Source organism: Allosalinactinospora lopnorensis, assembly GCF_000981225.1.
GTDB classification, from domain to species: Bacteria; Actinomycetota; Actinomycetes; order Streptosporangiales; family Streptosporangiaceae; genus Allosalinactinospora; species Allosalinactinospora lopnorensis.
Genome location: NZ_LAJC01000048.1, coordinates 1 through 44785 on the forward strand (window position 1 = coordinate 1; position 44785 = coordinate 44785).

Consider the following 44785-nt stretch of genomic DNA (forward strand, 5'->3'; position numbering starts at 1 on the left):
CGGGCATCGCGCTGCCCGGCGAGCCCGGCGAGCAGCCCGGCCTTGCCACCGGGCCCCGCGCACGCGTCCAGCCAGCGGGCGTCGGCTCCGTCGAGGACGACACGGCTCAGTGCCAGGGTGACCAGCTGGCTGGCTTCGTCCTGCACAGCGGCGCGGCGCTGCTTCACCTCGCGCAGAGACGCGGGATCCCCCTCGGGAAGGTAGGCGGCATAAGGCGAGTAACGGGCCGCTGTGGCGCCGCCGTTGATCAGGTCGGCGAGGCTGGCCCGCCCGGGCTTGGCCACGAGGGTCACCCGCGGCCGCTCGTTGTGCGCCGCGAGCAGCCGTTCGGTCTCGGCCAGACCGCCGCCCGGCTCTTCGCCGAGGGCGTCCGCCAGCGCCTCGACGATCCAGCGCGGGTGGCTGTGCACCACAGCGAGGTGGCCCACAACATCGTCCTCCCGCGCCGGAGCGACGATGGCCAGCCACTCCTCCAGGCCGCGGGCGCTGACCCTGCGCAGGACGGCGTTGGCGAACCGGGAGCGGTGCTGGCCGATGGTCCGGCGCGCGATGTCGATCGTGGCACTCACCGCCGCGTGCGGCGGGACCTTCGTGTTCAGCAGCTGGTGCGCCCCGAGGCGCAGGATCGGCAGCACCTCGGCGTCGACCGACCTCAGAGACCGGTCGACGCACGCGTCCAGGATCGCGTCGTAGCTGCCTGGTGGCGCAGTGTCCCGTAGGTGAGTTCGGTGGCCAGGGCGGCGTCGCGGCCGGTGACGTGGCGCTCCCGCAGCATCGACGGGAGCAGCAGGTTGGCGTAGGCGTCCCGCTCCTGCACCGCCTTCAGCACGTCGTAGGCCACGCGGCGCGCGGTACCGGACGCGCCTCCGCGGCGCCGCTTGCCGTCGTCGCCGTTCTCTGCGCGGCGCGCCGGACGATACCCGGAGCGGGAATGGTCTGTCACTTCTGGATCCGCCTCACACCTGGGAGAGCGCCGGGAGGAACTGCGCGGGCCCGCCCCGCTCTCATACGCGCCGGGGTTCGTCGGGGCCGCTCCCATCGAGGGTACGGCAGCCTCCGAGGTCGCTGGGTCCTGTGGCGGCTCAGCCGCCGAGACGTTCGTCATCGCCGGGCCGCACCCCGCGCGCCCACTCCACCGCGTCCATTCGGCGCTTGCCCTGGGCCTGCACCTCCCCGAGCTCGACCGGACGGGTGGCGGTTCCCACGAGAACCCGCTGCTTGTCGGCCGCGATCCGCCCCGGGGCCAGCCGCGGGCCGTCCGGCACCACAACAACGGGCCCCAGCTTGATCCGGGCGCCCCGGAAGGTCGACCACGCGCCCGGGACGGGGGTGCAGGCCCGGATGAGGCGGTCCACGCGCATCGCCGGCGACCCGAAATCGATCTCGGCGTCGGCCGGAGTCAGCTTCGAGGCGTAGGAGGTTCCGTCGCCCTGCTGCGGGCGCGCCACCAGCTCACCGGACTCGATACCGTCCATTGTCCTGACCAGCAGGTCCGCACCGGCATGGGACAGCCGGGTGAGCAGCTCCCCACTGGTGTCGCGTTCCCCGATCGGCTCGGTGACCGTGCCGTAGACCGGGCCGGAGTCCAGGTCCTCCTCGATCTCGAAGGTGGTCGCTCCGGTGACGTCGTCGCCGTGCAGCACCGCGTGCTGCACGGGCGCCGCGCCCCGCCAGGCCGGCAGCAGCGAGAAATGCAGGTTGACCCAGCCGTGCGCCGGGATGTCCAGAGCCTCGCGCCGCAGCAGCGCACCGTAGGCGACGACCGGGCAGCAGTCCGGCCCGATCGCGCGCAGCCGGCGCAGGAAGTCCGGGTCGCTCGCCTTCTCCGGTTTCAGGATCTCCAGCCCCGCCTCGGCGGCGGCCTCGGCCACCGGGCTCTGCCGGACCTTGCGGCCCCGCCCCGCCACGGCATCGGGTCGGGTGAGGACCGCCGCGACCTCGTGGCGGGAATCCAGCAGTGCCCGCAGAGAGGGGACCGCGGTCTCGGGTGTTCCGGCGAAGACCAGCAACATGGACGACCATTCCTTACTTACCGTGGTGTCTTGGATCCCGTTTTACCAGGGGCTCCTCCCCGGCTCGTCCGTCCTTTCGGGAGTGGTCCGGCTCGCGTGCGGCGTCGTCGCCCTCTGGTAGACCTGGACCCGATGACTCCGCAGCCTGACTCCGACGAAGGGGCGCTCTTCCACGTGCCCCGTACCGCGGCGGCCGCGCCGAAGGCGCCGGAGAAGCGGAAACCCGCAGCGGAGCTGCCCGTGGCGCGGGTCGTTGTGGACACTCCCCTCCCCCACCTCGACCGGACGTTCGACTACCGGGTGCCCGAGACCCTGGCCGCCTCGGCGGTCCCCGGCTGCCGGGTGATGGTGCGGTTCAGCGGCCAGCTTCTCGGCGGCTTTCTCCTGGAGCGGGCCGCCGACTCCGATTTCCCGGGACGGCTGGCCTACCTGGAGCAGGTCGTCTCCCCCGAACCCGTCCTCACACCGGAGATCCGGGATCTCGCCCGCGCCGTCGCCGACCGCTACGCCGGGACGCTCAGCGATGTACTCCGGCTGGCCGTCCCGCCCCGGCACGCCCGCGTGGAGAACGCGCCCGCCGACCCTTCGGAGCCGGAGCCCGCCGCGGAGTCCGCGCACCGCACCGGATCTCCCGAACAGGACCCGGGACCCTGGGTCGACTACCCGGCCGGCCCGTCCTTCCTCTCGGCGCTGCGCGCGGGTCAGGCTCCCCGGGCCGTCTGGACGGCGCTGCCCGGGCCGGACCGGGCCGACGCGATCGCCGCGGCCGCGGACGCCGCTCTCGCCGGAGGCCGGGGAGCGGTGATCGTGGTCCCCGACGGCCGCGACGTCGACGCGGTGGACGCCGCGCTGGGCCGCCGGCTGGGCACGGGCCGGCATGTGGCGCTCACCGCGGAGCTCGGCCCGGCCGAGCGCTACCGCAGGTGGCTCTCGGTACTGCGCGGTGGGGTGAGCGCGGTCGTGGGCACACGCGCCGCGATGTTCGCCCCGGTGCGCGACCTCGGCCTGGTGGTGCTGTGGGACGACGGTTACGACGTCCACTGCGACCCGCACGCGCCCTATCCGCACGCGCGCACGGTGCTGGCCATGCGCGCGCACCGGGCCGGGGCCGCGGCACTCATCGGCGGCTTCGCCCGTACCACCGAGGCGACCCAGCTCGTCGAATCGGGGTGGGCCCGTCCTCTCGCCGCCGATCGCGCCACATTGCGCCGCCGGGCCCCTCGGGTACGCGCGGCCGGGGACGACTCCGAACTCGCACGCGACGAGGCGGCCCGTGCCGCACGGTTGCCCAGCCTCGCCCTGCGCGTCGCCCGGGAGGCCGCGGCGTCGGGCCCGGTACTGATCCAGGTGCCGCGGCGCGGCTACCTCACCTCGATGTCCTGCTCGCGGTGCCGCAGCACCGCCCGTTGCGACTCCTGCCGGGGGCCGCTGGCGATACGCAGCGCCCACGCCATGCCGTACTGCAGGTGGTGCGGCCGGATCGCCGGGGACTGGCACTGCCCCTCCTGCGGCGATGCCCGGCTGCGGGCCAATGTGGTGGGCGCTCGCAGGACCGCCGAAGAGCTCGGCCGGGCCTTTCCCTCGCTGGCCGTTCGCACCTCCGGCCGCGATGGGGTCCTCACCGAGGTCGGCAGCCGCCCCGCGCTCGTGGTGGCCACGCCCGGCGCCGAGCCGGCGGCCGCGGGCGGTTACGCCGCCGCCCTCCTGCTGGACGGGTGGGCCCTGCTGGGCCGCGCCGACCTGAGAGCAGGCGAGGAGGCACTGCGGCGCTGGTACAACGCGGCCTCGCTGGTGCGTCCCGCGGCCGATGGTGGGCAGGTGGTGGTGCTGGCCGACGCGTCGCTGCCGACCACTCAGGCGCTCGTCCGCTGGGATCCGGCGGGCTTCGCGGAGCGGGAACTGGCCGAGCGCCGGGAACTGGGGTTCCCGCCGGCGGTGACCATGGCGTCGGTCACCGGTGAGTCCGCGCACGTCCGCGAACTGGTGGAGCAGATCGACCTGCCGGAGAGCGCCGAACTCCTCGGCCCCGTCCCGGTCACCTCGAACGGGACCCCGGACAGCAGCGCGGAGCGGACCGAGCGTGCCCTGCTCCGGGTCCCGCGCACCGCCACCTCGGCACTGACCCGCGCGCTCAAGGTCGCGGCCTCAGCACGCAGCGCCCGCAAGGACGACCACCTCGCCCAGGTCCGGGTCGACCCGTTGCACGTGGTGTAGCCCGGGTCGACCTCCCGAGCGAGTACAAGGCCTGCTCCGGCCCCGGCGGGTCGGCGGCGCTCGGTCGCGCGACCTCGCCGTGCCGGAGCAGGCCCCTCTCTGTCCACAGGTCAGAAAATCTGAGACCCTATCGTACGTCGGTCATTTCGGCATAGACGATGATGTTGTCGCTGTAGTGCTCACTGTCTTCGTCGAATGTGCCACCGCAGGTGACCAGCCGCAGCTCCGGCTGGTCACCGGTTGGCGCATAGACCTCCTGTGTGGGGAAATTGTCCTTGGGGTGCTGCTCCACCGAGTAGATGTTGAAGACGGCGGTCGTGCCGTCCTCGCGGTCGACCATGACCTCGTCCCCGGATTCCAGCTTGCCGAGGTCGTAGAAGATTCCCGGCTGCCCGTCCAGGTCGACGTGGGCACCCATGACCGCCGGTCCGAACTGGCCCGGGGTGGGACCGTCCTCGTACCACCCGATGGTCGTGTTGTCCTCGGGGACCTCGATCTCGCCGCTGTCCTGGAGACCGAGCGGAATCGTCTCGTTTCCCTCGACGTCGATGGCGGGGATGGTCAGGCCCGTCGGCTCGGAGCGCTCCAGGGAGGACCCGTCACCGGATTCGCCGCCCTGCTCCGTTGAGGAGTCGCCGCCGGAGCCGGCCTCCGCGCCCGCCTCGGGCGGGGAGTCCGACGTCTTCAGCTGGCCGTCTGAGCCTACGAACAGGCTGAGCCCGAGGACAGCGGCGCCGAGGACGGTGAGTCCCCCGATGATCGCGGCGAGTATGGGACCGCGGCCGCCGGAGCGTTTCGATGCGTTACTCATCGGCTCTACTGCCCTCAGACGTTGGAACGCTGCCGGCGGATCGCGAACGCCCCGACGGCCGCCGCCGCTGCCAGGACACCGCCCGCTGCGACCAGCGCGCCGCTGGCGGCTTCGTCGGCGACGCCGCCCTCGCCGGTCTCCATACCGCCCTGTGGTGCCGCCACCAGCTCGCCGCAGGCCGCCGGAGCGGTCGCCTCAAGCGGGAGCTCGGGGTCCAGCTCGCTCTTGGCATCACCGCTGTACTTGCCATCGCCGTTGGGGTCGATGCCGTGCACGACGACGGATGCCTTGCCGTTAGCGAGATCCTGGACGACCTGGTCGGAGACGTCGAGCGTCCGCTCGTAGGTGTAGGACCCCTCTCCGCCGGTCGGCATGCGGTCCACGGCCAGGGCGCTGTCCGCAGCGGAGTCGCCATCCTTGGTCAGCGCCACCTGAACGTCCCCGTAGGAGGGCTTTCCTTCGGGGACGGAGATGATGCCGTCGCCGTTCTTGTCGGCGTCCGGCGTGGGACACGCTCCCTGGCCACCGATGTGGATGTGCTGCGCGTGCGGCTCGGTGGGGACCACGTTGTTCACGTTGACGGTGACGGCGGCTTGGTTGTCTTCGATGTTCAGCCACACCTGGCCGCTGGCCCCCGACTCGTTGATCTGACCGAGGTTGCCTGGTAGGTCACTTTTTCCGCGGCCGTGTTAGCGGCACTCGCGGGAGCGACCATCATCAGGCTCAGCGGCAGCGCCAGCGCGAACGGGGCCAGCTTCCTCGTATCCATAAGATGCTCCTTTTGCCGTAATACACAGGCGTCTCATCAACCTCAGGCAACTCGATTGCCTGAGGGGTACACGGAGTTGTGAGCTGACCGGTTTGCACATCGCCGACGATTTTTTAACTTGCGTGCTCCATCCGAGGTCATCGGGCGGAGATCGCCGGATCCCTGTCGGCGCGGCGCCGCTTCGGCGGTCGGACCGCCGTCGTCGTCACTGCCGCAGAGACCGCCCACCAGGGGAATCACCGGATCAGAAGTTTCCTCAGCGGCATTTCCGCAGCACAACAAGGATTAGCCGCCGAGCGCGAAGGGAACATGGGACGTTTTCCATCGGCGACCGTCCAGAACTTCGGGGCCGCGGTACTTCGCGGGGGGAAATGCCGACCGCGCCCGGAAACCCCGTTGCCTCAGGTCAAAACGGCGGCTTCCCCGAACTCGGTTTCGGTGCACGCCGTTGTCCGCGGCCTATTCGCGCCGCGCCCGTTTCCGCGGTACCGCCCCGCCGAGGAGGAACCCGCCCCGCTTCCGTCCCACTGCGTTCGCAACGGCCGGAGGCACAGCGAACCTGCGGGCCCCGGAACGGCTCCCTCTGGTGCCGGCCCGGGGCGCGGCCGGGCTCAGATTCCGTGGCCGAAGACGACGCCGTGGTCGGTGAAGACGTCGGGGTCGCCCTTCTCGAAGGCCGTACCCGCGGCGACCGCCGCGGTCGTGTCCGGCACGTGGGTCAACGCGGGGATGGACAGGTCGTAGTCGTCATCGGCCATCTCGTGCCGCTCTTCCGCACCGTCGGCGGCGCGGTGCACGAGGACGGGGTTCCATGCGCCCTCGGCGATCCACAGGCCGTTGGCCCCGTCGTCGACCACGGCGTCGTAGCCGGCGTCCCGTTCTTCGACGGTGAGGTCCCACTCCGCGCCGTCCCAGTGGGCGAGCAGCGGCCGGTAGTGGTTTCGCTCCTCCTCGTCCTTGTAGTGCAGGCGGCCCACGGCCCACACGTCGTCGGCGGCCCGGGCGAGGACGTCGGTGAATCCCGCGCTCGACTCACCGGGCGGCAGCTCCACCTCGGGGACGTTCAGAGGACGCCATTCCCCGCCGTCCCACAGGTCGGCGGCGGGCTGCCCGGCGACGGATCCGACCGCGACGAGCGTGTCGGAGTCGGCGCCGGAAAGCGCATGGCGCACTCGGGGAGCCGGGGCGGTGCCCCAGGAGTCCCCGTCGAAACGCATGGCCCGCTCGGCCGCGTCCGCCGATTCCGACAGCAGCCACACGTCGTCCGGCGCGAGCGCCTCGATGCCGGTGGGGAACAGCGTCCGGCCGAATTCGACGGAGCTCCACTCCTCGCCGTCGTAGTGGAGGATCCCGGCGCCGCCCTCCGGCGAGTCGCCGGCCGCCCAGACGTCGCGGGGACCGGAGGCGTCGGCCACCACCGGGCGCAGGGTCCAGTCGCCGGGGGTGCTCTCCTGGCTCCAGCCCGCCCCGTCCCAGTGGTGCACCCAGGTCGTTCCGTCGTTCTGGGCGCTGGTATCGCCGAACGCCCAGATGTTCATCGAGTCGCCGGCCGCGACGGCGCCGAAGGAGCCGCCGAGGTTCGGACCGCCGTGCATGGTGCTCCACGCCCCGCTCGCCTGCGCCGGGCCGGCGGACGCCGCGACCGCTCCCGCCAGCACCGCGGAGGCCAGTCCCGCCCATCCCCGGTTACCAGGACCTTTGACCATGGGCTCGTCCCTCTCTTCCCTGTAGTCGGGGGGTGACTCACCCGTGGGACGCCGGACGTTCTCCGGAAGTTGGCGAGGAATTAGGAGGAAAATTACTCAGCCGGCCGAACGGAAGAAGGTTCCCTCCGCACACGGCCGTTTCAGAGCGCGTCGGGCTGGTGTGCCGGGTGGGCCCGGTAGAGGTCGCGGAGCAGGCACACCTCGGCGCCGTGGTGGATGATCTCGCGATTGACGTGCAGCGCCAGCATCGCGAACGGGAACTCCGCCCACTCGGGCGGCTCCGCCTCGCCCACGGGGGCGGCCAGTCCGTCGGCGTCCAGCGTCCGGGCCCCGGCGCACCACAGGCCGTAGGCGCGCAGCATCCGCTCCAGGGCCTCATCGGCACTGGTCGGCCACACGGCGTCGGTGATGGTCATGGTGCGGTCGCCGAAATGGTGGTCGACCCGCATCTCCAGGACCCCCACGACGATGTGCGCGAGTCTCCAGGCGACCGTCGTCACGGGCGACGGCGAGGGCTCGGGTCACTCCCAGTCGGCCACGAAGGTGCCGTCAGGGTGCGGACGGACCGACCAGCACCCCTCCACCGGCTCCCAGAAGTACTCGTCGTCGGTGAGCCCGCGCATCCGGGGCCACAGCGATGTGTCCCAATGGAACTCCAGTTGGGCCAGGATCTCCGCGGTCCAGTTCAGCGCCATGGGTCCTCGCTCCTCACCCTTTTCGCCCTACCCCGGCCAGGACCCCGCTCCCCTCGGCGGCCACGTCCTCGTCCGGGTATGGCCACCAGGCCGCGTCGGCGAGACCGGGGGCGAGCAGCGTGAAGGGGGTGAACATGGGGGCAGGGGACACATCGTGCCGCGGGCCGGCGGGAGGCTGCGCGATCGCGATGTGGCCGCCGGGGGCCATCTCCGCGTGCAGCGCGCTGACCACCTCGTGCACACCGACGCCGTCGCGCCGCAGCGGGGACGTCTCCACCAGCAGAACCGCGACGGGCTCGCCGAAATCGACGAGCCCGCACTGCTTCAGCCGCCCGACGAGGCAGGACGGCCGCATGCTCTCCACGGCCAGGACGGGGACGGCGTTGTCGCTCCTCCCGGCTTTCCCGCGCAGGGGCGGCGTGGCCGCGGTGCGCCAGGGATCGACGTAGACGACGCGGGCACCGGGCTCGTGGACGCGCGCGGTGTCCAGGATGCCGTGGCCGACGGGCAACCGTGAGGCCAGGTCGACGAACTGCCGGATGCCGGTCTCGGCTGCGAGGTAGTCGACCGCGCGGCGCACGAACCCCTGTGTGGCCCGGACGGCCGGGGACGGAGCCGGCTCCGGCGGGGGTCCGGCCCGGGTGCGGGCGAGATGCTCGTCGATCCGGGCGACGCTGGACCGTGGAACGTCGACCGCTGAGACCTCGGCGTCGATGGGCGTTGCCCGCCACTCGTCCGTCACGATCGCGCTCCCCGAGCCGCTGGCCGGTGCGAGGCGCGGGAACCCCGGAGACCAGGACGTATCCGCTGTCCCCGTGATCTTCCGCACTCCTCTCGTTAGCGCCCGATGTTACCGTCACCGCGCGCAAGCGAAGATTTCCGCCATTGCTGCATACAGAATACATCGAAGTGGGGCCGGCCGCGCATACCGTGCGGTTTGACACTGCGACGCGCCCATCGGCGATACTGAGGACGACTGCCCTCCCGCTGCGGGCGCCCGGCCCTTCCCCGGCCGCCCCATCAGGCGCGAGACTCCAGTACATCGGAGTTTTCCGCTGCCCGAACGGAGGGACGCACACCGTGCACGGACACGACCGGATCCGGCACCTTCTCGGCAATCCCGACATCGTTCTCGTCTCGGGTTACGCCCGGCTGCCCGACGCCGTGGCGAGCCATTCGCAGTACGAGCGGCTCGGGGTGGTCCTCGCCGTGGACATGTCGGACGGCAGGATCGTCGCCGCCGACACGACGCTGCTCACCGAGCTCGGCAGGGATTTCTTCCGCGCCCTGGTCGAGGGCTCCTCCCTGGTCGACGACCTCACCGAGATCGTGCAGCGCGTCCAGACACGCTACGCCGGCCACTCCGGTGGTGCGCTCACCACCGCACTGCGCCGCTGCGTGGAGACCTACTACCAGCTCCGCGAGGCCCGCGACACACAGGAGGCGTAGTGGATCCGACGACCCCGAATCCCGACCAGCCGCAGCCCGACCCCGGCCGACCGCTCGCCGGAGTGACCGTGGCCGACCTGTCGCGGGTCCTCGCGGGCCCCTACGCGACGATGTTGCTCGCCGACATGGGGGCCGACGTCGTCAAGGTCGAGCACCCCGAGCACGGCGACGACACGCGCTCTTGGGGGCCGCCGTGGCAGGACGGCCAGTCCGCCTACTTCCTGTCCATCAACCGCGGTAAGCGCAGCCTGGCCGTCGACGTCAAGGCGCCCGAGGGGCGCGCCGCCGTCCAGGAGCTGTGCGCCGGGGCCGACGTCGTGATCCAGAACTTCCGCCCCGGCGTGATCGAGCGGCTCGGGCTGGACTACGAGGCGGTCGCGGCGCGCAACCCGGCGGTGGTCTACTGCTCCATCACCGGCTTCGGCCCGGACCACCAGCCCGCGGGCCGCCCCGGTTTCGACGTCATCGTGCAGGCGGAGAGCGGCCTCATGCAGGCCACGGGGCCGCCCGACGGACCGCCGAGCAAGGTGGGGGTCGCCATCAGCGACGTGCTCACCGGTCTGAACGCCGCGGTGTCGATCCTGGGGGCGCTGATGCGCGCGCGGGCCACCGGGATAGGCGAGCACGTGGCCGTCTCGCTGGTCAACTCCGCGCTGTCCAGCCTGGCCACCCTGAGCCAGCAGGCGCTGATCACCGGGGAGGAACCGGCGCGCTACGGCAACGCCCACTCCTCGATCGTGCCCTACCAGGCGTTCCCCACCGCCGACGCCGACATCGTGATCGCCGGCGGCAACGACTCGCTGTACCGGAAGCTCTGCGAGGTGCTGGACCGCCCCGACCTCGCCGCCGACCCGCGCTTCTCCAGCAACCCGGACCGTGTCGGCCACCGAGAGGAGCTCGTCGCCGAGCTCTCCGCGACACTGCGGACCCGCCCGGCCGCGGAGTGGCTGAAGCTGCTGATGGCGGCCGGCGTCCCGGTCGGCCAGGTGCGGGGAGTGCTGGACGCCATCCGCTCCGCGAACGCCGCCGGCGACGACGCCACCATGACGGTCCGGCACCCGACCGCCGGCCCGCTCGAGCTCCTCCGCCCCGGTTTCCGGCTGGACCCGGCCGGCACGGAGGGCGGCGCTGCCCCGCACACCCCGCTGCCGCCCCCGCTGCTCGGGCAGCATTCGGTCCGCGTCCTCGCCGAGCTGGGCGTCCCCGGGGACCGGATCACGGACATGGTGGAGCGCGGTGTCGTGCACCAGAACGACACCGAATGACCAGGAACGACGAGGACGAGTAGGAGACTCCCCAATGAGTGACCCGCGAAAGGCCGCGGCCCCCGATCCGGACGACTTCCTGGACGTGGACGGCTCGCTGTCCGCGGAGGAACGCGACATCCGCGACACCGTCCGCGGTTTCGCGGCACGGGAACTGCTGCCCGACGTCGCCGACTGGTTCGATGCGGGCACCATCCCCGAGCCCCGCGCGCTGGCCAAGTCCTTCGGCGACCTCGGCGTGTTCGGTATGCACCTCGACGGGTACGGATGCGCGGGCGCGAGCGCCGTCGCCTACGGGCTGGCCTGCCGCGAACTGGAGGCGGTGGACTCCGGGCTGCGCAGCTTCGTGTCGGTGCAGGGCTCACTGGCGATGACCGCGATCCACAAGTTCGGCTCCGAGGAGCAGAAGAACGCCTGGCTGCCCCGGATGGCCGCGGGCGAGCTGATCGGCTGCTTCGGGCTGACCGAACCCGACTCCGGTAGCGACCCCGGCTCCATGCGCACGCGCGCCCGCCGCGACGGTTCCGACTGGGTGCTCGACGGGACCAAGATGTGGATCACCAACGGGTCCATCGCCGACGTCGCCGTCGTCTGGGCGACGACCGAGGAGGGCATCCGCGGCTTCGTGGTGCCGACGGACGCTCCCGGGTTCTCCGCCAACACGGTCCACGGGAAGCTCTCGCTGCGGGCGTCGGTGACGTCGGAGCTCGTGCTGGACGGGGTGCGGTTACCGGCCGACGCCCTGCTTCCGGGGTCGAGCGGGCTCGGCTCGCCGCTGTCCTGCCTCAACGAGGCCCGCTACGGGATCGTGTGGGGCGCGGTCGGCGCGGCCCGCGCCTGCTACCGGGCCGCGCTGGACTACGCCGCCACGCGGGAGCAGTTCGGCCGGCCCATCGCCGGTTTCCAGCTCACTCAACGTAAGCTCGCCGATATGGTCGTCGACGTCAACCAAGCCGCGCTCACCGCCCTGCAGCTCGGCCGGCTCAAGGACGCGGGCCGCTGCCACCACACCCAGGTGAGTTTCGGCAAGTTCGCCTGCGTCGCCGCCGCCCAGCGGGTGGCGCGCGAGGCGCGCTCGATACACGGCGCCAACGGCATCACGCTCGAGTACCCGGTCCTGCGGCACATGCTGAACCTCGAGACCGTCGCCACGTACGAGGGCACCGAGGAGATTCACGCGCTGAGCCTTGGCCATGCGGTGACCGGTATCTCGGCGTTCCGGTGACCTCGGCGGTCGCGGGAGCCCCGGCGCACCCAGCAGAATAGGGTGAACAGACCGTAGGGAGAGATGTCGATGGGGAACGACACGCAGCGCTTCCGGATGACGAAGCTCCGCCGCACCGCGAACGCGGTGATCGGAGGGTTCATCAAGTACGGGCTCGGGCCGTCCGACATGCGGCTCCTCACCACGCGCGGTAACAGGTCGGGGTTCCTGCGCACCACCCCGGTGAGCATCGTGGAGAACGAGCGGGGCAGGTTCCTCGTCGCCCCCTACGGCGAGGTCGGCTGGGTGCACAACATCCGCAAGGACGGCTTCGCGACCCTGCGGCACGGCGGCTGGATCGAGATGATCAGCGTGCATGAGGCCACCCCGGAACAGGCCGCGCCCGTCCTGCGGGACTACCTGCAGCACCCGCGCGCCGCTGTCGTGGGCCCCTACTTCGAGACGCCGTTGGACGCGCCCCCCGAGCGCTTCGCCGGCGAAGCCCACAGGCACCCGGTCTTCGAGATCGTCCGCAGCACCACGATCCGCCTCTGAGCAGGAAAAACCACCGGCGATCTTGAGGTTTGGGTTCCTTCCCGGCGCCGGGAAGAACCCAAACCTCAAGATCGCCGGAATTCCCCTTATACGTGACGCCCGTGCGCGTTTGGTCGGCAGGAGGCCGCGGCGTCGGCTCGACGGTCGCGATCGCTCCCTCGCGTCAGTCCGAGTGGAAGTCGAACTCACCGGAGCGCACACCGGCGGTGAACGCCTCCCACTCCTGGCGGGTGTAGACGATCACCGCACCGCCAGGATGGTGACTGTGCCGCACCGCCACCCGGCCGGAACCGTCGTTGAGGGGGCCCGCTTCGACGCAGCTGCCGCCGCCATTTGTGCTGAACGTGCTGATGTGCCACGCGACGCCTGACAGCTCCCGTGGAGTCACCTGTTGGGACGTCGATTCGGTGGTCACGGTTACTCCTTGATGAGCGCCGATATGAATTCGGCGGATGCTTCTCCATCCAGGGATATCTTCCGCAACCAATCGTATCTTTTCAGGATTGGCGCGGTATCGGGCGGTTCGATGTACAAGGCCCCCTTCAATGTCTCGACGTAGGCGACCTCCGGGTACGGCTCTTCCATTCCGAAGACATTGAACGAGCCCATCGGGCTCGCGTGCGCGCCGGCTGAGAACGGCAGGACGCGAAGCTCGACACAGGGGCGCTCCGCAGCCGCGAGCAGGTGACGAAGTTGGGCGGCCATGACCCGGCTGGCACCGACCTGGCGCCTGAGCACCGCCTCATCGAGCACCGAAGTGATCCGCGGCGGGTCGGTGCGATCGAGCAACGACTGCCGTTTCATGCGGAGTTCGATCCAGCGGTCAATTTGCCCTTTCGTTGCCGACGGGTCGTCGGCCAGCATCACCGCACGCGCGTATGGCTCGGTCTGGAGCAGGCCGGGGAGGACAGTGTTGTCGAAGAGGCGGTGTTCGACGGCTTGCTCCTCAAGCCAGACGAAGTCCACGAACGCGTCAGTGACGTCTCCGGCGAACCCGTCCCACCAGCCGGTCTGCCATACGCTTTCGCTCAGCTTCAGCAGGCCGCGCCGCTCCCCCTCGTCGTTGACGCCGTACAGGTCGAGCAGGGCGAGGACATCCGGGCGGCGGATCGGGTAATGCCCCGTCTCGAACCGGCTGATGGTGCCGTTCGTCCGCTGCATGAACTCGGCGACGTACTCAAGGGTGAACCCGTTGCCCTCCCGCAGCTCGCGGAGGCGCTTGCCGAGCCAGCGCCCGCATAGTGTCACCCGCTTGGGCCGGCTGGCCGGCGGCATGTGGCCTCCTCGAAGGTTATCCAGATTCTGATTAGACAGAGTTGTGCTATCGGATTCTGGGTGGCAGCATAGCAGAAGGTGAGATGGCCATCACGGAAAATTCCGGCATTGCGACCGGTTCGGTACGGCTGTCGCGCCCGGTAAACGCAGGCGGCCCGGACGGGGGCCTAGCAACCACTACCGTCCGGGCCTGGAACCGAGAGGGTCCCCTATGGAAGACTGCACACCCGGCTCAACCTCTGTCTACCACGGCGGCGCCTCCCCCGGCGCCGCCCGTCCACTGCGGGCGTTCTTCGTCGACGTCTACGACGAGGACACCGACAGCCTGGAGCACGCCTACTACGGCGTCGCGCGGGAGGACGGCGACGGGCTGGCCCGCACCATGACCGGCACCGGTATCCACACCCTCCACGACGTCGAGTCCTTCGCCGAGCGCATCGGCGGCGAGATCGTCTGGGTCTAAAAGACCGGGCCGGAACGCACGTGTGGCCGCGCCCCGGAGCAGGGCGCGGCCACACGTGGTGTTGACGGGAGGTTGGGGCGATCTTGACGTCAGCGGGGTCTCGTCCGCGATCGTGACCCCGTTATCGCCGAGATCGGCACCCGAGGGCGATCAGGCGCCGACGGCGGACTTCAGCGCCGCAGCCTTGTCGGTCTTCTCCCAGGTGAAGTCGGCCACATCGCGGCCGAAGTGGCCGTAGGCGGCGGTCTGGGAGTAGATCGGACGCAGCAGGTTGAGGTCGCGCACGATCGCGGCCGGGCGGAGGTCGAAGACCTCCTTGACGGCCTTCTCGATGACGTCCGGGGCGACCTGCTCGGTGCCGAAGGTCTCGATGAACACGCCGACCGGGTGGGCCTTGCCGATCGCGTAGGCGACCTGCACCTCGGCGCGGTCGGCCAGGCCAGCGGCCACGATGTTCTTGGCGACCCAGCGGGTGGCGTAGGCGGCGGAGCGGTCGACCTTGGACGGGTCCTTGCCGGAGAAGGCGCCGCCGCCGTGGCGGGCGTAGCCGCCGTAGGTGTCGACGATGATCTTGCGGCCGGTCAGCCCGCAGTCACCCATGGGCCCGCCGATCTCGAAGCGGCCGGTGGGGTTGACCAGGAGCCGGTAGTCGTCGTATTCGAGCCCGTAGTCCGCCACGATCGGAGCGATCACGTGCTCCTTGACGTCCGGCGCGAGCAGCTCGTCCAAGTTGATGTCGGGGGCGTGCTGACTGGAGAGGACCACCGTGTCGAGGCGGACCGGGTTCTGGCCGTCGTACTCGACCGTGACCTGCGTCTTGCCGTCGGGGCGCAGGTAGGGGACGGTGCCATCGTGCCGGACAGCGGACAGGCGCTGGGAGAGCGCGTGGGCGAGCTTGATCGGCAGCGGCATGAGCTCGGGGGTCTCACGGTTCGCGTAGCCGAACATCAGGCCCTGGTCGCCCGCGCCCTGGCGGTTCAGCTTGTCTTCCTCGTTCTCGACACGAGCCTCGTAGGCGGTGTCGACGCCCTGGGCGATGTCGGGGGACTGCGCGTCGATGGAGACGGAGACACCGCAGGACTCTCCGTCGAACCCCTTGGCGGAGGAGTCGTAACCGATCTCCAGAATCTTCTTCCGGACGATGTCGGGGATGTCGACGTAGGTCTGGGTGGTGACCTCACCGGCGACATGTACCTGCCCGGTGGTGATCATGGTCTCGACGGCGACCCGGCTGGCCGGGTCGTCCTTGATCATCGCGTCGAGGATCGCGTCACTGATCTGGTCGGCCATCTTGTCGGGGTGACCTTCGGTGACCGACTCGGAGGTGAAAAGGCGACGGGACACGTTGAGTGACTCCTTGCAGCGGCTGCTGGCTGACAGTTGTCGGCTCGGCTCGGCATCCGCCGGAAGTGTGGGGTCACCACCGGCGAATACCAACCGACGCGGTTGGTTTCTCGGTCTACTGTAGTGGGACGTCATCTCGGACATCAGGGGCAGGGGGTGGGTAGTGCCGTTCGGGGCCACCCCACCGGCGATCATCCCGGCGCCCTGAGAGGACAGATTCCCTCCTCAGACGCCCGTAACGGTTGTGTGGCGTACGTCACAGCAGAAAATCCGAAGCCCGCCGGATCACCGCGTTGCGCTGGGACTTTCCGTAGCGCAGAGCGAAACGGATCGCCCTGCACGCAACAGTCGCAGGCCGCTCAGCCGAGCGCGAGACGCTCCCCGACGAGGTCCCACACCCGGTCAGCGAGATCCTCCTTCGGGCCGTGCGGGATCTCCACGGCCGAGCCGTCGGCACCGAGCGCGACCGCCTGGTTGTCCTCGGTGCCGAACGCGCGCCCTTCGCCGACCTGGTTCACGACGAGGAGGTCGCACGCCTTGCGGGCGAGCTTGGCCCGCCCGTTTTCCAGTACGCGGTCGGTCTCGGCCGCGAATCCCACGATCACCTGCTCGCCCAGGCTGTCGCGTGCGCGCTCGTGCGTGAGTTCGGCGAGGATGTCGGGGTTCTCCGCCAGTTCGATGGGCGCGGGCAGGTCCCCGTCCTTCTTGATCTTGCTTCCGGTGCTGGTGGCAGGCCGGAAGTCGGCGACCGCCGCCGCCATGACGACCACGTCGGCCTTGGCGCGTTCAGCCAGCACGGCCTCGCGCATCTCGCGCGCGGAGCCGACCCGGCGCACCTCCACTCCGGCGGGATCGGGCAGGGACACGTTCGCCGAGACGAGCACCACCTCGGCCCCGCGGGCGGCCGCGGTCGCCGCCAGCGCGTAGCCCTGCCGGCCCGAGGACCGGTTGCCGATATAGCGGACCGGGTCGATGGCCTCGCGGGTGCCTCCGGCGGTCACCAGCACGCGGCGCCCCGCCAGGTCGGCTCCGCCGTCACCGCGCCGGAGCACCCGCCGCGCGACCGCGAACAGCTCCTCGGGATCGGGAAGCCGGCCCCGCCCGGTGTCGGCGCCGGTCAGCCGCCCGACCGCGGGCTCCAGCACGATCGCGCCGCGCGCCCGCAGCGTCTCGACGCTGGCCCGGGTCGCCGGGTGCTCCCACATCTCGGTGTGCATCGCGGGGGCGAACACCACTGGGCACCGCGCGGTGAGCAGCGTATTGGTGAGAAGATCGTCGGCCAGCCCGTGGGCGGCCTTGGCCAGTAGGTCGGCGGTCGCCGGCGCCACGAACACCAGGTCGGCGCCCTGGCCGATGCGCACGTGCGGGACCTCGTGCACCGCGTCCCACACGCCGGTGGCCACCGGCCGCCCGGACAGCGCCGCCCACGTAGGCTCGCCCACGAAGCGCAGTGCGTCGGCGGTCGGGACGACCCGGACACGGTGCCCGGACTCGGTGAAGTGGCGCAGCAGCTCGCAGGCCTTGTACGCGGCGATTCCCGCGCTCACCCCGAGGACGACTTCAGGTGCGTCTTCTCTGTTCACAGCCACGGAAGTCCATCCTCGCGCCCGCGGGGTCTACTGAACGGTACCTGCATGGGTGCACTTCATATTTTCCACCGACGGCCCGGAAGAGCCCTGAGCGCCCCTCAGGAGCCCTCGTAGGGCTCGGCCGTCAGCAGCCCGGCCTTGATCTCGCGCAGCGCGATGGACAGCGCCTTCTCCTGGACCTGGGTCTCGACCAGCGGCCCGACGTACTCGAGCAGCCCCTCGCCCAGCTGGGCGTAGTAGGCGTTGATCTGCCTGGCGCGCTTGGACGACATGGTGACCAGGCTGTACTTGCTGTCGACGCACTCAAGGAGGTCGTCGATCGGCGGGTTGGTGATGCCTTCGGCGACGGGCTCGGTGCCTGCCACGTTGCGTACCCCTAGACGGTCGTGGCCCCGGAGCGGGACCGTGGAAATCTCTGGAAAACTGGCCGTGCCAGTATCACACCTGCGGTGCCAGGATCAACGCTAGCAGCTCATCACAGACATCACGCACGGAAGTGTTGGTGAGGGCGGCGTCGAACTCCTTCTCGGCGGCGAGCTCGACACGGGCGGTGTCCAGCCGACGCTGGACCACCTCCGGTTCCTCCGTTCCGCGCCCGGTGAGCCTGTGCACCAGTTCCTCCCAGGAGGGAGGGGCCAGGAACACGTGGAACGACCCCGGCATGCTCGCCCGCACCTGCCGGGCGCCCTGCAGATCGATCTCCAGGAGCACCGGCGTCCCCGCCCGCAGGCGCTCCTCGACCGGGCGCCGCGGAGTCCCGTAGCGGTTGCCCGCGAACGCGGCCCACTCCAGGAGCTCCCCCTCGGCGATCATCCGGTCGAACTCGGCGTCGTCGGCGAAGTGGTACTCGACACCGTTGGTCTCGCCGGGCCGGGGGGGACGCGTGGTCACCGAGACCGACAGCCACACCTCGGGGTGGCACCGCCGAAGCTCTTTGACCACCGTACTCTTGCCCACGCCGGAGGGCCCGGACAGCACGGTGAGCCGTGTGGGGCGCGGGTGGGCGTCACTTCCGGGCGCAACTGGCACTGACGATCAGACTCTCGACGAACCCCGCGGACGCGGGTGGGCGGACGCTCCCGGATTCCAGGACGGGCGGTGCGACAGAGACTCCGCCACGTGTAAGCACCGGGATTGGTCTTTTATACCACTGTGCCGCGGTGCGACCGCCGGGTTCGCCCCCAGGTGGGGGCGAACCCGGCCGGCGCCGCACCGCGGCACGAACCGTGTCCGTCGCGGACCCTCCGCTAACCCTGTCGGTGGAGGGCCGGTACGGGGTGCGCGGTCCCGGATGGGAGACCGCGCCGGCGCCCGGTGGCTACTCGACGCCACCGAATTCGCGCTCGAGCGCCGAGCGCTGGTTGGCGCCAAGGCCGCGGACGCGCCGCGACTCGGCGATGTTCAGACGCTCCATGATCTGCTTGGCGCGGACCTTGCCGACGCCCGGGAGCGATTCGAGCAGAGCGGAGACCTTCATCTTGCCGATGACGTCATCGGTCTGTCCGTCGGAAAGAACCTCGGACAGCGATACTCCACCGTGCTTGAGTCGGTTCTTGACTTCCGCGCGCTCCTTTCTGGCCTTCGCGGCTTTCTCCAGAGCCGCGGCGCGCTGTTCTGGTGTGAGGGGAGGAAGGGCCACGCCGGGTCACCTCGGTTTTCTCTCGTTTGTAGAGGGCGGACGCCTGCGCAAGTTAGTAGGTTCCGACCCTGTTCGGCAACGCAAAGTGGCTTTTCAAGCGCTATTTCATCCAATTAATTACGCTACGCCACAATCTGATTGCGTAGAGATGCTAAAACCAGGACTTCCGGCCTGGTCGGAGGCACTCTTGCAGGTCCCATGCCCCACCCCACCCGAAGGTGACACACCTCATGGCGGCCACTTTCGGCCGAATTTCGGACACACACTTATGGGTCGCCTTTCATAACCGGTAATGGCCACTTAGGGACGTGGCGGCTCCGCCGGAGCATCCCGGGCGGGGACCGGAGACCGCCGACTAAGCCGAAGCGGTCTCCGCGCGGCGCAGCGCGGCCGCGATCGAGGCCGCGGCAGCGCCCGGGTCCGGCGCACGGGTGATGGGGCGGCCGATCACCAGGAGGTCGGCCCCCGCGGCGAGCGCCTCCTCCGGGGTAGCCACCCGGGCCTGGTCGCCCTTGTCCGTTCCGGCCGGCCGCACTCCGGGCGTGATCAGCGTGATGTCCGGGCCGACCTCAGCACGCAGTGACGCCACCTCCTGCGGCGAGCAGACCAGCGCCTGCGCCCCGGCCTCCACCGCGAGCACGGCGAGTCGCCGCGCGGCGTCGGGTGCCGGCCCACGCAGGCCCACCTCTTCGAGCGCGGCGTCGTCCAACGACGTCAGGACCGTGACCGCGGCGATCTTGGTCTCCGGGGCGGCCTCCACCGCCGCCGCGATCATCTTCCGGCCGCCCGTGGCGTGCACGGTCAGGAAGGACGGTTTCAGCCGGGCCACGTTGCGCGTGGCCCGTGCGACGGTGTCCGGGATGTCGAGCATCTTCAGGTCGAGGAAGACCGACACCTTGTTGGCGCCCCGGACGGTGGTGACCACCTCGGGGCCGTAGCGCAGGTAGAGCTCCAGCCCGACCTTGACCGTGCTGACATGCGGAGCGACCGCCGATGCCCACCGGGCTGCGGTCTCGATCTCGGGTACGTCAATGGCGACGGCGATGGGCGCGGCCACAATCGTCCTCCTTACGGGTGTCACGGATGAGCAGGGCGGTGCGGGCCGCCGTGGGATCCCTGCGGCTCCCGCCGATGAACAGCATTGACACGCTGCCACGTGCGGTTCCCCGGTGCGACCGGTTCATGCGCACGAAGGGGGTGTGATGTGTGCGGCGCCCAGACGGCCGTAGCCGCGTGTTCCGCCGCCGACGACCTCCCGGGGGTGCCCGGCCTGGTGTTCCGGCCGCAGCGGCCACTGGAGCGCCTCTGTCTCCTATCCTCCCAGAGCGGCCCCGATCGGGCGATGGGCCGCTCCTACGAGTTCGCCCACCCGGGCGACTCCCCGGCCTTCCACGGCCTCCTCGAACTCGCGCAGGATACGCGCGCAGGCGGAGGGGTCCGCGAAGTTCACGGTGCCCACGGCCACCGACGAGGCCCCTGCCGCGATGAATTCCAGGACATCGGTCCCGGTGCGCACCCCGCCCATGCCGATGATGGGGACCTCCGGCAGCGCGGCGTGCACCCGGTGGACGCAGCCGACCGCGATCGGACGGATCGCCGGCCCCGAGACACCGCCCATCCCTCCGGCGACGGCGGGCCGCAGGGTCACGGGGTCGATGGCCATGCCGCGCACGGCGTTGATCATGGACAGGCCGTCGGCGCGCGCCTCGACGCACGCGGTGGCCAGCCCGACCAGGTCGGGAACGTCCGGGGCCAGCTTCGCGAACACCGGGATGTCGGAACGGGCGTGCGAACGCACCGCGTGCACCACGCGGGCCGCCTCGGCCGGCTCGTCCGTGAAGTCCCGGCCCTGGCTCGCCGGGTTCGGGCAGGACAGGTTGACCTCGATCATCCCGACTCCGGATGCCTCGGAAAGCCTCCTGGCCAGCTCGGCGTACTCCGAGGCGCTGCCTCCGGCGATGGAGACCACCGTGTGGCCGCCCCGGGAGAGCAGCCAGGGCAGGTCACGCTGCAGGAAGACGTCGACCCCGGGCCCCTGCAGGCCGATGGCGCTGAGCATGCCGCTGGGCGTCTCGGCCATGCGCGGGGCCGGCCGGCCCGCGCGCGGCTCCAGCATCACCGACTTCGTCACGATCGCCCCGATCCGGGCGAGGTCGACGAAGCGCGCGAGCTCGCGACCGGTTCCCGCGCATCCCGCCGCCGTCATGATGGGGTTGACCAGCTCCACCTGACTCAGCCGGACCCGCAGATCGGGGCTCATCTTCCGGGGCACCTTCCATCGTCACGTGACCGATTCGCGTTTCGCGCTCCATGATCTCGCGGAACGCGCGGACCGGGCGCACCCGGACAGCGTCAGCCGGCCTCCCGGTCGGCCGCCCGGTCCCCGTCTCCCTGCGCCTTCCAGCCGGGGGCGCCCAGGGCGTCGAACGGGATCGTGCCCACGTCGTCGAAGCGGACCTGCTCCCCCCGGAACACCGGGCCGTCGACGCAGGACCGCACCATACGGGTGATGCCGTCCTCCCCCACGATCGGGATCACACAGGTCATGCAGATCCCGGTGCCGCACGCCATGGTCTCTTCCACCGACACCTGGGTGGGAATGCCGTGCTGGTCCGCCACGGCGGTGGCCGCGCGCAGCATCGCCATGGGACCGCACGCGTAGACGACGTCGGAGCGGGCCTCCTCGATGACCTGCCCGAGTGGGTCGGTCACCCGGCCGCGCACGCCGAAGGAGCCGTCATCGGTGGTGAAGGTGGCCGTCTCGGCGACCCTGCGGGCGGTGATGGCGCTGCATACGCGGTCGGCCGAGGCCGCACCGAGCACGAAGTCCACCCGGCACCCCCGGCGGCGCAGCGAGTGCGCCAGCGGGAACAAGGGGGCGCACCCGGACCCTCCGCCCACCAGGACGCAGTTCACCGGGTCCCGGGGGAGCGGGAAGGGGCGGCCCAGTGGACCCACGACGTCGAGCAGGTCCCGGGAGCGGCGCTCGGCCAGCCATGCGGTGCCCGCGCCGCGCACCGCGAAGAGGAACTCCACCGTGCCGCCGTAGTCCGGCTTGACATCGTGGATCGCGAAGGGGCGCCGCAGCAGCATGCCCGAGTGCTCACCGCCGACCGCCACCGCCACGAACTGCCCGGAGCGGAACCGTTCGGCGATCCCTGGTGCCACGACCGTAATGGCGTAGTAGCGTCCACCCGTCGAACGGTCAGCACGGGGCTCCGCATTTGCACCGGTCCGAAATCGCTCACCTGTGGGCCCCTTTTTCTCGACGGGGACGCCGCGCAGCGCCGCCGTGCGGTGCGCAGCGTCCCCGTTCAGCCTTCGCCGCCGCGCAGCGCCTCTGCGTGCTCCTGGAGGGAGCGCACACCGATGTCGCCGCGTACCAGCGCCTCGATGCCCTGCACGGCCGCGGCCAGCCCCTGCACCGTCGTGACGCTCGGCACGCTGCGCACGACCGCGGCGGTGCGGATCTCGTAGCCGTCCAGCCGCGGCCCGGACTGGCCCGCGCTGCCGAACGGGGTGTTCACGATAAGGTCCACCTCGCCGTCGTGGATGAGTTGCACGATAGTGGGTTCGCCGTCCGGACCGGGACCTTCGCTCTGCTTGCGGACGACCCGCGCCGGGACTCCGTTGCGCCGGAGCACCCACGCCGTCCCCTCGGTCGCCAGGATCTCGAATCCCAGGTCGGCCAGCCGCTTGACCGGGAAGACCATCGTCCGCTTGTCGCGGTTGGCGACCGAGACGAAGACCGCGCCCGACGTCGGCAGCGACCCGAACGCCGCCTGCTGCGACTTGGCGTACGCCGCGCCGAAGTCAGCGTCCAGGCCCATGACCTCGCCCGTGGAGCGCATCTCCGGGCCGAGCACGGTGTCGACGCCCTCCCCCTGCCGGTCGATGAACCGGTTGAAGGGCAGCACCGCCTCCTTCACCGAGATCGGGGCGTCCATGGGCAGGGTCCCGCCGTCGCCCTCGGCCGGTAGCAGGCCCTCGCGGCGCAGGTCGGCGATGGAGGAGCCGAGCATCACCCGGGCGGCCGCCTTGGCCAGCGGGACCGCGCTGGCCTTGGAGACGAACGGCACCGTGCGCGAGGCCCGCGGATTGGCCTCCAGCACGTACAGCACCCCCGAGGCGAGCGCGTACTGCACGTTGAGCAGCCCGCGCACGCCGCAGCCGCGGGCGATGCCCTCGGTGGAGTAGCGGATCCGCTCGAAATCCTCGTTGCCCAGCGTCACCGCGGGGAGCGCGCACGCGGAGTCGCCGGAGTGGATCCCGGCCTCCTCGATGTGCTCCATGATGCCGCCCAGATAGAGCTCGTGCCCGTCGTAGAGCGCATCGACGTCGATCTCGATGGCGTCGTCCAGGAAACGGTCGATCAGCACCGGGTACTCCGGACTGACCTCCGCGTTGCGCGCGATGTAATCGCGCAGCATGGTCTCGTTGTAGACGATCTCCATCCCGCGCCCGCCCAGCACGTAGGACGGGCGGACCATGACCGGGTAGCCGATCTCGTCGGCGACCTTCCTGGCCCCGTCGAACGAGTGCGCCGTGCCGTGCTTGGGTGCGGGCAGCCCGGCGTCGGCGAGCACCCTGCCGAACTCGCCGCGGTCCTCGGCGAGGTCGATGGACTCGGGGCTGGTGCCGACGATGGGGACGCCGGCGGCTTTGAGCTCGCGCGCCAGCCCCAGCGGGGTCTGCCCTCCCAGCTGCACGACCACCCCGACGACCTCGCCGGTGAGCTGCTCGGCCCGCACGACCTCCAGCACGTCCTCCAGGGTGAGCGGCTCGAAGTACAGCCGGTCGCTGGTGTCGTAGTCGGTCGAGACGGTCTCGGGGTTGCAGTTCACCATGACCGTCTCGTAGCCCGCCTCGGACAGCGCGAAGCAGGCGTGCACGCAGCTGTAGTCGAACTCCACGCCCTGCCCGATGCGGTTCGGGCCGGAGCCGAGGATGATCACCTTGGGCCTGGCGCCCTCGGGGACCTCGGTCTCCTCGTCGTAGCTGGAGTAGAGGTAGGGCGTCTGGGCGGCGAACTCCGCGGCGCACGTGTCGACGGTCAGATAGACCGGGTGGATGCCGAGCGCGTACCGCAGCTCCCGGACGACCTCGGCGGACTTGCCGACGATCTCGCCGATCTGGGTGTCGGAGAAGCCCAGCCGCTTGGCCGAGCGCAGTAGTTCCGCCCCGAGCTTCGGGGCGGCCGCGATCTCGCGCGCGGTCTCCTCCATCAGCAGCAGCTGGTCGAGGAACCACGGGTCGATCCTGGTGGCGGCGTGCAGTTCGGCCACGGTCGCGCCGGCCCGAAGCGCCTGCTGAACCTGGCGCAACCGGTACTCGGTGGGAGTGGCGACACTGCGCAGCAGCTCGTCCTTGTCCCCGGGCCCGCCCGCCCAGGTGAAGCCGACCCCCCTCTTCTCCAGCGAGCGCATCGCCTTCTGCAGCGCCTCGGAGAAGGACCGGCCGATCGCCATGGCCTCCCCGACCGACTTCATGGTGGTGGTCAGGCCCGGGTCGGCGCCGGGGAACTTCTCAAAGGCGAACCGCGGCACCTTGACAACGACGTAGTCGAGGGTCGGCTCGAAGCTGGCCGGCGTCTCGGCGGTGATGTCGTTGGGGATCTCGTCGAGGGTGTAGCCGACGGCGAGTTTCGCCGCGATCTTGGCGATCGGGAACCCGGTGGCCTTCGACGCCAGGGCGGAGGAGCGCGAGACGCGCGGGTTCATCTCGATGACGATGACCCGCCCGTTCTCGGGGTGCACGGCGAACTGGATGTTGCATCCGCCGGTGTCCACGCCGACCTCGCGGATGACCGCGATGCCGATGTCGCGCATCCGCTGGTACTCGCGGTCGGTGAGCGTCATGGCCGGGGCGACCGTCACCGAGTCCCCGGTGTGCACGCCCATGGGATCGAAGTTCTCGATAGAGCAGACGACGACCACGTTGTCGTTGCCGTCGCGCATCAACTCCAGCTCGTACTCCTTCCAGCCGAGGATGGACTCCTCCAGGAGCACTTCGTGGGTCGGGGAGAGCGCCAGCCCCTGACCCGCGATGCGGCGCAGGTCGGCTTCGTTGTGGGCGAACCCGGAACCGGACCCGCCCATGGTGAACGACGGCCGCACGACGACCGGGTAGGCCAACTCCTCGGCGGCGTCCAGGCATTCCTGGAGCGAGTGGCAGATGCGCGAACGGGCCGATTCGCCGCCGATACGCTCGACGACGTCCTTGAACGTCTCGCGGTCCTCGCCGGCCTGGATGGCGTCGATGTTGGCGCCGATCAGTTCGACGTTGTACTTGTCGAGCACCCCGGCCTCGTGCAGGGCGACGGCGGCGTTGAGTGCGGTCTGCCCGCCCAGGGTCGGCAGCAGGGCGTCGGGACGCTCCTTGGCGATGATCTTCTCGATCATCTCGGGCGTGATGGGTTCGACGTACGTGGCGTCCGCGAACTCCGGGTCGGTCATGATCGTGGCCGGGTTGGAGTTCACCAGGATCACACGGAGCCCCTCGTCCTTGAGGACCCGGCAGGCCTGGGTCCCCGAGTAGTCGAACTCGCACGCCTGGCCGATGACGATCGGCCCGGAGCCGATCACGAGAACGGAAGACAGGTCACTACGGCGCGGCATCGTTGTCCTTCTACGACTTGGCGGGCTGTGCGTGCTGGATGGACATCAGGTCGCAGAACGCGTCGAACAGCTCGGCGGCATCGTGCGGTCCCGCGGCGGCTTCGGGGTGGTACTGGACGCTGAAGGCGGGGCGGTCCAGCAGCCGCAGCCCTTCCACGACGTCGTCGTTGAGGCCGATGTGGCTGACCTCGGCGCGCCCGTAGGGCGTGTCGAAGGGGCCGTCGGTGGGGGCGTCAACGGCGAAACCGTGGTTCTGGCTGGTGATGTGGACGCGCCCGGTGTGCACGTCGCGCACCGGCTGGTTCACACCGCGGTGGCCGAACCGCAGCTTGTACGTCCCCAGTTCCAGGGCGCGGCCGAGGATCTGGTTGCCGAAGCAGATCCCGAACAGCGGGGTCCCGGTGTCCAGGATCTCGCGCATCACGGCGACGGGACCGTCCATGGCCGCCGGATCGCCGGGGCCGTTGCTGAAGAACACGCCGTCGGGCTCCGTCGCGAGGATCTCCTCGGCGCCGGTGCCGGCGGGCAGCACCGTGACCTCGCATCCCCGCTCGGCCAGCCGCTGCGGTGTCATGGCCTTGATGCCCAGGTCGATCGCGGCGACCCGGAACCGCGTGGGCACGCCCTCGGGCGGGTGGAGGGTGTAGGGCTCCTCGGTGGTGACCTCATCGGCCAGGTCGGCTCCGCTCATCCGCGGGCTGGCCAGCACGCGCTCACGCAGCCGCTCCGGGTCGGTCTCCTCGGTGCTGATGGCCGCGCGCATGGCGCCGCGGTCGCGCAGGTGCCGGGTGAGCGCGCGGGTTCCGGGCATGGCGACGCCGACCACCCCCTGCCGGACCAGTTCCTCTTCGAGCGTGCGCTGAGCCCGCCAGTTGGACGGGATGCGGGCGGGTTCGCGCACCACGTACCCGGCGACCCAGATCCGTCCGGACTCGGGGTCGTCGTCGTTGACCCCGGTGTTGCCGATGTGAGGGGCGGTCATCGCCACGATCTGGCGGTGGTACGAGGGGTCGGTGAGCGTCTCCTGGTAGCCGGTCATGCCCGTGTTGAACACGATCTCGCCGAAGGTCTCCCCCCGGGCACCGAAGGAGCGGCCGTGGAACACCCGGCCGTCCTCCAGCACAAGAATCGCCGGAACCTGCATATCACTCCCGTCCGCGGCAGGCCTGCCGGAGGCAGTTGTCTGTGAACTCACTGGATCTTCCCGTCGAGGACTGTTGGTCTACCGCGCAGCAGCGTCGCGATCACCCGACCGGGCACACGCATCCCCCGGTAGGGGGTGTTTCCGCTCTTGGAGACCAGCACGGCCGGATCGACCTCCCGGTCCGTGTCCGTGTCGTACAGCGTAATGTTGGCCGGCTCCCCCACCGCGATCGGACGGCCGTGGCCGGGCAGGCGGCCGATGCGCGCCGGTGTGGCCGACATGCGCTCGGCGACCCCGGCCCAGTCGAGCAGGCCGGTGTCGACCATCGTCCGCTGGACCACCGATAGGGCCGTCTCCAGCCCCACCATCCCCATCGCGGCGTTGGACCACTCGGTCTCCTTGGCCTCGATCGGGTGCGGCGCGTGGTCCGTGGCCACGCAGTCGATCGTGCCGTCCGCGAGGGCCTCGCGCAGCGCGTGGACGTCCTCAGCGGTGCGCAACGGCGGATTGACCTTGTAGATGGGATCGTAGCTCTCGGCGAGCTCGTCGGTGAGCAGCAGGTGGTGCGGCGTGACCTCGGCGGTGACGTCGCAGCCGCGACTCTTGGCCCAGCGCAGGATCTGCACCGACCCCTTCGTGGAGACGTGGCAGATGTGCAGCCGCGAGCCACGTGCTCGGCGAGCAGGCAGTCGCGGGCGATGACGGCCTCCTCAGCGACAGCGGGCCATCCGGCCAGGCCCAGGCGGTCGGAGACCAGGCCCTCGTTCATCTGGGCGCCTTCGGTCAGCCGCGGCTCCTGGGCGTGCTGGGCGACCACGCCGTCGAACGCCTTGACGTACTCCAGGGCCCGCCGCATAAGCAGGGCGTCGGAAACGCAGACGCCGTCGTCGGAGAAGACCCGGACCCTGGCCATGGAGTCGGCCATGGCGCCCAGTTCGGCCAACCGCTCCCCCTCCAGTCCGCGGGTGACGGCACCCACCGGCTGGACGTCGCAGTAGCCGGCGTCGCGGCCGAGTCGCCAGACCTGCTCGGCGACGCCGGCGGTGTCGGCCACGGGGTCGGTGTTCGCCATCGCGTGCACGGCGCTGTAGCCGCCCACGGCGGCGGCGCGGGCGCCCGTGGCCACGGTCTCCGCGTCCTCGCGGCCGGGCTCGCGCAAGTGGGTGTGCAGGTCGACCAGGCCGGGAAGAGCGATGAGCCCCGTCGCGTCGAGGATGTCGACCCCGGCGTCGGCGTCCGCTTCCAGCCCGGTCCCGACTGCGACGATGACGCCGTCCCGGACCAGGATGTCCACCGGGTCACCGCCGGCGACGCGGGCGCCGCGGATCAAGCGGGTCGTCGCGGCCGCGGTGCTGCTCTCGGTCATGCCTGCCCCTCCTGGTTGCCGATCCCGGATTCAGACCCGCCGAGCAGCAGGTACAGAACCGCCATGCGAACGCTGAGGCCGTTGGTCACCTGCTCGGTGACGGTGGAGCGCGGGGAGTCGGCGACCTCGGCCGAGATCTCCATACCCCGGACCATCGGGCCGGGGTGCATCACGATGGCGTCCCGCTGCATGCGGGCGAAGCGTTCGCGGTCCAGGCCGTAGCGGCGGCTGTACTCGCGCGCGGTGGGGAAGAACGCGTCCTTCATCCGCTCGGCCTGCACCCGCAGCATCATCACCACATCGCTCTTGGGCAGTACCTCGTCGAGCTCGTAGGAGACGGCGCAGGGCCAGGTGTGCACGGAAACCGGCAGCAGCGTGGGCGGGGCGACCAGGGTGACCTCGGCGCCGAGCGTGTGCAGCAGCAGGACGTTGGAGCGGGCCACCCGGCTGTGCAGGATGTCGCCGACGATGGCTACGCGCAGCCCTTCGAGGTGCCCCAAACGCTCGCGCATGGTGAACACGTCCAGCAGCGCCTGGGTGGGGTGCTCGTGGGTGCCGTCGCCGGCGTTGAGGACGGCGCCGTCCACCCAGCCGGCCAGCCGGTGGGCGGCTCCGGAGGCGCTGTGCCGGATGACCACGCCGTCGGCCCCCATGGCCTGCAGGGTGAGCGCAGTGTCCTTGAGGCTCTCTCCCTTGGAGACGCTGGACCCCTTGGCGGAGAAGTTGATGACGTCGGCCGACAAGCGTTTGGCGGCGAGCTCGAAGGACGTCCGGGTGCGGGTGGAGTCCTCGTAGAAGAGGTTCACCACGGTGCGCCCGCGCAGGGTCGGGTACTTCTTCACGGAACGCCCGCTGACCTGGGCGAGCTCTTTCGCGGTGTCCAGCACCAGGATGGCTTCGTCGCGGGAGAGGTCCCCGGCGGAGAGCAGGTGCCGCATCAGTGTTCCTCCTCCGGAGCAGGGCGGGCCTTGGCCGGGCCGACGAGCACGGCATCGCGGCTGTCGAACTCGTCGAGCAGCACCGTGACGCTCTCGCGGAGCGACGTGGGGAGGTTCTTCCCGACGTAGTCGGCTCGTATGGGCAACTGGCGGTGGCCGCGGTCGACCAGGGTGGCGAGCTGCACGGCGCGCGGCCGGCCCAGGTCGTTGAGGGCGTCGAGCGCGGCGCGGACAGTGCGGCCGGAGAAGAGGACGTCGTCGACGAGGACCACGACGCGGTCGTCGATGCCTTCGGCGGGGATGTCGGTGCGGCCGAGCGCACGTGCCGGGGCCAGGCGGAGATCGTCGCGGTACATGGTGATGTCGAGTGAGCCCCACGGGACGGAACGGTCCTCCACCCGCTCGATGCGCTCGGCGAGCCGGCGGGCCAGCGGAACGCCGCGGGTCGGTATGCCCAGCAGGGTGACGCCTTCTCCGCCCTTGGTGCGTTCCAGCACTTCATGAGCGATACGGGTCAGTGCCCGACCGATCTCGGGGCCTTCGAGGACGGCCCGTGTCCTGTCGAGGTCCGCGCGTGCGGGCGAACCTTCACCTACATCACTCTTTGCGCGTTTTTGCGCACACAAAGCGATGACCCCCTTCCCTGCCTCGCGGGACAGGCCGTTAAAGGACGTCGAACGGCCTCACGTTATCAGCGCCGCCGCGATGGTCCCGTCAGCAGGAAAGGTCAAACATTGCAAAAATATGACACTGATCACGTGATCAAACCTTGACTCCGGCCGCGAGACGGCGAAGTGTTCGGGATGCCGGTACCGGCCACTCGACCGCGGGAAACGCGGGAGCCCCTACGGCTCCGGGCTTCCCGGAGTCCAAAACACCACGAATCGTCCGCATCACCCCCAGAATGAGAGACCCCTCACTTACGCACGGTTTGGCCACTGAATAGTCGCATTTTCACCCAACGGCTTGACCTGGCGCCCCGACAGCCTTACGGTCACTGTCCGTAACCAATCTGGGTGGGACTGCTCGGGGCCTGTCCCCGCGAAACAGAGAACGATGTGGATTTCGCGGGTTTCGGGGTAACCGAACGAATGGGGTCCGCCGCCCACACCAGCCACCTTCACGGCCGGGGAGCGACGAGGAAGATGCCATCCGAATACGCGAAGTCTCTCGGTGCGCGGCTGCGCGCCATCCGCACCCAGCAGGGACTGTCCCTGCACGGGGTGGAAGAAAAGTCCCACGGGCGCTGGAAGGCCGTCGTGGTGGGCTCCTACGAGCGCGGTGACCGCGCGGTCACCGTCCAAAAGCTCGCCGAGCTCGCGGACTTCTACGGTGTGCCCATGTCGGAGCTGCTGCCCGGCGGCGCCGCACCGACTCCACTGGGCCCCACGCCCAAGCTGGTCATCGACCTGGAGCGCATGCAGCAGCTTCCCCAGGAGAAGGCCGGGCCGCTCGCCCGTTACGTGGCCACCATCCAGAGCCAGCGTGGTGACTACAACGGGCGCGTGCTCTCGATCCGCCAGGAAGACCTGCGCTCGCTCGCGGTGATCTATGACCGCTCGCCCGCTGACCTTACCGAGGAGCTCATCAACTGGGGCGTTCTCGATCCCGAGGCGCGCAGGGCAGTGGACGCTTTCTGACCGGCACCGATCCGGGCACCCGCGGCCGGTCCCTCCGTCCACGCCCCCTTGTCCCAGGGGCTCTCGAACACGCTCGACACGGGAATACCGCGCGGCCCGCGCGCCTTCACCGAGGTTCGCGCGCGCTGCTGCACACGCATGCCCCAGCACAACCAGCCACGCCCCCGGACGCGTACTTAGTCGCGGCCGGGAAAGGGGCTTCCCCTCCCCCTCCCGGCCGCTTCCCACGCCCAGGCGCCGGGGGTGACACCCGGGCGCGAGCCCAAGGAGTAGCGCACGAACCGAATTCGAACACAGGTTCGAACACGCTCCAGTAAACCGCACGGGCACGGTCCCGTCAACAACCTCTGGACGCTCGCGCGCGCTCCTCTAGGGTGAGGTTGTGGAGACCGACATCGAGCTGTGCGACCTGGCCGCACCTGCGTTCCTCCATGCGCTTCCCGCGCTGCTGGAGGTCTATGCGGCCGCGATGGACCCGCTCCGGAAGCAGATCACGGGACGTCGCACCATCATGGGGCAGCACGCCCGCAATCCGCGGTTCCATTCGGTCGTCGCCCTGGCTCCCGGTGACACGGCCGCCCTCGGATTCGCCTACGGCTTCCACGGCCAGGGCGGGCAGTGGTGGCACGACGTCGTCACGGACGAGCTCCGGGCCCGCGACCCCACTGCGGAACAGCGCTGGTTCAGCGATTCCTTCGAGATCGCCGAAATCCACGTACTGCCCGAGTGGCAGGGCCGGGGCATCGGGCGGCGGCTGCTGGAAAGGCTGACGGCGGTACGCGGGGAACGCACCGCCGTCCTGTCGACCTATACCGGCCCCACGGCCGCCCACAGTCTCTACCGTTCGTACGGCTTCACCGATGTGCTGCCGGAGTTCTACTTCCCCGGCAGCCCCCACCAGCCCTACACGATCATGGCCGCCCGGCTGCCATTGCGGGCACGCGGTCGGCGGCGATCCGCTCGTAGATCTCGCGCGTAGCCGTGGACTGGTTGAACGTGATGAAGTGGATGCCGGGCGCGCCCTCGTCGAGCAGCCGCTCGCACATCTGCTGCGCATGCTCCATGCCCATCTCGCGCAGAGCGCCGGGATCGTCCTTCACTCTGTCGAACCGCTCCTCGAGGTGCTTCGGGAACGGGGCCCCGACAGCTTCTCCGACATCTCGATCGTGGAGTACTTCACCACCGGCATGATCTCGGGGATGATCGGGACGTTCCCTCCGCCCTTGGCCGCCACGCGGTCGCGCAGCCGCAGGTAGTCGTCGGCGTCGAAGAACATCTGGGTGATCGCGTAGTCCGCTCCGGCCTGGAACTTGCGGATGAGGAACTCCACGTCCTCCTCGACGCTGGCCGAACGCGGATGCTTGAAGGGGAACGCCGCGACCCCCACCGAGAAGTCGCCGCTCTCCTTGATCAGCCGGACCAGTTCCGAGGCGTACTCCAGCCCTTCGGGGTGCTTCACCCACTCGCCCAGCGGGTCGCCGGGCGGGTCCCCGCGCAGGGCGAGCATGTTGCTCACTCCGGCGTCGGCGAACCGGCCGATGAGGTGGCGGAGTTCGGCGACGGAGTGGTTGACGGCGGTCGTGTGCGCGACCGGCAGCAGCGTGGTGTCGGTGGCCAGCCGCTCGGTGATCTCGACAGTGAGGTCCCGCGTACCGCCCCCGGCTCCGTAGGTCACGGAGACGAACGAGGGCGCCAGCGCCTCGATCTCGCGGATAACCTGCCAGAGCTTCCGCAGGCCTTCTGCCGTCTTCGGGGGGAAGAACTCGAAAGAGAATGTCGGTTCGCCAGTTTTGAGCAGTTCGCTGATGTGCCGCGGCCGCGACGCGGCGTCGTGCGCTGTCTCTGTGTGTGACGGTGACCCAAACATAGTCAACACCTTAGGCCACCTGTCCGGCCTGTTCAGGGGGCCACCCCCCATGTAAGACGCATCTGCGCCGGTCACAGCGCTAATCACGTCAAACGGGGAGCACACGGATTCGCACGGACCGGCAGATAGCCTTCACTACATGACCTCCTCGCACACCTCCCCCATCTCTTTCGTGCGCGCGCCCGTCGACGCCGAGCTCTCCCGCTTCCTCGAACGGCGCCGCGCCCAGATGCTGGAGATGGGGCCGGAGCTGGCGCCCGTGCTCAAGGCACTGGAGGCGATGCTCACCGGCGGCAAACGGCTGCGTCCCGCATTCTGCTACTGGGGATGGCGGGGAGCCGGCGGCGGGGACGTTCCCGGGATCTACACCGCTGCGGCCTCGCTGGAGTTCCTGCAGGCCTGCGCCCTCATCCACGACGACGTCATCGACAACAGCGACACCCGGCGGGGCCTTCCGGCGACGCACAGGCGATTGGCGGATCTGCACTCCCGCTCCGGGTGGAGCGGCGACTCCGACGGGTTCGGCCAAGGGGCCGCGGTGCTGATCGGCGATCTCTGCCTGGCGTGGTGCGAGGAGATGTACCAGGCGAGCGGGCTGCCCGCGGAGGCCCTCAGCGAGGGACGGCACCCGTTCGACCTGATGCGCACTGAGGTCATGGCCGGCCAGTACCTGGACCTGCTCGCACAGGTGCGCGCGGCGGAGAGCGTCGAGGAATCGCTGCGCGTCATGCACTACAAGGCCGCCAAGTACACCATCGAACGCCCGCTGCACCTAGGGGCGGCGCTGGCCGGGCGCTACGACGGCCTCGCACCGGTCTACAGCGCCTACGGCCTCCCCCTGGGCATCGCCTTCCAGCTCCGCGACGACGTCCTGGGCGTCTTCGGCGACCCGGAGCAGACCGGCAAGCCCGCGGGCGACGACCTGCGGGAGGGGAAGCGCACGCTGATCGTCGCCGAGACGCTGCACAGGGCCGGCCCTGCCGGCGCCGCGGAGTTCCGCCGCCACCTGGGCGATCCCGCCCTCACTCTGGATACGGTGGAGTGGATGCGCGGTCTCATCGCGGACAGCGGTGCGCTGGACGCGTGCGAGAGGCGCATCGACGACTACGTGGCACAGGCCACCTCGGCAGTGGAGAGTCCCCTCATCGCCGATGACGCCCGTGCCGCGCTGTCCGACCTCATCGTGGCCGCGACGGCGCGCAAGCACTGAGGCCCCACCGGCCGGGCGAACCCCCGCACCGGCGGGCATGGCGGAAACGGGAGACTCCCGCTCGGGGACCTGGCCACTTCCGGACGGCGGATGCTCCGGCCGCGGCTCATGAGCGAGTATGTCGTTGACCGCCGTGAGAAGACGGCGGCGACACGGCACAGGAGCACTGCGATGGACACTGCCCGCCCCTCCCTGCGCGCTCCCGTAGGCGGCAGCGAACGCGCGCTCGCCCCGGATCTCGCCCGCGGCTTCATGCTGCTGCTCATCGTGCTGGCGAACACCCCGTTCTACCTGTGGGGCCGCGAGCGCGGCCTGACGACCTTCCACCCCGTGGACGGCTCCGTCCCGGACCAGATCGTCCAGGCGGTCATCATCACCTGTGTGGACCTGCGGGTCTATCCCATGTTCGCCTTCCTGTTCGGCTACGGCATGGTGCAGCTGCTGCTGCGCCAGGAGGAGGCCGGGGCGCCCCGGCAAGCCGCGCTGGCCCTGCTGCGGCGGCGCAACCTGTGGCTGCTCGTCTTCGGGTTCGTGCACGCCCTGCTGCTCTGGATGGGCGACATCCTCGGCGCCTACGGCTTCGCCGGCCTCGTGCTGGGCGCGCTGTTCCTGCGGCGCAGCAACCGCGTCCTGCTCGTCTGGGCCGGGATCGGGACCTCCGTCCTCGCTATCGTGAGTGTGCTCGGCGTCGTCGGCGCCTCCATCGCGGCGGCCGCCGACGCTCCGGCGCAGACCGCCGGCGGCACCGACTTCATGGCGATGATGACAGCGAACGTCAGCGAGACCGACCCGCTCGCCGCCGCCGGCCAGCGCGCCATGCTGTGGCCGCTGATCGCCGTCTTCCAGGGAGTGCTGACGATCACCGTCCCCGTCGCGATCCTGCTCGGCTTCTGGGCGGCCCGCAACCGGATCCTGGAGGAGCCGCACCGCCATCTCCCCCTCCTGCGCCGCGTGGCTATCGGCGGGATCGCGTTCGCCTGGCTTGGCGGGCTCCCGCACGCTCTCCACCACGTGGATATCCTGCCGCTCACCGAGTCCGTGAGCTGGGTCTTCTCGACAACCCAGTCGTTCACCGGACTCCTGGGCGGTCTCGGCTACGCCGCGCTCTTCGGCCTGATCGGGTACCGCTTGCAGGGGCGCGTGCGGCACGGGCTCGCTGTCACCTCTGTCGCGGCCGTCGGCAAACGCTCGCTGTCGTGCTACCTCGCCCAGTCGGTGATCTGCGCCCCACTGCTGTCCGCGTGGGGGCTGGGGCTCGGCGCGGTGATGGGGAGCGCGCAGATGGCGGCGTTCGCCGTGGCGACCTGGCTGGTGACGGTCGCCGGCGCCTACGCGCTGGAGCGCGCCGACCGCCGCGGTCCCGCCGAAGTGCTGCTCCGCAGGCTCAGCTACCCCGGCTCGGCGACCGCCCGGGAAGGCAGCGCGACCGGTGACACGACACGCTGAAAGAGGCCCCCGTACCGGCGGATCCGCGTTCACCGCGCAGTGGTGAGTGCACCGGGCGGGTCGCAGGGCGAGAATCTTAAACCATGGGTGACGATCAGGCGATAACGCACACCATCGGCATCACCGGCGCCACCGGCGCTATCGGTGGACGGGTGGCCGCCCGGCTGGCCCGGATCGGCGCCGCGCAGCGCCTCATCGTCCGGGACATCAACCGCGCCCCCGAGCTGCCCGACGCCAGCGCCGCCATGGCCGCCATGGCCGCCTACGAGGATCCGCACGCCTTCGAACGTGCGGTGAAGGGGGCCGCCACCCTCTTCCTGGTGTCGGCGACGGAGTCCGCCGACCGGCTGCGGCAGCACATCAGCGCCATCGACGCCGCCGTCGCCGCGGGCGTGACCAGGATCGTCTACCTCTCCTTCCTCTCAGCGGCCCCCGCGGCGACGTTCACCTTCGCTCGCGACCACTTCTACACCGAGACGCACATCCGCTCCGCCGGCGTCGCCCACACGTTCCTGCGCCCGAGTTTCTATCTCGACATGCTGCCCCACTGGATCGACCGCACCGGGGTGCTCCGGGGCCCGGCGGGGAACGGGCGCGTCGCCTGGGTCTCGCGCGACGACGTCGCCGACGTGGCGGCCGCCGTGCTCACCCGGGACTCCGTCCACGACGGCCGAACCTACGACGTCACCGGCCCCGAAGCGGTGACCCTCGGCACGACCGTCGAGCGGCTGTCCGCCCTGACCGCCAAAGCCGTGCGGTACGTCCCGGAGACCTGGGAGGAGGCTCTGGAGTCGCGGCGCCCTTCCGGCGCTCCGGAGTGGGCCATCGAGGGCTGGGCCAGCTCCTACGCCGCCATCGCCAACGGCGAGATGGACGTGGTGGTCCCCACCGTCCCGGACCTGGCCGGCCATCCCGCCCAGTCCATCGAGGGCTACCTGCGCCGGCATCCCAGCACGCTGGCGCACGTGCACAATTGACCGGACTCAGCCTGCGGCCGCGTCCGCCCGCGCCTCCAGCCGACGCCGGAACTCCGCGGCCGCGGCATGCGGGTCGTCGGCCTGGGTGATCGCGCGCACCACGACGGCGCGGCGCGCACCGGCGTCGAGCACCTGGCCGAGGTTGTCGAGGTCGATCCCGCCGATGGCGAACCAGGGGCGGTCGCCGCCCAGCGCGGCCGTCTTCTCGATGAGGGAGAGCCCCGCTGCCGGACGGCCCGGCTTGGTGGGAGTGGACCAGGTGGGACCGACACAGAAGTAGTCGACCCCTTCCTCCGCGGCCGACGCGACCGCCGTTTCCGCGTTGTTGTTCGAGCGGCCGATCAGCGGCCCGTCCCCGATGATCTCCCGGGCATAGCGCACGGGCAGGTCGTTCTGACCGAGGTGCAGAACGTCGGCGCCCGACGCCCGGGCGATGTCGGCGCGGTTGTTGACGGCCAGCAGCGTCCCGTGGCGTTCGCACGCCTCGCGCATGACCTTCAGGAACTCCAGCTCCTGGCGCGCCTCCAGGGTCTTGTCGCGCAGCTGGACGATGTCCACGCCGCCGGAGAGTGCGGCGTCGAGGAACCCGGCGAGGTCGCCTCGCTCCTGCCGGGCGTCGGTGCACAGGTAGAGGCGGCTGCCGTCCAGGCGCTCACGCAAGCTCGCATTCACGGTGTCCAGGGTAATGCGGGCCGTACCGCCGGACGGAGCGGCCCGCAGCGTTTGGCCGCTCCGTTGTGCCTGCTCCGCGCTACAGTGCCATGGCCTGGGCGCGGCGGCGTACTTCGGTGCCGCGGCTGGCCATGATCGCCTCGATGGGTGCTCCGGGAAGCGTGTCATCGGGTGTGAACAGCCAGCGCAGCGCTTCCTCAGCGCTGAAACCGCAGTCGGCGAGGACCGTCAGTGTGCCGGGCAGCCCCTTGACGACCTCGCCTTCGACGATGAACGCGGCCGGGATCGAGACTTCCCCCTGTCGCTTGACACCGAGGAGCTTGTGGTCGCGGATGAGCTGCTTGATCCGGTTCGGGCTGACGTTCAGCGCCTTCGCGGCCTCCCGCATCGGCAGCCAGTCACCCACGAGGGCGTCGATGTCACGGTCATTCTGTGTCACGGAGCCAATCTGCCACACCCCGCTCCGGCGCAAACCCCCCTTTTCCCTGTTATCGCTCATGGCGTAGCGCAGGGGCGTTCTCCCTTTCGACCAGGGGTCGGTAAAATCGGGGAGTGTAGACAAGCAGATCCCCGCGGGAGCCGGGTGAAACCCGGCTGAGAGGGAGGCTGTGAGCCTCCGACCGCATGAACCTGATCCGGGTCATACCGGCGAAGGGAGAGGTTTCACATCGTGCGCACAGGAACCTCCCGCGATGTTGTCGTCGCGGGAAACGGGCTTATCGGCCTGGTCACCGCCTGGCGAGCCGCGCAACGCGGACTGAAGGTCACCGTTGTCTCGCGGGAATCCCGCAACGCCGCCTCCGGGGTCGCAGCGGGGATGCTCACTCCCGCGACCGAGGCCACGTTCGGTGAGGAACCGCTCATGCGGTTCTGCGTACTGTCCCGCGACCGCTACCCCGCCTTCATCGCCGAGCTGGAGGGCGAGAGCCGGCTGCACGCCGGTTTCCGGCCCAATGGCACCCTGCAGATCGCTTTCGACACCGACGACCTGGCCAAACTGACCGAACTCAGCGAGCTGCAGACCCGCCTCGGAGTCAAGGCCGAACGGCTGACCAGCCGCGAGTGCCGCAAACTGGAGCCGATGCTCGCGCCCTCGGTGCGCGGGGGCATCTTCGCCCCCGACGACCACTCGGTCGACCCGCGGATGCTCGCGGATGCGCTGTGGTCGGCCGCCGAGCGGAACGGCGTGGTCGGTGTCCGCGATCGCGTGACCGAGCTGCTGACCGACGGGGGCCGGGCCCGCGGTGTGCGCCTGGAATCCGGCGGCGAGATCAACGCCGAGCAGGTCGTGCTGGCCACCGGCGCCTGGACCCCCGGGATCGGAGGTGTCCCTGAAGGCGCCCTCCCACCGCTGCGGCCGGTCAAGGGCCAGTTGCTGCGGCTGCGGATGCCCGAGAACGAGCCCCCGATCGTCTCCCGCACTGTGCGCGGCCTGGTCAAGGGCTCTCCCGTCTACCTGGTCCCCCGGGCGGACGGCGAGATCGTCGTGGGCGCCACGCAGGAGGAGCTGGGGTACGACACCCGGCTGACCGCCGGCGGACTCTGGGAGGTCCTGCGCGACGCGCACGAACTGGTGCCCGGCGTGAGCGAGCTGGAGGTCACCGAGACGTGCGTCGGCCTGCGGCCGGGGTCCTCCGGCAACGAACCGTTACTCGGGCCGACCCGCCTGCCCGGGCTGCATGTGGCCGTCGGCCACTTCCGACACGGCGTGCTGCTGACCCCGGCCACCGGGGACGCCATGGCCGAGGTCCTGGCCGGCGGCGACCTACCGGACTACGCGCGGCGATTCGCCGCCACCCGAGAATTCGGCAGCGACAGAAACGAGTGAGACCAGTGGACGTGATCATCAACGGCGAGCGCCGCGACATGGCGCCGCACACCACGGTGGCCGACGTCGTCCGCTCTCTGACGGAGGAGAACAGCGGCATCGCGGTAGCGGTCAACGACGAAGTGGTCCCCAAGGCCGCGTGGGCCGGGACCACGGTCACCGAGAACGACCGGGTAGACGTGCTCACTGCGGTGCAGGGAGGGTGAGATGACCACTCAGATCAGCGTGCCGGCGGCCGTGGACACCCGGGACCCCCTCGTCATCGCCGACCGGGAGTTCGGCTCCCGGCTCATCATGGGTACCGGCGGCGCGCCGTCGCTGCACATCCTGGAGGAGGCGCTGCTCGCCTCCGGGACCGAGATGACGACCGTCGCCATGCGCAGGGTGGCCCCGAGCACGCAGGGGTCGGTGTGGGATGTGCTGCGCCGCAACGGTATCCAGCCCCTGCCCAACACCGCCGGGTGTTTCACCACCACCGATGCGCTGCGAACGGCCCGGATGGCCCGCGAGGCGCTGGAGACGAACTGGGTCAAGCTGGAGGTGGTGGCCGACGAACGCACCCTGCTCCCCGACCCGGTGGAGCTGCTCGACGCCGCCGAGCGCCTTGTGGACGACGGGTTCATCGTCCTGCCCTACACCAACGACGATCCGATCCTGGCGCGACGCCTGGAGCAGCTGGGATGCGCCGCGGTCATGCCGCTGGGCTCCCCCATCGGCTCGGGCCTGGGCATCCGCAACCCGCACAACATCGAACTGATCGTGGAACAGGCCGGCGTCCCGGTCATCCTCGACGCCGGGATCGGTACAGCCAGCGAGGCGGCGCTGGCCATGGAACTCGGCTGCGACGCCGTGCTGCTGGCATCGGCCGTCACCCGCGCCCAGGAGCCCATGCTGATGGCATCCGCCATGCGCGACGCCGTCACGGCCGGGCGGCGGGCGCGGCTGGCCGGACGGATCCCCGTGCGGCGCTACGCCGAGGCCTCCTCTCCCACTCCGGACTGAGCGGCACAGCCCCGGGCCCGCTCCTCCGGCGCCCGGGCTGTGACAAAAATTCTCCGTTCGACTACGCGCGGCCACAATACCGGGGTCACACCGGATGGCGCGGGTGCGGACAAGGCCGCGCATTCCGTTCTAGACCGCGTCATTCCCCCCTGGCGGCCTCATCCCCCTTACACTCACCCACGTGGACATGACGACTGCGGACCCGCTCGTTGGCGCGACCCTGGACCGGCGCTACTACGTCGAATCGCGGATCGCGGGCGGCGGCATGGCTACCGTCTACGTCGGTCACGATCTACGACTCGACCGGCGCCTGGCCCTGAAGGTCATGCACTTCTCCCTTGCCCAGGACCCCTCGTTCGTGCGCCGGTTCATCAACGAGGCGCACTCGGTCGCCAAGCTGTCCCATCCCAACGTGGTCCAGGTCTATGACCAGGGCAACGACCAGGGGCACGTCTACCTGGCGATGGAGTACGTGGCGGGTCGCACGCTGCGCGACATGCTGAACGAGCGCGGCCGGCTCGACTCGCAGCAGGCCCTGCAGGTGATGGCCCCCGTCCTGGCCGCGCTGGGCGCGGCGCACCAGGCCGGGATGGTGCACCGCGACGTCAAGCCCGAGAACGTACTGCTCACCGAGGACGGCCGGGTGAAGGTCGCCGATTTCGGCCTGGCGCGCGCCGTGGAGGACTCCCAGCAGGGGATGACGAAGACCGGAACGGTCATGGGGACCGCCGCCTACCTTGCTCCCGAGCAGATCGAGCGCGGCACCTCCGATGCCCGCTCCGACGTGTACGCGGCCGGCATCATGCTCTACGAGCTGCTCACCGGAAGCCAGCCGCACACCGGTGAGAACCCCATCGCGATCGCCTACCAGCACGTCAACTCCGACGTACCGCGCCCTTCCTCGGTCGTTCCCGGCACCCCTCCCGCGGTCGACGAACTGGTCACCAAGGCCACGGAGCGAGACCCCCGCTACCGCCCCAGCAACGCCGGGCAGTACCTGACTTCCACGCTGAAGGTGATGCCGCCCGGAGCCGGGGCCGCCGTCGGGCAGACCTCGCCGCTGGCCTACGACACGGCGGTCCCCGCTCCCGCCGGGGACTCCAGCGGGAGCGACACCCTGGAGGTCAATCTGGAGGGGGCCGACTTCGGCGGGCCGGAGCAGCGCCCCTGGCTCGGCCGGTACGGCCGGTACGCCGCCCTGGCGTTCGGCGTCGTCCTGCTTGCGGTGCTGCTCGGTTTCGGCTGGTGGATGCTGTTCGGCCGCTACGAGAACGTCCCCGAGCTGGCCGGTCTGGACGAGCAGGCCGCCGAACAGCGGCTGAGTGAGACCGGCCTGGAACTCGTCGTGGCCGGCGAGCGCGCCTACAGCGACCAGGCCGAGGCGGGCCAGATCGCCGAGAGCTCTCCCGGCGCCGGCGAGCAGATTCTGCCCGGCGATACGGTCACGGTTACTCTGTCGAAAGGGCCCCAGGTCATCGACATGCCGGACGTCGTGGGCGAGCCGGTGAGCGAGGCCCGCACGACGCTGGAGGAGACCGGGCTCGCCGAGATCGAGGAGCAGGAGAGCGTCTCCTACGACGAGCCGCCGGGGACGGTCCTCTCCAGCGACCCGGAGCCCGGGGCGGACGCCGACCGCGAGAATGCCGTCACCCTGGAGGTCAGTTCCGGCTTCGAGGTGCCCGAGGTCGTGGGCTCCCCGGAGGATGACGCTCGCGGGACGCTGGAGGAGGCCGGACTCAACGTCGAGGTCAACGAGGTGTCCAGCGACGCCGACGAGGGTGAGGTCGTCGGGCAGGACCCCGAGGCGGGGGTGACCGCCGGGCCCGGCGACACGGTCACCATCGCCGTCTCCTCCGGTGCGGAGAAGATCGAGATCCCCGACGTCACCGGTTTTAAGGTCAAGGACGCCGAGAAGGAGCTGAAGGACCGCGGTTTCGAGGTGGAGGTGAACGAGTCCCTCCTCGGCGGTGACCGCGTCCAGAGCTTCAGCCCGCAGGGCGAGGCGGAGGAAGGCGAGACGATCGAGCTGACCGTCGGCCCCTTCGTCCAACCGAGGGATCCCGACGATGGGGAGCAGGACGACGGCGACGGCGACAACGACGACGAGGACGACTAGGACGGCACGCCCGTACCGGTGCCGTCCCGGCGTTCCCGGACCGCCCGGCTCCGGCCCGCAGCGGACGGCGACCGCCCCCGGGACCTGCGCTCTCCCGCTCCGCCGAGGTCGCTCTCGCCGCTAAGGCCGCGCCCCGCCCTTACGCGGGAACGCGGCGCACCGAGGCCGTGCGGCTTTCCGGATCAGCCCAGCTCGGTCCACCCCTTGGAGCGCTCGACTGCGACCCGCCACCGCCGGTAGGCGGCCTCGTCGCGCTTCCCCGGCTCGAAGCGCCGGTCGAGCTTCCAGGTGTCCTTCAGCTCGTCGGTGGAGTTCCACACCCCGGTGCCGAGGCCGGCCAGGAACGCCGCGCCCAGAGCGGTGGTCTCCTGGACCATCGGCCGGGCCACACTGACCGCGAGCTGGTCCGCCTGGATCTGGCAGAGCAGGTCGTTCGCCGACGCCCCGCCGTCGACCCGGAGCTCGGGGAGCCTGGTTCCGGAGGCCCGCTCCATGGCCTCGGCGACGTCTCGGACCTCGAACGCGATCGCCTCCAGTGTGGCCCTGGCCAGGTGAGCGCGGCCGGTCCCGCGGGTGATCCCGAAGATGGCGCCACGGGCGTACGGGTCCCAGTCCGGAGCCCCGAGGCCGGTCAGCGCCGGAACGAACACGACACCGCCGGAGTCCTCGACAGCCCTGGCCAGCGCCTCGGACTGCGGGGCGCTGTCGAGCATCCCCAGGCCGTCGCGCAGCCACTGCACGGCGGCGCCGGTGACGAAGATCGCCCCTTCCAGCGCGTAGTCCAGGGTGCCGTCGGGGTGCTGCCACAGCACTGTGCTGAGCAGGCCGTGTTCCGGATCGACCGCCTCCTGGCCGGTGTTGACCAGGACGAAGGAACCGGTGCCGTAGGTGCACTTGGAGGTGCCCGGCGAATAGCAGTTCTGCCCGAACATGGCCGCCTGCTGGTCGCCGGCGATACCCGCGATCGGCAGCCGCAGGCCCAGGAACTCCTCGGGCTCCGTCTCGCCGACGGCGCCGTAGGAGGGAACGACCTCGGGAAGGGCCTCCATGGGGACGCCGAACAACTCGCACATCTCCTCCGACCAGCGCCCGGCCCGGATGTCGTAGAGCAGGGTCCGGGAGGCGTTGCTGGCGTCGGTCACGTGCCGCGCCCCGCCGGTCAGCCGGGCGATGATGTAGGAGTCGACCGTTCCGACGACGACGTCGCCGGACTCCACACCGCTCCAGGCCCGCTGGTCGTGCCGCCTGATCCAGGTGAGCTTGGTGGCGGTGAAGTAGGGATCCAGGCGCAGCCCGGTGATCCGGGTGACCCGACCCTCCTTTCCGAGGTCGCGCAGCTCCTCGCAGATACCTGCGGTCCGGCGGTCCTGCCAGACGATCGCTCTTCGCGGCGAACTGCCGCGCTTGCGGTTCCACAGCACGGCGGTCTCGCGTTGGTTGGTGATGCCGACGCAGCTCGGGGGCTGGTCCGAGGCGTCTAGGGCGATCTGGCACGCTGCGAGCGCCGCCTGCCATATCTCCTCGGGAACGTGTTCGACCCACCCCGACTCCGGGTAATGCTGAGCGAATTCCTGGTAACCACGGGAGAGGACACCGCCGTCCTCTCCGACGACAAGCGCGGTGACACCCGTTGTGCCGGCGTCGATGGTGAGCACGGACATGGGGTTGGCCTCCAGCAGCTAAGGCGACTATGGTCTAGACCACGTGAACAGTGTGGAACGGAGTGAACCCGATCCTTTTCGGATCGTCATCCGGAGGACCTACCCCGGGGTAGTCGCTTTCCAACGCTACGCGGGTACGTTTCCGTGACACTGTTCACACCGCCGCCTCCGGCGGCGCCCAACGGGATCCAGAGTCCATGCGAGAGCGCAGAGCACGCGCCGGTCATGGTGTTCTAGTCATCAGTGAGTTCGAGGAGTACACATGCGAGTCGGGGTGCTGACCGGTGGCGGTGACTGCCCGGGGCTGAACGCGGTCATCCGCGCGGTCGTCCGCAAGGGCATCAAGGACTACGGGTACGAGTTCGTCGGCTTCCGCGACGGCTGGCGCGGACCACTCGAAGGCGACACCATGCCTCTGGACCGCGCCGCCGTGAGCGGAATCCTGCCGCGGGGCGGCACGATCCTCGGATCCTCGCGCACCAACCTGATGAAGATCGAGGGCGGGGTGGATCGCGTCAAGGACAACATGGCCGGCCTCGGCGTCGACGCGCTGGTCGCGATCGGCGGTGAGGACACGCTCGGTGTCGCGCGCCAGCTGCACGACCGCGACGTCAACGTGGTCGGCGTTCCGAAGACCATCGACAACGACCTGAACGCCACCGACTACACGTTCGGGTTCGACACCGCGGTCAACATCGCCACCGAGGCGATCGACCGGCTGCACACCACCGCGGAGTCCCACCACCGCGCTCTGATCGTCGAGGTCATGGGCCGCCACGCGGGGTGGATCGCGCTGCACTCCGGCATGGCCGCGGGCGCCAACGTCATCCTGATCCCCGAGTACCCGTTCGACATCGACCAGGTCGTCGCGCACGTCGAGAGCCGATTCAAGACCAACTACGCGCCGATCATCGTGGTCGCCGAGGGGGCGCACCCCAAGGAGGGCCAGATGGAGCTCGCCACCGGCGACAAGGACGCCTTCGGTCACGTCCGCCTCGGCGGCATCGGCCAACGGCTGGCGGAGGAGATCGAGACCCGCACCGGCAAGGAGTCGCGTTCGGTCGTCCTCGGCCACGTCCAGCGGGGCGGTACGCCTTCGGCCTTCGACCGGGTCCTCGCCACCCGCCTGGGGGTGAACGCCATCGAGGCCGTCCACGACCGGGAGTTCGGGAAGATGGTCGCCCTCCAGGGCACCGGCATCGTCCGGGTCGACCTGTCCGCCGCCACCGACAAGCTCAAGACCGTCCCGGCTGAGCGCTACGAGGAGGCGGAGGTCTTCTTCGGCTGAGGCCGACCGGTACGGAACCCCCG

At 70.4% G+C, this 44785-nt stretch carries 37 protein-coding genes, 5 pseudogenes and 1 riboswitch; of the genes and pseudogenes, 16 read left to right on the top strand and 26 right to left on the bottom strand.

Annotation, left to right across the window (positions count from 1 at the left end; translation table 11 throughout):
* Nucleotides 1–943 (bottom strand): annotated as a pseudogene (locus VS93_RS17185) (transcription antitermination factor NusB); the annotation flags it as partial.
* Nucleotides 944–1082: 139 nt separating this feature from the next.
* Nucleotides 1083–2012, bottom strand: coding sequence for a methionyl-tRNA formyltransferase (gene fmt / locus VS93_RS17190; RefSeq protein WP_046470935.1), 930 nt, complete (start codon nucleotides 2010–2012; stop codon nucleotides 1083–1085).
* Between the two features lie 132 nt (nucleotides 2013–2144).
* On the opposite strand from fmt, the gene VS93_RS17195 reads away from it, so the two are divergent.
* The gene (locus tag VS93_RS17195; protein ID WP_046470936.1) at nucleotides 2145–4226 is read left to right on the top strand and encodes a primosomal protein N'; all 2082 of its coding nucleotides are present in this window, start codon (nucleotides 2145–2147) and stop codon (nucleotides 4224–4226) included.
* 127 nt (nucleotides 4227–4353) lie between these two features.
* Here VS93_RS17195 and VS93_RS17200 read toward each other — a convergent pair whose 3' ends face one another.
* The 5 genes and pseudogenes from VS93_RS17200 to VS93_RS17220 all read right to left on the bottom strand — a co-directional run bounded on the left by VS93_RS17200 (nucleotide 4354) and on the right by VS93_RS17220 (nucleotide 8949).
* On the bottom strand, nucleotides 4354–5037 hold the full coding sequence (locus VS93_RS17200; protein WP_052745820.1) for a class F sortase: 684 nt from the start codon (nucleotides 5035–5037) through the stop codon (nucleotides 4354–4356).
* Nucleotides 5038–5051: 14 nt separating this feature from the next.
* Nucleotides 5052–5684: a CHRD domain-containing protein gene (locus tag VS93_RS17205; protein WP_269082867.1), complete on the bottom strand. Its 633-nt coding sequence runs from the start codon at nucleotides 5682–5684 to the stop codon at nucleotides 5052–5054.
* Between the two features lie 733 nt (nucleotides 5685–6417).
* On the bottom strand, nucleotides 6418–7512 hold the full coding sequence (locus VS93_RS17210) for a hypothetical protein (RefSeq protein WP_046470937.1): 1095 nt from the start codon (nucleotides 7510–7512) through the stop codon (nucleotides 6418–6420).
* Between the two features lie 140 nt (nucleotides 7513–7652).
* Nucleotides 7653–8207, bottom strand: a pseudogene (locus VS93_RS17215) (DinB family protein).
* 13 nt (nucleotides 8208–8220) lie between these two features.
* Nucleotides 8221–8949, bottom strand: coding sequence for an SAM-dependent methyltransferase (locus tag VS93_RS17220; protein ID WP_046470938.1), 729 nt, complete (start codon nucleotides 8947–8949; stop codon nucleotides 8221–8223).
* A gap of 338 nt (nucleotides 8950–9287) precedes the next feature.
* Here VS93_RS17220 and VS93_RS17225 point away from each other — a divergent pair, with 338 nt between their 5' ends.
* The 4 genes from VS93_RS17225 to VS93_RS17240 all read left to right on the top strand — a co-directional run bounded on the left by VS93_RS17225 (nucleotide 9288) and on the right by VS93_RS17240 (nucleotide 12680).
* Nucleotides 9288–9656 (top strand): DUF3870 domain-containing protein, encoded by a 369-nt coding sequence (locus VS93_RS17225; RefSeq protein ID WP_046470939.1) that lies wholly within the window; start codon nucleotides 9288–9290, stop codon nucleotides 9654–9656.
* The gene (locus tag VS93_RS17230) at nucleotides 9656–10921 is read left to right on the top strand and encodes a CaiB/BaiF CoA transferase family protein (protein ID WP_046470940.1); all 1266 of its coding nucleotides are present in this window, start codon (nucleotides 9656–9658) and stop codon (nucleotides 10919–10921) included. The genes VS93_RS17225 and VS93_RS17230 overlap by 1 nt, the downstream gene beginning before the upstream one ends.
* Nucleotides 10922–10955: 34 nt before the next feature.
* The gene (locus VS93_RS17235; RefSeq protein ID WP_046470941.1) at nucleotides 10956–12146 is read left to right on the top strand and encodes an acyl-CoA dehydrogenase family protein; all 1191 of its coding nucleotides are present in this window, start codon (nucleotides 10956–10958) and stop codon (nucleotides 12144–12146) included.
* A 69-nt stretch (nucleotides 12147–12215) separates the two neighbouring features.
* A complete protein-coding gene (locus VS93_RS17240; RefSeq protein WP_046470966.1) occupies nucleotides 12216–12680 on the top strand; it encodes a nitroreductase/quinone reductase family protein in 465 nt (154 codons plus the stop codon).
* A gap of 163 nt (nucleotides 12681–12843) precedes the next feature.
* Here VS93_RS17240 and VS93_RS17245 read toward each other — a convergent pair whose 3' ends face one another.
* Together VS93_RS17245 and VS93_RS17250 are read right to left on the bottom strand one after the other, a co-directional pair.
* Nucleotides 12844–13095 carry a DUF397 domain-containing protein gene (locus VS93_RS17245; protein WP_082126965.1) on the bottom strand — a complete coding sequence of 84 codons (252 nt, stop codon included), beginning with the start codon at nucleotides 13093–13095 and terminating at the stop codon, nucleotides 12844–12846.
* Nucleotides 13096–13097: 2 nt separating this feature from the next.
* Nucleotides 13098–13955: a helix-turn-helix domain-containing protein gene (locus VS93_RS17250; RefSeq protein ID WP_046470942.1), complete on the bottom strand. Its 858-nt coding sequence runs from the start codon at nucleotides 13953–13955 to the stop codon at nucleotides 13098–13100.
* 211 nt (nucleotides 13956–14166) lie between these two features.
* Between VS93_RS17250 and VS93_RS17255 the strand changes: the two genes are divergently transcribed.
* Nucleotides 14167–14418 carry a hypothetical protein gene (locus VS93_RS17255; RefSeq protein ID WP_046470943.1) on the top strand — a complete coding sequence of 84 codons (252 nt, stop codon included), beginning with the start codon at nucleotides 14167–14169 and terminating at the stop codon, nucleotides 14416–14418.
* A 150-nt stretch (nucleotides 14419–14568) separates the two neighbouring features.
* On the opposite strand, the gene metK is transcribed toward VS93_RS17255, so the two are convergent.
* From metK to pyrR, 13 genes and pseudogenes are all read right to left on the bottom strand, one after another.
* Entirely contained in the window at nucleotides 14569–15762 is a 1194-nt protein-coding gene (gene metK / locus VS93_RS17260; protein ID WP_046470944.1) for a methionine adenosyltransferase, read from the bottom strand.
* Between the two features lie 359 nt (nucleotides 15763–16121).
* Nucleotides 16122–17351: a bifunctional phosphopantothenoylcysteine decarboxylase/phosphopantothenate--cysteine ligase CoaBC gene (gene coaBC / locus VS93_RS17265; protein WP_394298830.1), complete on the bottom strand. Its 1230-nt coding sequence runs from the start codon at nucleotides 17349–17351 to the stop codon at nucleotides 16122–16124.
* A 98-nt stretch (nucleotides 17352–17449) separates the two neighbouring features.
* Nucleotides 17450–17716 (bottom strand): DNA-directed RNA polymerase subunit omega, encoded by a 267-nt coding sequence (gene rpoZ / locus VS93_RS17270; RefSeq protein WP_046470945.1) that lies wholly within the window; start codon nucleotides 17714–17716, stop codon nucleotides 17450–17452.
* A gap of 73 nt (nucleotides 17717–17789) precedes the next feature.
* The gene (gene gmk / locus VS93_RS17275; protein ID WP_046470946.1) at nucleotides 17790–18380 is read right to left on the bottom strand and encodes a guanylate kinase; all 591 of its coding nucleotides are present in this window, start codon (nucleotides 18378–18380) and stop codon (nucleotides 17790–17792) included.
* A 289-nt stretch (nucleotides 18381–18669) separates the two neighbouring features.
* Nucleotides 18670–18990, bottom strand: coding sequence for an integration host factor, actinobacterial type (mihF, locus tag VS93_RS17280; RefSeq protein ID WP_046470947.1), 321 nt, complete (start codon nucleotides 18988–18990; stop codon nucleotides 18670–18672).
* 355 nt (nucleotides 18991–19345) lie between these two features.
* Nucleotides 19346–20047, bottom strand: coding sequence for an orotidine-5'-phosphate decarboxylase (pyrF, locus tag VS93_RS17285; RefSeq protein ID WP_046470948.1), 702 nt, complete (start codon nucleotides 20045–20047; stop codon nucleotides 19346–19348).
* Nucleotides 20048–20302: 255 nt separating this feature from the next.
* Nucleotides 20303–21250, bottom strand: coding sequence for a dihydroorotate dehydrogenase (locus tag VS93_RS17290; RefSeq protein ID WP_046470949.1), 948 nt, complete (start codon nucleotides 21248–21250; stop codon nucleotides 20303–20305).
* A gap of 92 nt (nucleotides 21251–21342) precedes the next feature.
* Nucleotides 21343–22238: pseudogene (locus VS93_RS17295) on the bottom strand (dihydroorotate dehydrogenase electron transfer subunit).
* 66 nt (nucleotides 22239–22304) lie between these two features.
* On the bottom strand, nucleotides 22305–25607 hold the full coding sequence (gene carB, locus VS93_RS17300) for a carbamoyl-phosphate synthase large subunit (protein WP_046470950.1): 3303 nt from the start codon (nucleotides 25605–25607) through the stop codon (nucleotides 22305–22307).
* Between the two features lie 10 nt (nucleotides 25608–25617).
* Nucleotides 25618–26751, bottom strand: a complete 1134-nt coding sequence (gene carA / locus VS93_RS17305) for a glutamine-hydrolyzing carbamoyl-phosphate synthase small subunit (RefSeq protein WP_046470951.1) — start codon at nucleotides 26749–26751, stop codon at nucleotides 25618–25620.
* A 47-nt stretch (nucleotides 26752–26798) separates the two neighbouring features.
* A pseudogene (locus VS93_RS17310) lies at nucleotides 26799–28117 on the bottom strand (dihydroorotase).
* Complete coding sequence (locus VS93_RS17315) at nucleotides 28114–29055, bottom strand: aspartate carbamoyltransferase catalytic subunit (protein WP_046470952.1); 942 nt, start codon at nucleotides 29053–29055, stop codon at nucleotides 28114–28116. The pseudogene VS93_RS17310 and the gene VS93_RS17315 overlap by 4 nt, the downstream one beginning before the upstream one ends.
* Nucleotides 29055–29681: a bifunctional pyr operon transcriptional regulator/uracil phosphoribosyltransferase PyrR gene (pyrR, locus tag VS93_RS17320; RefSeq protein ID WP_082126966.1), complete on the bottom strand. Its 627-nt coding sequence runs from the start codon at nucleotides 29679–29681 to the stop codon at nucleotides 29055–29057. The genes VS93_RS17315 and pyrR overlap by 1 nt, the downstream gene beginning before the upstream one ends.
* Nucleotides 29682–30200: 519 nt before the next feature.
* Between pyrR and bldD the strand changes: the two genes are divergently transcribed.
* Nucleotides 30201–30695, top strand: coding sequence for a transcriptional regulator BldD (bldD, locus tag VS93_RS17325; RefSeq protein WP_046470953.1), 495 nt, complete (start codon nucleotides 30201–30203; stop codon nucleotides 30693–30695).
* A 382-nt stretch (nucleotides 30696–31077) separates the two neighbouring features.
* Nucleotides 31078–31674 (top strand): GNAT family N-acetyltransferase, encoded by a 597-nt coding sequence (locus tag VS93_RS17330; protein WP_046470954.1) that lies wholly within the window; start codon nucleotides 31078–31080, stop codon nucleotides 31672–31674.
* Here VS93_RS17330 and metF read toward each other — a convergent pair.
* Nucleotides 31607–32562 (bottom strand): annotated as a pseudogene (gene metF / locus VS93_RS17335) (methylenetetrahydrofolate reductase [NAD(P)H]). The gene VS93_RS17330 and the pseudogene metF overlap by 68 nt on opposite strands.
* 139 nt (nucleotides 32563–32701) lie before the next feature.
* Here metF and VS93_RS17340 point away from each other — a divergent pair.
* From VS93_RS17340 to VS93_RS17350, 3 genes are all read left to right on the top strand, one after another.
* Complete coding sequence (locus VS93_RS17340; protein WP_046470955.1) at nucleotides 32702–33772, top strand: polyprenyl synthetase family protein; 1071 nt, start codon at nucleotides 32702–32704, stop codon at nucleotides 33770–33772.
* 171 nt (nucleotides 33773–33943) lie between these two features.
* A complete protein-coding gene (locus tag VS93_RS17345) occupies nucleotides 33944–35218 on the top strand; it encodes a DUF418 domain-containing protein (protein WP_046470956.1) in 1275 nt (424 codons plus the stop codon).
* 83 nt (nucleotides 35219–35301) lie between these two features.
* Nucleotides 35302–36195, top strand: coding sequence for an SDR family oxidoreductase (locus VS93_RS17350; protein WP_046470957.1), 894 nt, complete (start codon nucleotides 35302–35304; stop codon nucleotides 36193–36195).
* A gap of 6 nt (nucleotides 36196–36201) precedes the next feature.
* Here the strand turns inward: VS93_RS17350 and thiE are convergent, their stop codons facing one another.
* Both thiE and VS93_RS17360 read right to left on the bottom strand, forming a co-directional pair.
* Complete coding sequence (gene thiE / locus VS93_RS17355) at nucleotides 36202–36855, bottom strand: thiamine phosphate synthase (protein ID WP_236700596.1); 654 nt, start codon at nucleotides 36853–36855, stop codon at nucleotides 36202–36204.
* Nucleotides 36856–36946: 91 nt separating this feature from the next.
* Nucleotides 36947–37306, bottom strand: a complete 360-nt coding sequence (locus VS93_RS17360) for an Rv2175c family DNA-binding protein (RefSeq protein WP_082126969.1) — start codon at nucleotides 37304–37306, stop codon at nucleotides 36947–36949.
* 123 nt (nucleotides 37307–37429) lie between these two features.
* Nucleotides 37430–37541, top strand: a riboswitch (TPP riboswitch).
* Between VS93_RS17360 and thiO the strand changes: the two genes are divergently transcribed.
* The 4 genes from thiO to pknB all read left to right on the top strand — a co-directional run bounded on the left by thiO (nucleotide 37538) and on the right by pknB (nucleotide 41813).
* Nucleotides 37538–38695, top strand: coding sequence for a glycine oxidase ThiO (thiO, locus tag VS93_RS17365; protein WP_046470959.1), 1158 nt, complete (start codon nucleotides 37538–37540; stop codon nucleotides 38693–38695). Its footprint overlaps the riboswitch before it by 4 nt.
* Nucleotides 38696–38700: 5 nt before the next feature.
* On the top strand, nucleotides 38701–38901 hold the full coding sequence (gene thiS, locus VS93_RS17370; RefSeq protein WP_046470960.1) for a sulfur carrier protein ThiS: 201 nt from the start codon (nucleotides 38701–38703) through the stop codon (nucleotides 38899–38901).
* Between the two features lies 1 nt (nucleotide 38902).
* Nucleotides 38903–39697 carry a thiazole synthase gene (locus VS93_RS17375; RefSeq protein ID WP_046470961.1) on the top strand — a complete coding sequence of 265 codons (795 nt, stop codon included), beginning with the start codon at nucleotides 38903–38905 and terminating at the stop codon, nucleotides 39695–39697.
* A 181-nt stretch (nucleotides 39698–39878) separates the two neighbouring features.
* The gene (pknB, locus tag VS93_RS17380; protein ID WP_046470962.1) at nucleotides 39879–41813 is read left to right on the top strand and encodes a Stk1 family PASTA domain-containing Ser/Thr kinase; all 1935 of its coding nucleotides are present in this window, start codon (nucleotides 39879–39881) and stop codon (nucleotides 41811–41813) included.
* 182 nt (nucleotides 41814–41995) lie between these two features.
* On the opposite strand, the gene glpK is transcribed toward pknB, so the two are convergent.
* Nucleotides 41996–43474: a glycerol kinase GlpK gene (gene glpK / locus VS93_RS17385; RefSeq protein WP_046470963.1), complete on the bottom strand. Its 1479-nt coding sequence runs from the start codon at nucleotides 43472–43474 to the stop codon at nucleotides 41996–41998.
* A gap of 262 nt (nucleotides 43475–43736) precedes the next feature.
* Between glpK and VS93_RS17390 the strand changes: the two genes are divergently transcribed.
* A complete protein-coding gene (locus tag VS93_RS17390) occupies nucleotides 43737–44762 on the top strand; it encodes a 6-phosphofructokinase (protein WP_046470964.1) in 1026 nt (341 codons plus the stop codon).
* Nucleotides 44763–44785 lie beyond the last annotated feature (23 nt).

Bases quoted from the DNA above. Each gene is read 5' to 3' on its own strand.
- VS93_RS17390 (WP_046470964.1), top strand. From the start codon at position 43,737: ATGCGAGTCGGGGTGCTGACCGGTGGCGGTGACTGCCCGGGGCTGAAC.
- VS93_RS17345 (WP_046470956.1), top strand. From the start codon at position 33,944: ATGGACACTGCCCGCCCCTCCCTGCGCGCTCCCGTAGGCGGCAGCGAA.
- VS93_RS17195 (WP_046470936.1), top strand. From the start codon at position 2,145: ATGACTCCGCAGCCTGACTCCGACGAAGGGGCGCTCTTCCACGTGCCC.
- VS93_RS17315 (WP_046470952.1), bottom strand. From the start codon at position 29,055: ATGCGGCACCTGCTCTCCGCCGGGGACCTCTCCCGCGACGAAGCCATC.
- VS93_RS17235 (WP_046470941.1), top strand. From the start codon at position 10,956: ATGAGTGACCCGCGAAAGGCCGCGGCCCCCGATCCGGACGACTTCCTG.
- VS93_RS17240 (WP_046470966.1), top strand. From the start codon at position 12,216: ATGGGGAACGACACGCAGCGCTTCCGGATGACGAAGCTCCGCCGCACC.
- VS93_RS17200 (WP_052745820.1), bottom strand. From the start codon at position 5,037: ATGAGTAACGCATCGAAACGCTCCGGCGGCCGCGGTCCCATACTCGCC.
- carA (WP_046470951.1), bottom strand. From the start codon at position 26,751: ATGCAGGTTCCGGCGATTCTTGTGCTGGAGGACGGCCGGGTGTTCCAC.
- VS93_RS17250 (WP_046470942.1), bottom strand. From the start codon at position 13,955: ATGCCGCCGGCCAGCCGGCCCAAGCGGGTGACACTATGCGGGCGCTGG.
- fmt (WP_046470935.1), bottom strand. From the start codon at position 2,012: ATGTTGCTGGTCTTCGCCGGAACACCCGAGACCGCGGTCCCCTCTCTG.
- glpK (WP_046470963.1), bottom strand. From the start codon at position 43,474: ATGTCCGTGCTCACCATCGACGCCGGCACAACGGGTGTCACCGCGCTT.
- VS93_RS17255 (WP_046470943.1), top strand. From the start codon at position 14,167: ATGGAAGACTGCACACCCGGCTCAACCTCTGTCTACCACGGCGGCGCC.
- VS93_RS17375 (WP_046470961.1), top strand. From the start codon at position 38,903: ATGACCACTCAGATCAGCGTGCCGGCGGCCGTGGACACCCGGGACCCC.
- VS93_RS17340 (WP_046470955.1), top strand. From the start codon at position 32,702: ATGACCTCCTCGCACACCTCCCCCATCTCTTTCGTGCGCGCGCCCGTC.
- VS93_RS17210 (WP_046470937.1), bottom strand. From the start codon at position 7,512: ATGGTCAAAGGTCCTGGTAACCGGGGATGGGCGGGACTGGCCTCCGCG.
- VS93_RS17290 (WP_046470949.1), bottom strand. From the start codon at position 21,250: ATGAGCCCCGATCTGCGGGTCCGGCTGAGTCAGGTGGAGCTGGTCAAC.
- VS93_RS17350 (WP_046470957.1), top strand. From the start codon at position 35,302: ATGGGTGACGATCAGGCGATAACGCACACCATCGGCATCACCGGCGCC.
- bldD (WP_046470953.1), top strand. From the start codon at position 30,201: ATGCCATCCGAATACGCGAAGTCTCTCGGTGCGCGGCTGCGCGCCATC.
- carB (WP_046470950.1), bottom strand. From the start codon at position 25,607: ATGCCGCGCCGTAGTGACCTGTCTTCCGTTCTCGTGATCGGCTCCGGG.